Raw genomic sequence first — 55800 nt, 5'->3', positions numbered from 1 at the left:
ATCGCTGTCGGTTACGACCCGGTATATGGTGCGCGGCCGCTTAAACGCGCCATCCAGCGCTGGATCGAGAACCCGCTGGCACAGTTGATCCTGTCGGGTCGGTTCATGGCTGGTGACACTGCCAAAGGTGTCGTGGAGAACGACGAAATCGTGTTTGTCTGAGCCACGATGGCAACAAAACCTGGGAGGCCTCGCTTTGCGAGGCCTTTTTTTCGTTAGGCTGTTGAACTCAAAGGAAAAGGCTTGTAAAGTGCGCCCCGCAGCAAGTCACCCGCCAGGGTTTCTGCTCCCCAAGCAGGAATCTGAAATAAGTTGCAAATCATTAACTTGAATGCAAATTAGGGGGTTGACAGAGGTGCTTAAGATTGTAGAATAGCGCGCCTCAGACACACGAACGCAGCGATGCAGACGGGTCGAAGAGACGCAGTAAAAGCTTCAAATGTTGTAATTGAAATATGTAGTTCCGTGATAGCTCAGTCGGTAGAGCAAATGACTGTTAATCATTGGGTCCCAGGTTCGAGTCCTGGTCACGGAGCCAATTTCAAACCGGGGTATAGCGCAGTCCGGTAGCGCGCCTGCTTTGGGAGCAGGATGTCAGGAGTTCGAATCCCCTTACCCCGACCATTTTTGGGTCGTTAGCTCAGTTGGTAGAGCAGTTGGCTTTTAACCAATTGGTCGTAGGTTCGAATCCCACACGACCCACCATTTTTGAAACCAGTTAAAACTGGGATCGAATCTTAAGATCAGAGGCCAAAAGCGCTGATCGAAGAAGGCGATCTTTGAAAGGTCGCCTTTTTTTTACCGGGGTATAGCGCAGTCCGGTAGCGCGCCTGCTTTGGGAGCAGGATGTCAGGAGTTCGAATCCCCTTACCCCGACCATATTAAAAATCCTCGTATCGAAAGATACGGGGATTTTTTTTGTCTGCTGATAATTGCCGGGCAAAAAGCGCCTGCAAAAAAGGCCCCGCTTTTGCGCTGGGGAGAAGCGGGGCGCAGGTTCGCTGCTTCAGGACTCAGCTGTTGTCCTTGAGATGTTCGAACAATCCTTTGGGCATTTTCTTGCCATTGGCTTCGTAGTTGGCCTTTACGTTATCAAAGGCTTCCTGCTCGTCGATCTGGCCGTCATGGTTGGTGTCGATCTTGTCGAAATCAGCCTTGGGGGCCACTTTCAGGAATTCCGCACGGGATACTTTGCCGTCCCCATCGGTATCAGTCTGGGCCATGGACTCATCACCGCATTTGCCTTCGCCACATTTGCCTTCCGGGGTTTTCACCACCTGCTCAGCCGACGCCAGCAGATATCCCTGGGCCAGGGGCTGGGAGGCGAACACCGAGCCAGACAGCATCATGCCACCGGCCAGAACCGCGCCGAGCAAGCCAAAGGTGTTAGAGGTACGGGACATTTCAATTCTCCTGGGTTGCACGACACAACCGCTCGATAAAGGGTCTGATCACCGGAGCAGGCAGGATGCCTTGCCCGGGTGTGGCCATTTAGCGGGTTGGGTGTATCGCTACTGTGTCGTGCAAGGGGGAGTTTGTATGCGAAGGGGCTGAATCGGGGAGGGGGATACAATGTGAAACGGATGTTTTCGCAGGTTATACCGAGGCGCCTGTATCGCGGGCAAGCCACGCACCCGCAAGTTGAGTGTCGAACCCGGATTCCAAGGTCGACACAATAACCAGTGGGAGCGGGCTTACCCGCGATCAGGCCCTGACGGGCACCGAATACTTAATGCAGTTTCAGGCGTGGCTCGGTGCCGCGGCCGATCTTGCTGCCCAGCATCAGCATCGCAGTACGAAACGCGCCGTACAGCGCCATCTGGTGCATGCGATACAGCGACACATAGAACATCCGCGCCAGCCAGCCTTCCAGCATCACGCTACCGGTCAGGTTGCCCATCAAGTTACCCACAGCCGAAAACCGCGACAGCGAAATCAGTGAGCCATAGTCGGTGTACTTGTACTCCGGCAAGGCCTTGCCTTCGATGCGCAATTTCAGGGATTTTGCCAGCAAGGATGCCTGCTGGTGCGCTGCCTGGGCCCGCGGCGGCACGTTGCGATCAGTGCCCGGTTGCGGGCAGGCGGCGCAGTCACCGAAGGCGAAGATATTTTCGTCGCGGGTGGTCTGCAGCGTCGGCAGTACTTGCAGTTGATTGATGCGGTTGGTTTCCAGGCCGTCGATGTCCTTGAGGAAGCCCGGCGCGCGAATCCCGGCGGCCCAGACTTTCAGGCTGGCGTTAATGACTTTGCCGTCGGCGGTGATCAGGCTGTCGGCCGTCACTTCGCTCACCGCGGCATTGGTCATGACGTTGACCCCAAGCTTCTCCAGGGTTTTATGCACAGGCCCGCCAATGCGCTCCGGCAGGGCTGGCAAGACGCGTGGCCCGGCTTCGATCAGGGTGATGTGCATGTTTTCCGGTTTGATCCGGTCCAGGCCGTAAGCCGCCAGTTCATGCGCGGCGTTGTGCAGCTCTGCTGCCAGCTCGACCCCGGTGGCCCCGGCGCCGACGATGGCCACGCTGATCTGCTCGACTTTGTCAGTCTGCCCGGCATGGGCTCGCAGGTAGTGATTGAGCAGTTGCTGGTGAAAGCGCTCCGCCTGTTTGCGGGTGTCGAGGAACAGGCAATGTTGCGCCGCACCCTGGGTGCCGAAATCGTTGGTGGTGCTGCCGACCGCGATCACCAGCGAGTCGTACGCCACTTCCCGTGCGGGCACCAGTTCGATGCCGGCTTCGTCGTAAGTGGCGGCCAGCTGGATTTTCTGCTGGGCGCGGTCGAGCCCGCTCATGCGCCCCAGCTGAAACTCGAAATGGTTCCATTTCGCCTGGGCAACATAGTTGAGTTCGTCTTCGGAGGAGTTCAGGGAGCCGGCTGCCACTTCATGCAGCAAAGGTTTCCAGATGTGGGTCAGGTTCGCGTCGACCAGCATCACACTGGCCGTGCCGCGCTTGCCCAGAGTCTTACCCAGACGGGTAGCCAACTCCAGACCGCCGGCGCCGCCGCCAACGATGACAATACGATGAGTCATGGGGATATCTCGCAAGGCTAAAAGAAATCGGTGCAGTCACCCTCGCGAGCGCAACGCGGCTCATAGCGCCAGGTAACTGATAAATCGGCTCAACAGGCCCAAACCAATGGTCACTGCCAATACCATCACCAGGAGAATCCACGGCCGGAATGGCCGGCGCTCGACTCGGTGCTGGGACAAGTGCAGGTACTCTTCGACATGCTTTTGGTCGTCGGGGTTCAGGCGGCTGGTCATAAAGCCCTCGTCAGATAGACGTTGGTGAATGTATGAAAGCTACAGCTGATTCAATAAAGGGTGTACGCAGCATAGCCGATGGGGGGCGGCGACTCACAGGCTGATGCCGACATCGAAGACGATGCTGCGCCCCAGGTTGCTGCGCAGGAAGTCGGGAGCATCCGGATGGGCGAACAGCACCCTGGCGAAGGTCGGCCCCACCAGTGATAACGAGCGCCAGCCCTGGCGCAAGTATTCGGTGGGGGGGGGGAAATGGCTGTTGAGGTCCAGCACTTCGCGCTTGAGGCTGGCGAAGGCGATGATATCGAGCTCCCCAAGGTCCATGCCCCGCTCTTTGTAGTTGTGCGCTTTCTTGCGCAAGGTCGGTGCGAGCCTGAGCAGGAACTCATTGGCGGGAATGCGCTTGGGCTTCGCCTCCCGACGCACCAGCGAGCTCAGGGAAAACGCACTGCGCCGACGCTGCAATTCATCGCGCCACTCATCGTTGAGGCGCCGACCTTCGTCCAGCACAAAGAACACCTCGAAACTGGCGTCGCGAAACAGCACATCAGGCGGCTCCCCGGCAGGCGCAAACTCGTCCACTCGGTAGGGAATGTTCAGCCCTTGCAGCAGGCGCTGGCACACCCAACGCTCGCGCTCCCATTTGCGGGCATTGGACAGGAACGCGTTGGCTTGCTCGGCCGCAATGGTCAGCAGGCGTAAGTAATCAGAGTCATCCATAGGCCCAAGCTTAGCGTTCAAATGCGCTGGCAAAGAAGACAATTTGTTGTACAGGGGCAAAGGCCATCGGCAAGACAGCCTCTTTTCGCGCCCGCTCCAAGGCCCTGCACAAAACGGATAGTGATCTGCGCGCAGCGGATATTTCCACGCGTCCGCCAGCTTTACCCTCGGCTTTACGGGACGTTAGCCGCTTTTGCGACGCTCTGAAATAAAAACAACAAGAGAAAAACGCCATGCGCAAAATTGACGTACATGAGGTTATCGACAACGCACGCTTCAATCGCTTCCACTGGATGGTGCTGTTCTGGTGTGCCCTGATCATCATCTTCGACGGTTACGATTTGGTGATATACGGCGTGGTGCTGCCGATGCTGATGAAAGAGTGGGGGTTGACTCCCCTGCAGGCTGGAGCGCTGGGCAGTTACGCTTTGTTTGGAATGATGTTCGGCGCGCTGTTTTTCGGACCGCTGTCGGACCGCATCGGCCGCAAGAAAGCCATCACGATCTGCGTGATGCTGTTCAGCGGGTTTACCGTACTCAATGGGTTTGCCCGTAATCCCACCGAGTTCGGTGTGTGCCGCTTCATCGCCGGCCTCGGCATTGGCGGGGTCATGCCCAACGTCGTGGCGCTGATGAACGAGTACGCGCCGAAGAAAATCCGCAGCACGCTTGTGGCGATCAGTGTTCAGCGGTTACTCCGTGGGCGGCATGCTCTCGGCGGGGCTGGGTATTGTGTTGATCCCCAGCTTCGGTTGGCAGTCAGTGTTCTACGTCGCGGTACTGCCGTTACTGCTGTTGCCGCTGATCATGTACTTCCTACCTGAATCGGTGGGTTTCATGCTGCGCCAGGGACGCAATGAAGAAGCACGCAACATTCTTCAGCGGGTCGATCCGGCCTACGTCGCGCAAATCGACGATCAACTCGACATGAGCGAAGTGAAGGGCACCGGCACTCCGGTGTTGCAATTGTTTCGCGAGGGCCGGGCGCTGCGCACGTTGATGCTGTGGCTGGCATTCTTCTGTTGCCTGCTGATGGTGTACGCCTTGAGTTCGTGGCTGCCGAAGCTGATGGCCAACGCCGGTTACAGCCTGGGCTCAAGCCTGTCTTTCCTGTTGGTACTCAACTTCGGGGCGATTTTCGGCGCGGTCGGAGGCGGTGTGCTGGGTGACAAACTGAACCTGCCACGGGTGTTGGCGGTGTTCTTTGCCATGGCGGCCGTATCAATCACCTTGCTTGGCTTCAACAGCCCGATGCCGTTGTTGTACCTGCTGATCGCCATCGCCGGCGCCACCACCATCGGCTCGCAGATTCTGTTGTACGCCTGCGCGGCGCAATTCTATTCGATGACGATTCGCTCCACCGGTCTGGGCTGGGCCTCGGGTGTCGGGCGCAATGGCGCGATCGTGGGCCCACTGCTGGGCGGTGCCTTGCTTGGCATCAACCTGCCACTGCAGCTCAACTTCATGGCGTTTGCCTTGCCCGGTGCGGTGGCGGCGATTGCCATGACCGTGTTTGCCATCAGCAGTCAGCGCAGCGCCAGGCACGCCCAGTCCATGCGCGCCGTTGCGCCGGCCGGGGCCGTCGGCGACGCGTCATGAAATCATTGCTACGGGACTTCTCCCTGTCGGCCGCCGTCGCCGGTTTTATCGCGACGGTTATTTCCTACGCGGGCCCGCTGGTGATTATTTTCCAGGCCGCCGACAGCGCACAGCTTTCGCGAGAAGTGCTGTCGTCGTGGGTCTGGGCAATTTCCATCGGCAGTGCGGTGCTGGGGATCGGCTTGAGCCTGCGTTACCGCGTGCCGGTGATCATTGCGTGGTCGGCGCCTGGTTCGGCGTTGCTGGTGGCGCTGCTGCCGGGTATTTCCATGCCGGAGGCGGTGGGCGCGTATCTGGTCAGCAGCCTGATTATATTTCTGGTCGGGGTGTCTGGGGCGTTCGACCGGATCATCAGCAAACTGCCCGCGGCGATTGCCGCAGCGATGCTGGCGGGAATTTTGTTCAGCTTCGGCACTGGTTTGTTCGTCTCGTTGCAGGGCAAGCCGCTGCTGGTGCTGGCGATGTTCGTTACTTATCTGGTCTGCAAGCGTCTGCTGCCGCGGTATGCGGTGTTGATGGTGCTGCTGGTGGGCTGCTCGATAGCCTTTGTCGCTGGCGATCTGCGCAGCGAAGCATTGGTCATTGGCTTGGCGACACCGGTCTGGATCACGCCCGAGTTCACCTTGAGCGCGACCCTGAACATCGCCTTGCCCCTGGTGATGGTGGCACTGACCGGCCAATTTGTGCCCGGCATGGCGGTCTTGCGCGCCAGTGGGTACTCCACGCCTGCCGGGCCGATCATCGCCAGCAGCGCGTTGGGCACGGCGCTGTTGGCACCGTTCGGTTGCCATGGGCTGAACCTGGCGGCGATTACGGCGGCCATCTGCACCGGTCGTGACGCCCATGAAGATCCGCACAAGCGCTATGTGGCCGGCGTTGTCGGCGGTCTGTGTTACCTGGTGCTGGGGATCTTCGGTGCCACCCTGGTTTCGTTGTTCTCGGCGTTTCCCAAGGAGCTGATTGCGGCGCTCGCAGGCCTGGCGTTGTTCGCTGCGATTGCCGGGGCTTTGGCCGGCGCAATGGCCGTGCCGGGTGATCGCGAGGCGGCGTTGGTCACCTTTCTTGCTACGGCTTCGGGCATGTCGCTGTTCGGACTGTCTGCGGCATTCTGGGGCCTGATTTTCGGCATGGCCACCCACCTTCTGCTAAACGCCCGCCGCGAAAACGCAGCGGCTGATGCACTCCCGACTGTCGATCAATAAAAACAAGAGAAAAGACGATGAAACAGATTGTTCCAACAACCGGTTCGGTGTTGTCCATGGCGCTCGTCTCGAGTTTCTCCGCCGGTGCGCTGGCGGCAGAGGCTGGCTTTATCGAAGACACCACGGCCACCTTGCAAGCGCGCAATTACTACTTCAGCCGGGACTTCTCCGACATCGTCGGGGCAAACCGGCAGTCGAAGGCTGAAGAGTGGGCGCAGGGCTTCATTCTCAACGTCAAATCAGGCTACACCCAGGGGCCCGTGGGATTTGGCGTGGACGTGATCGGCCTGCTCGGCCTCAAGCTCGACAGCGGTCCCGACCGGGTCAATACCGGTTTGCTGCCGGTGAAAGATGATGGGCGCGCGGCCAACGATTACAGCCGACTCGAAGCAGCCTTGAAGGTCCGCTACTCGAAAACCGAAATCAAGGTGGGGGAGTTGCAACCAAATGTGCCGGTGCTGGCGTTCAGTGATATCCGCCTGCTGCCGCCGAGCTATCAGGGTGCGAGCATCAGTTCCAGTGAGATCAACGGCCTGACATTGCAGGGCGGCCACTTGAACTCCACCAGTCTGCGCAACGAAGCGGGCGACGAAAAAATGCAGGCCATGCTGGGTCACGTGCCGCAGCGTCAAGTCAGCAGCGACGGCTTCAATTTTGCCGGTGGCGATTACGCCTTCAACGATAAACGCAGTTCCGTCAGCGCCTGGTACGGGCAGTTGGAAGATATCTACAACCAGCGTTTTCTGGGCCTCAAACACAGTCAGCCGACGGGCGACTGGATTCTGGGAGCCAACATTGGTTATTACGATTCACGCGAAGATGGCAAAAAACTGCTGGGTAATATCGACAACCAGGCGTTCTTTTCGCTGTTGTCGGCCAAGCGTGGCGGCCATACGTTCTATGTCGGTTACCAGGGGATGTTCGGTGACAGCGCCTTTCCACGGGTGTTTGCCAACATATCGCCACTGGGCAACGAGGTGCCGACCTATGAGTTTGCCTCCACCGACGAGCGCTCGTGGCAAGCGCGTTACGACTACGACTTCGCCGCTTTAGGCGTGCCGGGTCTGACCAGTACCGTGCGTTACATTTCCGGTAATAACGTCGACACCGGGAAAGGGTTCGAGGGCAAGGACCGCGAGCGTGATCTTGACCTTGGATATGTCGTGCAAAGTGGTAGCCTCAAAGGCGTTGGGGTTCGTGTGCGCAATGCAATGGCGCGCTCAAACTACCGCAGTGACATTGACGAGAATCGCCTGATCCTCAGCTACACATGGACCTTGCTGTGATGCGTTGATTACAGGTCGCAATTGCCCATGACTTGATAGGTGACTCGCTGAGTCTGGCCCTGATGATCGATGTAGACCATGGTGGCCGGTACGACATCGCAGCCGGTCGGGGTGTCGCTGACGGACACTACCTTGGCGATGTCCAGCGGATGTGCCGGGTCGTAGGGAGTGGCAGCGGGTTCGTTGGTGGCGGCCATGGCCGAGGTGGCGACGAAGGCCAAAAGCAGGGCAGTGAGGGTTTTCATCTGGATTCTCCTGGTTGATTCTGTTGGTTGAATTTTAGTCTTTGCTTCCATTGGATAAAGGGGGGCGGGGCCGATTCAGCGTTGCAGGCTACGTAACAATCGATGGTGTCCACTTCGATCGGTGCGGTGCAACCACCACGGTGTAGACTGAAAATCCTCCCGGTACGGAAAAGGAGCAAGCACAGCCATGATCGGCGCCGAGCTACTGTCAGCTGAAACCCTGACCATCGGATGGGTGATCTACGTTCCGATTCTGCTCTGGGCCATTGCACGCTCGCCCTGGGTCGAACTGTTCAGCGATCGCCGCCGCCAGCACCTGTTGTTTGGTACCGTGTTCGCCCTGTTCATGCTCTGGCTGGTCAGGCGGGATTTTGATACGGGCGTGTCCTATCACTTTCTCGGCATGACTGCGGTGACCCTGCTGCTCGACTGGCCACTGGCAATAGTCGGCGGGTTTGTTGCGCAAGCGGGGTTGGTCATGCTCGGGCGCCAGGACCTGGCGGCGATGGGGGTGAACGGTGCTTTGCTGATCATGCTGCCGGTGTTGATCACCGAGTGCTGCGCCATCCTGGTCGAGCGCGCACAACCGCGTAATCCCTTCGTCTACATCTTCGTATCCGGTTTTTTCGCCGCAGCGCTTTCGGCCCTGCTGTGCCTGCTGCTGGCGCTGTGGTTGCTGTGGTTCGACGAGCGCTTCGTGATGCCTTACTGGCTGGAGGATTTCGTCGGTTACCTGTGGCTGATCATTTTCCCCGAAGCGTTTATCAACGGCATGATCGTCAGCGCACTGGTGGTGTTCAGCCCCGAGTGGCTCGAAACCTTCAATCGCACGCGCTACCTGTCCGCGCCGTGGAAAGACGACGACCCCAAGGCATGATCCTCACCTGGCGGCCGACGTCGTGCAGGTCGGCCATCAATGACGAGGTTCAAAGTCCTCGCTGAACAGGTCGTCTTCGGCATCCGGGCTCACCGGAATCTTGTGTTCTTCCGACGCCCAGGCGCCCAGGTCGATCAGTTTGCAGCGGTCCGAGCAGAACGGCCGGAAGGTGTTGTCAGCACTCCATTCGACCGGGGCGCCGCAGGTGGGGCAGTTGACGGTTGGGGTTTGGCTCATGACTGGCCTCCACGCAATGTTAGGTAAAAGTGGTGCAGGCGCTCGACCTCGCTGTGCAGCCAGGCGAGGTCGCGGTCGTTGACCACCACATCGTCGGCATGGCTCAAGCGGTCCTGGCGACTGGACTGTGCCTTGAGGATCGCCTGGACTTGCTGTTCGCTGGTCTGGTCGCGCTGCAAGGTGCGTTCTATCTGCAGCTGCTCGGGTGCATCGATCACCAGCACCCGCTGGGTCATGGCGTACTGGCCGGACTCGATCAGCAATGGCGAAACCAGAATCGCATAGCGCGATTGTGCCTTGGCCAGGTGATCGCTGATTTCCCTGGCGATCAGCGGATGCAGCAGCGCCTCGAGCCAGCGACGTTCTTCGGGAACTTCGAAGATCAGTTTGCGCAACGCCGCGCGGTCGAGTTGGCCGTCGGCTTGCAGCACGTCGGCACCGAAGTGCCCGGCGATCTGCGCCAGCGCCGGGCGACCGGGTTCAACCACCCAGCGCGCGGCATGGTCGGCATCGATCACGTGCACGCCCAGGTCAATGAAGTGCTGGGCGGCCGCGCTTTTGCCGCTGCCGATGCCGCCGGTCAGGCCAAGAATCCAGGGTTTTTCCACAGGGGTATTCATTTCAAACCGACAAACTGCCAATAGAAGTCGGTTATTTGACCACCCCAGAGCAAGGCAATCCAGCCGGCAATTGCCAGATACGGCCCAAAGGGCATCGGCGTCGAGGTTTTTGCGTTGCGCATACGCAGCATGGCCACGCCAATGATGGCGCCGACCAGGGAAGACAGGAGGAGCGTCAGGGGCAGGATCTGCCAGCCACCCCAGGCGCCGAGCATCGCCAGCAGCTTGAAATCACCGTGCCCCATGCCGTCCTTGCCGGTCACCAGCTTGAACACCCAGAACACCGACCACAGCACCATGTAACCGGCGATCGCGCCCCACAGCGCTTCGTGGAGCGGCACGAACAGGGTAAAACTGTTGGCGATCAACCCCAGCCACATCAGTGGCAATACCAGGACATCCGGGAGCAATTGATGCTCGGCGTCGATCAGGCTCATGGCCAGCAGGCCCCAGGTCAGGAACAGCACCAGGCAGGCTGGCCAACCGAAGCCAAAGTGCCAGGCGATGAACCCTGACAGCAGGCCACAGGCCAGCTCGGTCAACGGGTAGCGCTTGCTGATCGGCGCAGCGCAGCCGGAGCAGCGGCCGCGCAAGAACACGTAACTGATGACCGGGATGTTCTCCCACGCCCGGATCGAATGGCCACAGTGGGGGCACTGGGAGTGAGGCAGCATCAGGTTGTAAGTCGGCAGTGGTGCAGGAGCGGGATGGCCGAGCATGTCTTGCGCTTGCAGGCGCCATTCACGCTCGAGCATCTTGGGCAGCCGCCAGACTAGCACATTCAGAAAACTGCCCACCAGCAAGCCAAGCACCAGGGCCAGAGCAACGAAGCCCAGTGGGTAGTGCTGCAGAATTTCATTCAAGGGCATGTCAGATCGCTGCGCCGAGTTGGAAGATAGGCAGGTACATCGCAACCACCAGGCCGCCGACGACAACCCCCAGCACCACCATGATAAACGGCTCCATCAGGCTGGTGAGGTTATCGACCATGTTGTCGACCTCGTCCTCGTAGAAGCTCGCGACTTTGTCGAGCATGTCGTCGAGGGCGCCCGACTCTTCGCCGATGGCTGCCATCTGGATGGCCATGTTGGGGAAAACCCCGGAAGTGCGCATGGCGAAGTTCAGCTGCATCCCGGTCGATACGTCCTGCTTGATCCGCAGCACCGCACGCTTGAACACGATGTTACCGGTGGCGCCGGCCACCGATTCCAGGGCCTCCACCAGCGGCACACCGGCGGCGAAGGTGGTGGAGAGGGTGCGGGCGTAGCGGGCCACGGCCGATTTATACAGCAGGGTGCCGACCAGGGGCAGCTTCAACAGCCAGACGTCGGTGCGATCACGGAATGCCTCGGAAGTCTTGAAGGCGCGGCGGACTCCGAAAAATCCTGCAATCAGGACGCCGAGCAACAGCCACCACCATTGCTGGAGGAATTCGGAGAGACCGATGACCATCACGGTAAACGCCGGCAACTCGGCGCCAAAGCCCTTGAACACCGATTCGAACTGCGGCACGACCTTGACCAGCAGAATCCCGGTCACGATGATGGCGACGAACACCACAGCCAGCGGATAGGTCATGGCCTTCTTGATCTTGGCCTTGAGGCTTTCGCTTTTTTCCTTATAGGTCGCCACCCGTTCCAGCAGGGTGTCCAGGGCGCCTGCCTGTTCGCCCGCGTCCACCAGGTTGCAGTAGAGCTCGTCAAAATACTGCGGCTTCTTACGCAGGGACGCGGCAAAGCTGTTACCCGCCGCAACCTCCTGTTTGACCTCGTCCACCAGCTTGCGCATGGCCGGGTTCTCGAAGCCCTCGCCGATGATGTCGAACGATTGCAGCAGCGGTACGCCGGCTTTCATCATCGTCGCCATCTGCCGGGTGAACAGGGAGATGTCCTGAGCCTTGATGCGTTTACCCAGGTTGAGAATCGAGATCGACTTCTTTCTTACCTTGCCCGGGTTGATGCCTTGCTTGCGCAACTGCGCCTTGACCAGTGCCGGGCTCTGACCGTTCAGTTCGCCGGTCATCTTCGTGCCTTTCCTGTCCGTGCCTTCCCAGGCGTAGACACTGAGTTTCGCTGCTTTGACCGCCATGTTCAGTCCTTGGTGACCCGGTTGATTTCTTCAAGGCTGGTAATACCTTGCATGGCCTTGTGCAGACCGGAAGTACGCAGGTCATCAAAACCGTCCTTGCGCATCTGGATATCGATTTGCAGCGAGTTGCCTTCGGCCATGATCAGATGTTGCAGCGCCGGGGTGTTTTTGACCACTTCGTAAATCCCCACCCGGCCCTTGTAGCCGCCATTGCACAGATCGCAGCCAACCGGCTCATAGATGGTGAAGGAGCCGATGCGGTCCTCGGGAAAGCCTTCCTTGATCAAGGCTTCGCGGGGAATATCAATGGGTTTCTTGCAATGGCTGCACAGTTTGCGTGCCAGGCGTTGGGCGATGATCAGGCTGACCGAGGTCGCAATATTGAAACCCTGTACGCCCATGTTCTGCAGGCGGGTAAGGGTTTCTGCCGCGCTATTGGTGTGCAGGGTCGACAACACCAGGTGTCCCGTCTGAGCCGCCTTGATGGCAATTTCTGCGGTTTCGAGGTCGCGAATCTCGCCGACCATGATCACGTCCGGGTCCTGGCGCAGGAACGAGCGCAGGGCCTGGGCGAAATCCAGGCCTTGCCGGGGATTGACGTTCACCTGGTTGATACCTTCCATGTTGATCTCCACCGGGTCCTCGGCGGTGGAGATATTGATGTCCACGGTGTTGAGGATGTTCAGGCCGGTGTAGAGCGACACGGTCTTGCCCGAGCCCGTGGGCCCGGTGACCAGGATCATGCCCTGTGGCTGCTTCAGCGCGGCCATGTACAGGTCTTTTTGTACCGGCTCGTAACCCAGAGCGTCGATGCCCATCTGGGCGCTGGAGGGATCGAGGATCCGGATCACCACCTTTTCGCCCCACAGGGTCGGCAGGGTGTTGACCCGGAAGTCGATGGACTTGCTCTTGGACAGGCGCATCTTGATCCGCCCGTCCTGGGGTTTGCGGCGCTCGGAGATGTCGAGACTGGCCATGACCTTCAGGCGTGCGGCGATACGTCCTGACAGTTGAATCGGCGGCTTGGCGACTTCGCGCAGCATGCCGTCGGTGCGCATGCGCACGCGGTAGCTCTTTTCGTAGGGCTCGAAGTGCAGGTCGGAAGAACCGCTTTTGATCGCGTCGAGCAGCATCTTGTGAACGAAGCGCACCACGGGCGCGTCATCGGCATCCTGACCGCCAACGGAGTCCTGGCTGTCATCGGCAGATTCGATGTCCAGGCCGTCGAGGTCGACGTCGGCCATGTCTTCCAGCCCGGTGGACTGGGTGTCGAAGAGCTTGTCGATAGCGTCGCTGAGCTTGTCATCCTCGACCAGGATGGCTTCGGTGGTCAGCCCGGTACTGAACTGGATGTCATTGATGACCTGGTGATTGCTGGGGTCGGACATGCCGATGAACAGCTTGTTGCCGCGTCGCCACAGAGGCAGCACATGGTGCTGACGAACCAGTTTCTCGCTGACCAGCCCTTTGGGCAGGACTTCCTTGTCGAGGGCATTGAGATCGAACAGGGCCATGCCGAAATGCTCGGAAGCGATTTCGGCGACCAGCCGACTCTTTACCAGCTTGTTCTGCACCAGGTGGTTGACCAGCGAGGTGCGGTTTCTTTGGGACTGCTGATACGCCTGTTGCGCGCTTTTTTCAGTCAACAGCTCGGCCAGGACCAATTGTTTGGCCAGGCCGCTAAGAGCGATGTCATTCATTGGGATACCGGACGCAGACAGTTCATGACTTATAGCCTAGTCAAGGGACGGAGCCAAACCATGGCTGCAGAAGTGACAAAAAATGTCAGTTAGTGCGGTTTTCCAGGGCCTAGGAAGGGCCTGACAGAATCCGGCGCCCAAGCCGGCTGGGGAGCAGGCAATTGGCATGGGCTGTGCTGGAGATAATCCAGATCATGAGATTCCGACTCATGCATGGAGTTTTCTATGAATAACCAAAAAGGTTTTACCCTGATCGAGCTGTTGATCGTGGTGGCAATCATCGGGATTCTGGCGACGTTTGCGATTCCGGCTTACTCGAAGTATCAGGCCAAGGCGAAAGTGACGGCAGGTCTGGCGGAGATTTCCGCGCTGAAGGTGCCTTTTGAGGATGCGATGAATCAAGGTACCGACATCGCTGCAACGACTGCTGCGTTCAACGCCACGACCTCAAATTGTGTAACAGCTTCGACGGGAACAGGCAGTACAGGCGTCGGTAGTATTGTGTGCACGATTGCCAATGCGCCTGCTCCTGTCGTAGGTAAAACGATCACGCTGACCCGTTCAGCTACGACTGGTTGGACTTGCGCTACCAAGGTGGAACAGCAGTACGCGCCTAAAGGCTGCACAGGTGTTGCAGATACGTAAGTCTTGATTTCATTGTCTACATAGCTCTTCGAGTACCCCGCCTTGTGACAGAGGCGGGGTATTTTTTTGGGCGTGGTCATGGTGAGTTCAAAAAAACCCCACAATTCATGGCCTTAGGCCCACGCCAAAACCCGCAACTTGCATGTCGATAAATTCCAACTCATGCAATTTGCATGATTTCGAAAATAGTACAAAATACCAAGCCATTGATATATAAGGATTTTTTGTTCGTTTCAAAGTTGGCACAGCGTTCGCAATATACCCAGTAACCCTGCTGACAAGACACGCAGCAGACTTTCCAGAAAAACAGGAGTTACTCGTATGAAGAAGTTCGCTATCACTGCCGCTGCTGCTACCGCGCTGACCCTGACCATGGCCGGTTCCGCATTTGCACAAACTACCCAGGCTACCCAAGCACCAATGGTGCTGGCGGCTGGTGAAATGACCGAAGCCAAAGAAGCTACTTCCGATACCTGGATCACCACCAAAGTCAAAGCTGACCTGGTTACCGAAAAAGGCATTCCTGGTACCGACATCAAAGTCGAGACCAACAAAGGCGTGGTATCCCTGTCGTCCACCGTTGCTGTGACTGACGCTCAGAAAGATATGGCCGTAGCTATCGCCAAGAAAATCAAAGGCGTCAAAGCGGTCTCCGCTGATGGCCTGAAAGCCGAGTAAGGCAAGGCTTCTCGCCTGGACCGGGAGAAGGCGCGACAGACGGGCCGAGCTATACGTCTGTTGCTGCTTTGGAGTTCATGCGAAAGGTCATAAGGATGTGACCATTACAGGCCCCGGCATTCGTGTCGGGGCCTGTTTTATTGTGTCGGGAGGAAAGGATTTCTATTGAGTCGGTAGGAAAAGATCGCAGCCTCGTTTCACTCGACAGCTCCTACAAAGCTCCTACACAGCTTCCTACGCCCTACGTCCTGCGCCCTCTACAGGCCGCGTTTGCTTGTGATCTGCACCAGGCGATTACCTTCAAATCGCAAGAACTGATACATCCCGCCGTTCGGCCCGTAGGTCCATTCTTCTACCTGGTACTCCTCGCGCCGGTTCACGCTGCGTTTGTAGCCCAGCGGGTCCCGGGCGACCGGCTCGCCGCATTTTTGCAGAACCTCTGCAGTGCGGTCGCCGACGCTGATCAGTTGGCTGCCGCAGCGCAGGGTGTCGGCTGCCCAGGCCTGCCCGGCGAATGCCAGCAGAGCCAGGCCAAGGACGTGTATTCGGATCATCATTCGGCATCCAGGTGCAGGGGTGTAATGACTCGGCCGTCGCTCTGCGGTTCGCCGAGCGTGGCGTCGATGAAGTACACACGGTCGTCGGCCAGTTGGCACTTTTCGACCAGGTAATCCTTGATGCTGCTGGCGCGATCCTGACCAAGCTGACGCAACAGCACTTCGTTGGAACTCCAGAACCTGATCACGGCCTCGCGCATCTTCGCAGTGCGCTCTTCCTTGCCCAGGTCTTTCCATTCGGCAGGCGGCTGGGTCTTCAGGCGAGTGCGGTAGATGCCTTCCAGCAACGGACCTTTCTCGCTGTCCGGTACCTGCAGCAACCCGGCGTTGGCCGGTACTTTGTCGCCGCGACGCTGGAGCATCTTGTAGTAGTTGTACTGGTATTCCCGCTCAAGCCGTTGCTCGGCGATCAGTGGGCCGTCGCTGCTGGCGGCCGCAGTGCCTTCAATTTCCAGACGTAGCGCCGGGCGTTCCTTGAGGGCTTGCGAGAGCTTGACCAGGGCGGCCTCGGCGTCCTTGCTCAGCTCACTGGAACCTGGGGCAAAGGAGACGGTGCCCAGGTCCTGGGAACCGCCACCGCTGACCAGGCCGCCGATCAGCTTGAATGGCGCGGCAGCGGCTTTCACGATCAGGTTGCGCAGGGTTTGCCAGACAATAGGCATGACGCTGAATTGCGGATTGTTCAAATCGCCGGTCACCGGCAGCTCGATGGAAATCTTGCCGTCGACATCCTTGAGCAGGGCGATCGCCAGTTTCAGGGGCAGACTGACGGCGTCGGGGCTGTCGACTTTTTCGCCCAGTTGCAGTTGCTCGACCACCACCTTGTTTTCGGCCTTCAGCTGGCCTTTGGTGATCATGTAGTGCAGGTCGAGGTTGAGCCGGCCCTTGCGAATGCGATACCCGGCGAATTTGCCGGAGTAGGGCGTCAGCGTGGTCAGTTCCACCCGCTTGAAACTGGTGGCAATGTCGAGGCTGGCCATCGGGTCGAATGGGTTGACTGCACCCTTGATGGTCACCGGCGCGTAGCGATCGACCTTGCCCTTGACGTCAACGCTGGCGGGTTTCGCCTGGCGGCTGTCGATGGTGCCGATTGCGCCGTTGAGCTGCTGGACGGCCGTGGCGAAATTCGGGGTCAGGCTGAAGTCGGCAAAGTTGGCCGAACCATCATTGATGGCGATGCCGCCCACATGGATGCCCAGCGGCTTGTCCTTGCTGGCCGGTTTGGCGGCTGCACCCTTGGTGCTCGCATCGGCCGGTTGCGGGATCAGCAGGTCATCGACGTTGGTGGTGCGGTCATCATTGATCATGAAACGCACGTACGGCTGGAACAGGTTGACCTTGTCGATCGACAGGCTGTCGCCATGCTGGTAGTTCAGGCCTTCGACCACCACCTGTTGCCACTTGAGGAAGTCGCGGGTCTTGAGGGTGTCGAGGGTATGCAGTTGATCGACCTGGGCGCGGCCGGTGACGCTGAAAGCGAGCGGCTCGGTGCTTTTCAGGTCGACCGCCAGATCACTGCCCAGCATGCCGCTGCGCAGTTCCAGGCGAATGAACGGGTTGATGTAAGACTGGGCGACCCGCAGGTCGATGTCCTTGGTCTGCACCTTCAAATTGGCGGTGACCGGGGCCAGGTTGACCACGCCGTCTGCGGTGAGCTTGCCTTGCTTGCCGACGCCGGTGTCGAGCTTGAGGTTGAAAGGCGAGCCATTGAGGCTGTCGAAATTCTGCAGGTCGACGTTCAGCGGGCTCAGGTCCAGCTCTACGGCGGGCTGTGCCTTGCGGTCCGCCAGATGCACCTGGTAATTGCGCAGTTGCACGTCCTTGAGCAGCACTTGCCAGGGTTTGCCCGGCGCTGCCGGCTCGGGTTTCGGCGAGTCCGCGGCCGCCGGGGTGCTGGCGGGTTCGGCCTTGGCTATGGCGGCCGCTTTGGACGGTTGGCTGGCGAACAGTTTTTGCCAGTCGAGTTGCCCATCGGACTCCAGCGCGGCCCATGTTTCCAGTTTGTTGCTGCGGATCTTGCCGACGACAACCTGTTGTTTGGCCAGATCGATGGTGGTTTCAGTGACGTCCAGTCGTTCCAGCTTTGCCAATTGCCGCCCGTCCGGGGCCTTGATGGCGAAGGGCGAGACACTGAGCGCGAGGTTACTCAGCAGCAGCTCGGTTTGCTTGGACAGGTTGAGCTTGTAGTCGGTGCTCAGGCTGTAGACGCCGTCTTCCAGCACCAAGGGTGCCGAATCGCGCACATAAGGCCAGAACGCCTTCATCCTGCCGTCGGTGATCTTCAGTTTGCCTTCGGAGGCGATCGGGATGAGGCTGAAGTTGCCTGTCCAGTCGATCTGCCCGCCGTTGGGACCTGCGGCCACCAGCGTCATGTCGGCACTGTCTTCGGGCAGGGTGCTGAGGTTTTTCAGTTCGAAGTCGAGTTTGTCGTAGAGAAACTCGATAGGTTCGCTGGGTCGGGCATCTTTGAAATGCACCACGCCATCAGCCAGTTTGATCCGTTCAATTCGCAGCGGAAACGGCTTTGCATCCGGATCCGGCGGGACCGGTTCGCTGGCGGGAATTTTGAAGAGACCGAGCAGATTGAGTTTGCCTTCCTTGTCGAACAGGATTTCGCTCTTGGGTTTGTTCAGCTCAATGTCGGACAGGTGCAGCGCCTTGGTCCACAGGCTGTCGATCTGCAGGTTGGCGTAGAGCCGTTCGAACCCGACCTGCTCCTTGCCCGGTTCGCCAACGATCAGCCCCCACAGCGTTAATTCCAGGCTGAACGGATTGAGTTCGATGCGCTGGATGTGCGCAGGCACCGTTGCGTAATCGGCCAATTGTTGATTGGCGACCCGCAACGCGATGCCCGGCAAAATCAGAAACCCCAGCAGGCTGTAGAGAGCCAGAGCAGTCAACAAGGCGCCAATGGCGCGGATCAATCCTTTGGGCATGTGCGGCTTCATCTGTCTGAATCGGAGTGCGTTGGAGTATGGCACGCGATTCTGGTTCCGAAGTGGTCGCGCTTTGCAGGATTTCTATGAAAATGTCGAAGAATTTCAGAGTTGCAGGATCAAGGTCTTCAGCGGCGGCTGCTGATCCATCGACGGAAAGTCTGCCCCGGGGGTCATTACGGTCCATTCGCGAACCGGTCGGCCGGCCTTCTGCGCGCAGCGCAAAACCTGTTCGCGCCAGTCCTCCATGCTGACTTTCGCCAGATTGTTGCAGCAGATCAGCACACCGTTATCAGCCGTGCTCAGCAGCGCAGGCTTGAGCAGGCTCTGGTAGTCGCGCAGCAGGTCGACGGTGCCGAAAGCGCTCTTGGCCCAAGCGGGTGGGTCGAGCAGCACCAGGTCGTATTGACGCTGCTCCAGGCGCAGGTAAGCGGGAAGCTTGTGGCCGCGACGCTGGCTGATGGGCAGGCCGGCGAGTTGGCGGATCGCCGGGAAATAATCGGACTGGATGAATTCCATGGTCGGCAGTTGCGGGTTAAGCAGACCATTCTCGCGCCCGACCGCCAGGTTACCCTCGGCGAAGTCCAGGTTGCACACCTCCCGCGCGCCGCCGGCTGCGGCGCTGAGGCCGACGCCACAGGTGTAGGCGAACAGGTTGAGTACGCTTTTGCCTTGGCTGTGCGCCTTGACCCAGCCGCGGGTGTTACGCAGGTCGAGGAACAGCAGAGGATCCTGTCCGGCATGACGGCCGCGAACTCGATAGTTGAGGCCCCACTCGTGGCCGATCAGGTCCTGCAGCGCTGCTTCGTCGGCCCGGTAGACGGTGTCTTCGCGATCAATGCGCGAATTGCCCCGGGAGCGGTCGTTGTAGACCAGCAACGTCTCCAGGCCCAGGTGCTGGTTGATGGTCGCGTGCAGGCCAAGCAGGGCTTCGCGTTCCAGCGACTGGTGGAAGCTTTGCACCAGCAGTTGCGGGCCATAGCGGTCGATGGTCAGGCCGCCGGCGCCTTCCTGGCTACCGTGGAACAGGCGGTAGCAATCGGTGCCTTGTTGATGCAGCTCGGCGAGCAGGTCCTGGCGATGATCGAGGGCGGCGCGCAGCGCCTGATTCAAGGAAGACATGCTGTGCGCCTTGCAGAGGGAATTTGGCGCGGGAGTTTAACAGCTTGGCTGTTAACCGAGGTGCTGCCATTGCGAGCAGGCTCACTCCCACGTTGGATTTTTGACTATTCTTCCCTGTGGGAGCGAGCCTGCTCGCGATGCTTTTAGCTGAGCAATCCCATCCGCCGCTTTGCCCGCTGCACCGAACCATTACGCACGGCCCAGCGCAGCATCGGCGCACTTCGATTGATGCTGGCGCGGATCAGCTTGCGTTGCAGCGGGCTTTGACTTACGCCTAGCATGTCACTGGCCCAATCGGGCAGCAGGTCAATTCCGGCCTGCATCATCAGGCCGCCAAAGGGCTTGGCCAGGCGGCTCGGAGCTGGGGCGTTGAGCAGCAACTGCAACACTTCGCGACTGCGCTCATCGCACAATAGTTGCGGGCGAATACTCTCCAGGTAGTGGGATATTTCCAGCCGGGAGCGGGGCACATCCCGGGCACCCAGGCGTTCGGCGATCAGCGCGATCTCGGCGTAGTAACGGTCCTGATCGGCCAGCGACAACTGTGGGTTGCGGTAACGCAGATGCGCCGCAAGAAAGTTGCTGACTTCCGCCACATGCACCCATGTCAGCAAAGACGGATCGCTGGCGGCGTAAGGCCGTCCATCGGGTGCCGTGCCGGTGACCTGCAAATGGATGGTGCGAACCTTCTCGATCAGCCAGTCGGCATCCTTTCGCGAGCCGAAAGTAGTGCCAGAGATGAATTGGCCCGTGCGGCGCAATCGACCCAGCATGTCTTCACGAAAATTTGAGTGGTCCCATACTCCGGCCAGCGCCAGGGGATGCAGGGCTTGCAACATGAGTGCACTGATACCGCCGATCAACATGCTGCTGAAGTCGCCATGCACCTGCCAGCTCACCGAGTCGGGGCCAAACAAGCCAGGATCGCCCTTGGGGTTCTCCAAGTCGAGCGTGCCAAGCGACAGGCCCGTGAGGCTCATGATCTGCGTTTCGATGCGGGTGCGGATGAATTCCATGGTGACTCTGAGGAAAATAAATGGGTGTGCGCGCGTGTACTGTAGGAGCAAGCTCGCTCCTACAGGGCGGATCCCACCACGCGCGGTAACAGGCAATACGTTATTGGTTCAGGCGTTTATCCACCAGATCCTCAACCACGCTTGGGTCGGCCAGGGTCGAAGTGTCGCCCAGGCTGTCGAGCTCATTGCAGGCGATCTTGCGCAGGATACGCCGCATGATCTTGCCTGAACGGGTTTTCGGCAAGGCCGGAGCCCATTGGATCAGGTCCGGTTTGGCGAAGCTGCCGATTTCCTTGCTGACATGCTCCAGCAGTTCCTTCTTCAGTTGATCATTGGCTTCGGTGCCATTCATCGGCGTGACGAAGGCGTAGATGCCCTGGCCCTTGAGGTCGTGCGGGTAGCCGACCACCGCCGCTTCGGCAATGCTGTCGTGGAGCACCAGGGCGCTCTCGACTTCTGCGGTGCCAATACGATGGCCCGACACGTTAATCACGTCGTCGATGCGCCCGGTGATCCAGTAATCGCCATCCTCGTCCCGCCGCGCGCCATCGCCGGTGAAATAGTAGCCGGGGTAGGGCTTGAAGTAGGTGTCGACCATGCGCTGCGGATCGCCGTAAACGCTGCGGATCTGCGCCGGCCAGCTGGACTTGATCGCCAGCACCCCGCTGCCGGCGCCTTTGATTTCCTTGCCGGTGTCATCGAGCAATACCGGTTGCACGCCAAACATCGGTTGAGTGGCGCAGCCGGGCTTGATCCGCTGGGCGCTGACCAGGGGGCTGAGCATGATGCCGCCGGTCTCGGTCTGCCACCAGGTATCAACGATCGGGCAGCGCTGTTCGCCCACGGTATTGAAATACCAGTCCCACGCCTCCGGGTTGATCGGCTCACCGACGCTGCCGAGTAATCTGAGGCTCGCGCGGGAGGTTTCCTTCAATGGTTCGGGGCCTTCACGCATCAGCGAGCGCAGGGCGGTGGGTGCGGTGTAGAAGATATTGACCTGGTGTTTATCGATCACCTGCCAGAAGCGCGAACTGCTGGGAAAACTCGGCACACCTTCGAAAATCAGCGTGGTCGCGCCATTGGCCAGCGGGCCGTAGACGATATAACTGTGGCCGGTGACCCAGCCGACATCAGCGGTGCACCAGAAGACTTCTTCGTCGCGATAATCGAGCACGTATTTGAATGTCATCGCCGCTTGCAGCAGATAGCCCCCGGTGGTGTGCAGGACGCCTTTGGGTTTGCCGGTGCTGCCGGAGGTGTAGAGGATGAACAGCGGGTCTTCGGCGTCCATCGGCTCGGGCGGGCAATCGTCGCTGACCTCGCGCACGGCCTGGTGATACCACAGATCGCGCCCTTCAACCCATTCAACATCACCCTGGGTGCGCTCGACGACGATGACCGTGCTGACGTCAGGACAACTTTGCAGCGCCTTGTCGACTTTCGCTTTCAACGGCACGACCTTGCCGCCGCGCACCCCTTCATCGGCGGTGATCACCGTACGGCAATCAGCGTCGAGGATACGATCGCGTACGGAGTCGGGGGAGAATCCGCCAAATACCACCGAGTGCACCGCGCCGATTCGCGTGCAGGCGAGCATGGCGTAGGCGGCTTCCGGAATCATTGGCATGTAGATGCACACCCGATCGCCTTTCTTCACGCCACGGCTCTTGAGCACATTGGCCAGGCGGCAGACGTGGTGGTGGAGCTTGCGGTAGGTGATCTGGAGGGAGTCGACCGGGTCGTCGCCTTCCCAGATGATGGCGACCTGATCGCCGCGTTGTGCCAGATGACGATCGATGCAGTTGTAGCTGACGTTCAACCGGCCCCCGGCAAACCAGCTGGCTTCGCCGGTTTTCAGGTTGTAGCGCTGCACGGTCTCCCATGGCGCACTCCAGTCGAGGAAGCGTGTCGCTTGTTCTGCCCAGAAGGTGCTGGGGTGTTCGATGGATTGGCGGTACAGGCGCTGATAGTCGTCTTGACTGAGATTCGCAGCCCGGCGGACGGCATCGGCTTTGGGGAACGTGCTGATATCGAACATGACGGTTCCTTATTCTTGTTTGCACGACAAGAGGGGAGCTGCGCGACCCTCGTAGGAGCTGTCGAAGGCTGCGATCTTATGGTCTTCAAAAGCAAAATCAAAAGATCGCAGCCTTCGGCAGCTCCTACAAGGTTAGTACCCCCGCAGGAACGGCGTCAGGTTAACCGCGGTGACGACCGCGGAAGTAGTTGATCAGACCTTGTGTAGAGGCATCGTCAGCCGGCGTTTCTTCGCTGCCAACCAGACGGTTGTAGACGCCTTTGCCCAGCTCCTTGCCCAGCTCCACACCCCATTGGTCAAAGGCGTTGATGCCCCAGATCACGCTCTGCACGAAGACTTTATGCTCGTACATCGCCACCAGCGCGCCGAGACGACGCGGGCTGATGCGCTCTACCACGAGGGTGTTGCTCGGACGATTGCCCGGGATCACCTTGTGCGGCGCGATCTTGTGTACGTCTTCTTCGCTCACGCCTTTGTCGCGCAGTTCGGCTTCGGCTTCGGCGAGGGTCTTGCCGAGCATCAGTGCCTGGCTCTGGGACAGGCAGTTGGCGTACAGCCACTGGTGATGGTCGGATACCGGGTTGAAGCTGACGATCGGCACGATGAAGTCCGCCGGGATCAGTTGAGTGCCCTGGTGCAGCAGCTGGTGATAGGCGTGCTGGCCGTTGCAACCAACGCCGCCCCAGATGACCGGCCCGGTGTCAGTGTTAACGGGCGTGCCATCCTGGCGGACGCTCTTGCCATTGGATTCCATGTCCAGCTGCTGCAAGTGCTTGGTGATGTTGCGCAGGTAGTGGTCGTACGGCAGGATCGCGTGGCTCTGCGCGCCCCAGAAGTTGCCGTACCAGACGCCGAGCAATGCCAGCAGCACCGGCATGTTCTGTTCGAAAGGTGCGCTCTGGAAATGCTGGTCCATGGTGTAGGCACCCGACAGCAGTTCCTTGAAGTTCGACATGCCAATGGCGAGGGCGATCGGCAGGCCGATGGCCGACCACAGCGAGTAACGCCCGCCAACCCAGTCCCACATCGGGAAGATGTTTTCTTCGCGAATACCAAAGGCCACGGCAGCGGCGTTGTTGCTCGAAACCGCGATGAAGTGGCGATACAGCTCGGCTTCCGAACCACCCTGGGCGAGGTACCAGGCGCGTGCAGCCTGGGCGTTCTTCAGGGTCTCGAGGGTATTGAAGGATTTGGACGAGACGATGAACAGCGTGGTCTCGGCCCGCAGCTTCATGGTCAGTTCGTGAAATTCGCTGCCGTCGATGTTCGCCAGGTAATGGCAGCGCACGCCTTTCTGGGCGTAGGACAACAGTGCTTCGGACACCAGCTCCGGGCCGAGGAACGAGCCACCGATGCCGATGTTCACCACGTCAGTGATTGGCTTCTCGGTGTAACCGCGCCACAGACCGTCGTGGATGCGGCCCACGAGATCGGTGATCTGGTTCAACACCTTGTGTACTTCCGGCATCACATTGACGCCGTTGACCGACAACTTGTCGCCTACGGGGCGACGCAGGGCGGTGTGCAGCGCAGGGCGTCCTTCGGACGAGTTGACGATTTCGCCTTCGAACAGCGACTTGATCGCGCCCTTGAGGTCGACTTCATTGGCCAGGCCCACCAGCAGGTTGCGGGTCTCGGCGTTGATCAGATTCTTTGAATAGTCGAGAAACAGGCCGCAGCTGCTGAGGGTGAATTGCGTGAAGCGCTGCGGATCGGCATTAAACGCTTCGCGCATGCTGAAATCCTGCATGGCTTGGCGGTGATCATTCAACGCTTGCCAGGCGGGCAGAGCGGTCACGTCGTGAGGAGTGCGGTAGTACGCCATCGCTGCGGGTTTCCTTTTTACTTGAACGGCTTTTGAACACTAAAAATACCGGATCGCTGCGGGTGGGCGTCCGGTCAACTGCGTCGTCACGTTTTCGTGGCGCAGGGCGAATACAGTAACTCTCGCGCTGCAATCTGTCTTGACTTTGTCTGACCCGTCCCCGGTACTTTTTTATACATGAAGACTGGGGCGAGCCGACAAACGGAAGGAAAAGGTGTTTCTGGTTCGATCAGGCGACCTGAACCGGGATGGCGTTGCTGGTGTGGCTCAGTTCGTTACCTGGTGCCATGTAGAGCATGCGCGGCTTGAAGTTGAGCAGCTCGGCTTCGCTGTAATGGGCGTAGGCGCAGATGATCACGCGATCGCCGACCTTGGCCTTGTGCGCAGCGGCACCATTGACCGATATCATGCGCGAGCCTTCTTCCCCGCGGATCGCGTAGGTGGTGAAGCGCTCGCCATTGTCGACGTTGTAGATCTGGATCTGTTCGTACTCACGGATGCCGGACAGGTCCAGCCATTCGCCGTCGATGGCGCAAGAGCCTTCGTAATCGAGAACAGCGTGGGTGACTTCGGCGCGATGCAGCTTGGCCTTGAGCATGATGGCGTGCATTTTTTGTTATCCCGGGTCGAAATTGGGTAGTGAAAGCTGAGGCAGATCCCATGTGGGAGCGAGCAAACCCGCTCCCAGGGGGAGCGCGGTGCTTAGGCGGGCGCGTCCAGGTTCAAGTGCAGGTTGTCGATCAACCGGGTTGTGCCGAGGAACGCAGCGACCAGAATCACCACATCCCGATCCTCGGGAGTAGCGGGACGCAAGTTTTGCCCCTGGCGAATTTCCAGGTAATCAGGGCGCAGCCCGGCCGCTTGCAGTTGCTGCAACTTGGCGTGGATCAGCCCCGGATAGTCGCGATCCCCTTGCTTGATCGCCTCGGCGATCTCGCTCAGCGTGCGATACACAATCGGCGCGACGGCCCGCTGTTCTTCACTGAGGAACCCGTTACGCGATGACAATGCCAGGCCGTCGGCCGCACGCACGGTCGGCTCGCCGATGATCTGGATGGGCATATTCAGGTCATGAACCAGTGACTTGATCACCGCCAGCTGCTGGAAGTCTTTCTGGCCGAAGATCGCCAGGTCCGGCTGAACCATGTTGAACAGCTTGCTGACGACCGTTGCCACGCCTTCGAAATGCCCAGGGCGGCTGGCGCCACACAAGCCTTCGGACAGTTGCGGCACACTGACCCGCGTCTGCCCGGCCATGCCATCGGGGTACATTTCCTCGACGCTCGGCGCGAACAGCAGGTGGCAGCCGGCCTGGAGCAGTTTTTCCTGGTCGGCGGCGAGGGTGCGCGGGTATTTGTCGAGGTCCTCGCCGGCGCCGAATTGCAGCGGATTGACGAAAATGCTCGCGACCACAAAATCCACCCGCTGGGTGGCCTTGGTCACCAGTGCGACATGGCCGCTGTGCAGGTTGCCCATGGTGGGCACAAAGCCGATACGTTTGCCTTCACTGCGGGCCCGCGCCACGGCGGCCCGGAGTTCGCGTACGGTTTTTACGGTGTTCATGCAGAGAATCCGTGTTCGATGCCTGGGAAAGTCGCCGCTTTGACTTCAGCCACGTAGGCGCTCAAGGCCGCCTGGATGCTCGGTTGTCCGGTCATGAAGTTCTTCACGAACTTGGGCACGCGCCCGGTGATGGACAGGCCCAGCATGTCGTGCAGCACCAATACCTGGCCGTCGGTCGCGTGACCTGCGCCGATGCCGATCACCGGGATTTTCACGGCGTGGGTGATTTCCTCGGCCAGCTCGCTCGGCACGCATTCCAGCAGCAGCATGGCCGCGCCGGCCTGTTCCAGGGAGATGGCGTCGGCACGCATCTGCCGCGCCTGATTTTCGCTCCGGCCCTGGACCTTGTAACCGCCGAGCATGTTCACCGACTGCGGCGTCAACCCCATGTGCGCGCACACCGGAATACCGCGTTCAGCCAGCAGGCGAATCGAATCCGCGAGCCACAATGCGCCTTCGACCTTGACCATATGCGCACCGGCCTGCATCAACAGGGCGCTGTTGGTCATGGCTTGTTCAGTGGTGGCGTAGGCCATGAACGGCAGGTCGGCGAGGATCAATGCGTCCGAATTGCCGCGTTTGACGCAGGCCACGTGGTAAGCCATTTCTGCGGTGCTGACCGGCAGGGTGCTGTCGTGTCCTTGCAGGACCATGCCGAGGGAATCGCCCACCAGCAGCACTTCAACCCCGGCCTCATTGCAGGCGTGGGCGAATGTCGCGTCATAGCAGGTCAGCATGGTGATTTTTTCACCTTTTTGCTTGAGACCTTGCAGGGTGGTCAGGGTAATGGCTGGCATCAAAAGGTTCCTCATTCAGGCGCTGTGGAAACTACTGCGAGTAACGCGCGTGATTCTTCGTTGAATACAGGCGCACGGTCTGTTGTCGTGCTTTTATGGCCTGAATTGCGCCCTGTAACGCCGTGTTGACGGCGGCGGGACGCCTATAGTCGTGAGGAGAACCCGGGAAGTCAATTGCATGTGTTACCGGGTTGTTACGGCAGGGGTGTTACCGGGGTAACTGATGCGATTCAGCACATGCAGACAAAACCAATGTGGGAGCGAGCCTGCTCGCGATAGCGGTGTATCAGCCAGCATCAATGTTGGATGACAGGCCGCTATCGCGAGCAGGCTCGTTCCCACAAGGGGGTATCAATTTTAGGGTAGGCGTTCCAGGCCGACGAACGGGCAGGCGAGAAGCAAGTCCTTGAGGCTGCGACCATCGGCCAAACGCAAATCCGCTGGTGCCAATTCGGCCAGCGGATAGAGAACGAAGGCCCGCTCCTGCATCTGGTAGTGAGGCACTGTGAGGCGAGGCAGGTCGATCAGGCGATCGCCAAACAGCAGGATGTCGAGATCCAGCGTGCGCGGGCCCCAGCGTTCCAGGCGCTGGCGGCCTTGTCCGTTCTCGATGGCTTGCAGGGCATCGAGCAGTTCCAGCGGCTCGAGGGTGCTGTCGAGGGCGGCAACCGCATTGGTGTAACGCGGTTGCCCGGGTAACAGCGAATCGCTTTGATAGAAAGCGGAAACCCCGGCCAGCGTGCTGTGCGGCAACTGCGCCAGCGCCTCGACGGCGCTGCGCAGTTGTTCGGCGGGGTCGGCCAGGTTGCTGCCCATGCCGATGTAGATGCGTTCCATCAATTACTCGCCGGTAGCGCTCGGGGCATCGGCCGCGCGTTTGCGCTTGGCGCCACCGCTGCGACGACGCTTGCGTGGGGCTCCGGTGCCTTCATCCTTGCCGCTGAGGTCGCGGATCATGTCGCGACGCTCGCTGTCGTTGGCATCCTGGTAGTCCGTCCACCATTCACCCAGGCCATCGGTCTGCTCACCCGCGCTTTCGCGCAACAGCAGGAAGTCGTAACCGGCGCGGAACCGCGGGTTGTCGAGCAACAGGTCGGCACGTTTGCCGCTGCGGCGTGGCAGGCGTTCCTGCATGTCCCAGATCTCGCGGATCGGCATGGTGAAACGCTTCGGAATAGCGATCCGCTGGCACTGCTCGGCGATCAGCTCGTGGGCAGCTTCCTGCATCGCCGGAATCGGTGGCATGCCGCGCTCTTGCAGGCGCAGTACGCGAGCGGGGAGGGCCGGCCACAGCAGCGCGGCGAACAGGAACGCCGGCGTCACCGGCTTGTTCTGCTTGATGCGCAGATCAGTATTGACCAACGCCTCGCTGATCAGCGTGTGGGTGTAGGTCGGGTTGTATTCCAGCGCCTCGGCACTGGCCGGGAACAACGGATCGAACAGCTGCAGGTCCACCAGCATTTCAAAGGTGTCTGCGGCATGCCCGGAGAGGAACAGCTTGAGGACTTCCTCGAACAAGCGTGCCGACGGGATTTCCCGCAGCATCGGCGCCAGCTCGCGAATCGGCGCGGCGCTGTGCTTTTCGATGCCGAAATTGAGTTTGGCGGCGAAACGCACGGCTCTGAGCATCCGCACCGGATCTTCCTGGTAGCGTTGCTTGGGGTCGCCAATCAAGCGAATCAGGTGATTGCGAATGTCGTGGACGCCGTTGGCGTAATCGAGGATGCGCTCACTGACCGGGTCGTAATAAAGGGCATTGATGGTGAAGTCGCGACGTTGCGCGTCTTCTTCCAGGGTGCCGTAGACGTTGTCGCGCAGGATTCGCCCGGACTCGTTGCGGGAAGATTGATTGCTGTCTTCTTCCTCGTCGTTTTGCGGGTGATTGGCACGGAAGGTCGCGACTTCAATGATTTCGCGGCCAAAGTGGATATGCACCAGCTTGAAACGGCGGCCAATGATCCGCGCATTGCGGAATTCGGCGCGGACCTGTTCTGGCGTGGCGCTGGTGGCGACGTCGAAATCCTTGGGCGTGATGCCGAGCATCATGTCCCGCACACAACCCCCTACCAGGTAGGCCTGGTAGCCGGCGTTTTGCAGGCGCTCGACGATATTCACCGCGTAACGGCTGAATTGACCCTTTTGCAGCGAGTGTTGGCCGCTGTTGAGCACTTCAGGCGTACTGCGAATGTGTTGCGTATGACGCTTGGGAGAACGGAATGACTGGAACAGCTTCTTCAGCATGGGATGCACTGTTTGAAGGAATGTTCGGCCATAACGAAGAATGACCGCATGATGGGCCGGGATTCTAGCATTTAGTCGAGGGATGGTGTAGGACGCAGGCGATATGACCTGTAGGAGCGAGCTTGCTCGCGAAAAATGTGATCGGTAATGCGGTTGGCCTAGGGCCCCATCGGTGCCTGAAGGTTCATCGCGAGCAAGCTCGCTCGTACAGGTAAGGCAAATCGCAGAAACCACAAGGGGAGCCGAAGCTCCCCAAGAAGTAGTTGCATGCTCTATTTTTATTATTGGTTTCGGGCTTTTTGTTTTTGTTAAGTGCCCTCGTCATGAAGTTTTTCCTTCATGACCCTCCCAATCGGGAGCCAAGAGCAAACGGATTGCTTTGGTCGCTGTGCTGCAGTGATCTATCGATCCAACCAGTTCAGGCTCTGTCTTAGGACAGTTTTTGTTGTTCTCGGCCTGGTCGTGGGGCAAGCCCCAAATACAACGCCTCTCCAAAAGAATCAGTTAGCTGCGCCTCTCGCCGTCTTGTTTTTATTGTGCGTGAGTCGATTCGTCTTATTTTTATTGTCTTGTGCATTGCTTGTTATTGTTCTTGTACCAGACATATAGCAGGGTGCGTGCCAACTTTTGTGAAACCCAGCAAAACAAGGGGTTAGGCTGGCTATCGAGCTTTTCGAGGGCCAAAAAAAGCCGGGGCTTCGTTACCGTAAGCCCCGGCTTCTGTTACGTGAAAAACCTCAGGTAACAGTTTTTTCACACATTCACCTGTTACCCGCACACTCGACAGCTGTCATTCAGCTCTCGCTGGCTACCCCGGTCTTGCGCCGCGGAATGCCCAGGCGTTGCCGGCGTTCCCACAGGCATTTACGGCTAACGCCGAGTTTGCGAGCCAGTTCGGTCTCGGTCATGTGGTCCTGGTGCTCGAGCACGAAGTGCTGGAAGTAGTCTTCCAGTGACAGGTCCTCGGTCGGCTCATGGCTGGTGTTACCCGGTCCATTACCCTGCTGCGGCGACAGGCCGATGAACTCATCGTCGTCAAGGTCGTTCAACTCGATGTCGATTCCCAGCAGCTCGGCGGAAATTTCCGGGCTCTCGCACAGAATCACTGCGCGCTCCACCGCGTTTTCCAGTTCACGAACGTTACCTGGCCAGGAGTAGTGTCGAATGGCCTGTTCGGCATCCGGGGCGAACTTGAGATCAGTGCGATTGACCCGCGCGCTCTGGCGAGCCAGGAAGGCGGTGGCGATTTCGTTGACGTCGGCACCCCGTTCGCGCAGCGCCGGCAATTTCAAGGCGATAACGTGCAGGCGGTAGTACAGGTCTTCACGGAACTGGCCAATTTTAGCCAGGCTCTTGAGGTCCCGGTGGGTCGCGGCGATCAGGCGTACATCGACCTTCTGCGACTGAACGGAACCGACCCGGCGGATTTCGCCTTCCTGCAACACTCGTAACAGGCGCGCCTGGGCTTCCAGTGGCAGTTCGCCGATTTCATCGAGGAACAGGGTGCCGCCATCGGCTGCTTCGACCAAGCCGGCACGACCGGCACTGGCGCCGGTGAATGCGCCTTTCTCGTGACCAAACAGCTCGGACTCGATCAAGCTTTCCGGAATCGCAGCGCAGTTCACCGAAATCATCGGTGCCTTGGCACGTCGGGACAGGTTGTGCAGGGCCCGAGCCACCAGTTCTTTACCGGTACCGGACTCACCCTGGATCAGGACATTGGAGTCGGTTGGCGCCACTTTGCGGATCTTGCTGTAGAGATCCTGCATGGGCGGGCACGAACCGATGATGCCGATCTCGCCATTGCTGTTGTCGGCTGCGTTTTTCGCCGCGCCAGGCGTGGCCTTGCCGGTCAGCGGCTCAGCGCCACTGCTCTGCAGCGATTGGCGGTCGCGCAGGATACGCGCGACAGCCTGGAGCATTTCGTCGTGATCGAAAGGCTTGGCGATGTAGTCCACCGCGCCCATCTTCATCGAGTCGACTGCCGAGCGCAGGCTTGCGTAACTCGTCATGATCAGCACGGGAGTGCCCTGGCCGAGCTTGATCAGCTCGGTGCCCGGTGCGCCCGGTAAACGCAGATCACTGACGATCAGGTCGAACGTGGGGATAGTGAATCGTTCTTGTGCTTCCTGCACAGAACCGGCTTCGCTGACCTGGTACTGGTTACGTTCCAGCAGGCGGCGCAAGGCGGAGCGGATAATTGTTTCGTCTTCGACGATCAAAATGTGCGGCATTGATTCGATACTCTCGACGGTCTCAGTTCACAGCGGACGTCGCTTCGACATGACGCGGCAAGGTCACCCGGATACGGGTGCCGCGCTGGCTTTGAACATCAGCCGGGCTGTCGATGGTGATTTGTCCATAATGCTCTTCAACGATGGAATAGACCAGTGCAAGGCCCAGACCGGTGCCTTCGCCAGGGTCCTTGGTGGTGAAGAAGGGTTCGAACAATCGGTCCATGATGTTCTTCGGAATGCCGCTGCCTTCGTCCTCTACGATCAGGTCGACCGTGTGTTCGCCGGCTTCGCTCTTGACCCGCACGGCACTGCCGGCAGGCGAGGCGTCGCGGGCGTTGGAGAGCAGGTTGATCAACACTTGAGCAAGGCGCTGGGGATCACCTTCGACCCAGTGATCAGGGTCGCACAGGTTGTAGAACTGCACCTCGAAATTGCGCCGGTTCAGGGCCAGCAGGCCGATTGCATCCTGGGCCACTTCGGCCAGACAGACGGGCTCGTCGCTATGCTGATGGCTGCCAGCGTGGGCGAAGCTCATCAGCGACTGGACGATGCGCGATACACGCTTGGTCTGTTCGAGAATCTGCCCGCTGATTTCCCTCAGCTCGCCATCGTCCTCGCGCTCCTCGCGCAGGTTCTGCGCCAGGCAGGCGATGCCGGTGATCGGATTGCCGATTTCATGGGCGACGCCGGCTGCCAGGCGACCAATGCTGGCCAGGCGCTCGGAATGCACCAGTTTGTCTTCGAGCATCTGGGTTTCGGTCAAGTCTTCCACCAGCAACACCAGGCCGCTGTTGCCCGGTGCCAGCGGCTCGTCGATGGCCGCCTTGTGCAGGTTCAGCCAGCGGGTCTGGCCATCCAGGGCCAGGTGCTGCTTGTGCAGGTGCTCGTCCGGAAGGTTGATGAAGCCTTGCAGCAGTTCTTTCCAGGGATCGGCGATGGTGCTCAGGCGCGATCCGACGACGCGCTGCGCGGCAATCCCGGTCAACTCCTCCATGGCTTTGTTCCACATGAGGATTTCCTGGTCCTTGGCCAGGGAGCAGACGCCCATGGGCAATTCCTGCAGGGTCTGGCGGTGGTAGCGGCGCAGGGCATCGAGTTCCGCAGCAAGGCCGGTGAGGCGCGAGTGGTAGTCCTCGAGGCGGCTTTCGATGAAATGGATATCTTCGGTAACGTAGTTTTCGCCGCCCGCCTTATAGGGCAGGAACGTCTCGACCATGTCCTGGGCAACGCTTGGTCCCATCAGGCCGGAAAGATTCGCCTCGATGCGGTCACGCAGTCGACGCAGCGCATAGGGGCGGCGCTCGTCGAATGGCAGGTAGAGGTCGCGCAGGGCCTGCTCGACTTCCTTTTGCGCAGCCTTGGCACCCAGCGGCTTGGCCAGTTGCGTGGCGAATTCCTGGGGCGAGGCGGCGTGCAGTTCGCGCCGCTGCGGCCGGCGCACGTTATCCACGGCACAGGCTTCGGCGGCGCTGGCTTCTTCCGGGCTGGCATTGGTGAACAATGAAATCAGGGTGAACATCAGCACGTTGGCCGCCAGCGACGCGATGGCCGCCATGTGCCAGCTGGTGTCATCCAGCACATAGATCATGTTCAGCAGCGGAATGTAGAAGCCCTGGAGATTGCCGACCAGCGGTAACAGCATGGTCACCAGCCACACCATGATGCCCGCGAGCAGGCCGGCGATGAAGCCGCGGCGGTTGGCGGTTGGCCAATACAGGACCGACAGGACCCCCGGCAGGAATTGCAGGGTGGCGACAAAAGCGACGATGCCGAGATTGGCCAGGTCCTGTTCCGCGCCCAATAACAGGTAGAAGCCGTAGCCGGCCATGATGATCGCGACAATCAGCGCCCGACGCGTCCATTTCAGCCAGCGGTAGATATTGCCCTCGGCCGGCGGCTGGTAGAGCGGCAGCACCAGGTGGTTCAGGGCCATTCCGGACAAGGCCAGGGTCGTGACGATGATCAGGCCGCTGGCCGCAGACAGGCCGCCGATATAGGCCAATAGCGCCAGTGCCTTGCTGTTGGCAGCAATGCCGATGCCCAGCGTGAAGTATTCAGGGTTAGTGGTGGCGCCGAGTTTCAGTCCGGCCCAGAGAATCAGCGGAACCGCCAGGCTCATCAGCAGCAGGAACAGCGGCAGGCCCCAGCTGGCACTGACCAGCGAGCGCGGGTTGAGATTTTCGGTAAAGGTCATGTGATACATGTGGGGCATCACGATCGCCGAGGCAAAGAACACCAGCAGCAGCGTGCGCCACGGACCTTCCTGCAGCGGTGTGTGCAGGGCGGCGAGGGCGGTCTGGTTTTGCAGCAACCACAGTTCGAGTTGCTGCGGGCCGTCGAACACGCCATACAGCGCATACAGGCCAACGCCGCCAATCGCGATCAGCTTGATCACCGACTCGAAGGCGATGGCGAACACCAGCCCTTCATGTTTTTCCCGGGTGGCGATGTGGCGCGAGCCGAAGAAGATCGTGAACAGAGTAATCAGCGCGCAGAAGCTCAAGGCTACGCGATGCTGCACCGGCTCGCGGGTGAGGATGCCAATGGAGTCGGCCACCGCCTGGATCTGCAATGCCAGCAACGGCAGTACGCCGATCAGCATGAAGATGGTGGTGAGCGCGCCGGCCCAGGTGCTGCGAAAGCGAAACGCGAACAGGTCAGCCAGCGACGACAGTTGATAGGTACGAGTGATTTTCAGGATCGGATAGAGCAGCACCGGCGCCAGCAGGAACGCCCCGGACACCCCGAGGTAGCTGGAAAGAAACCCGTAGCCGTACTGATAGGCCAGGCCTACCGTGCCGTAAAATGCCCAGGCGCTGGCATAGACCCCCAGCGACAGGGTGTAGGTCAACGGGTGGCGAATGATCGCCCGGGGGATCATGCCCCGTTCGCTGATCCAGGCTACGCCGAACAGCACCGCAAGGTAGGCGGCGCTGATCAGGATCATCTGGGTCAGGCTAAAGCTCATCGGCATCTTTTTGGCTCTGCAGGATGAAGGTCACGACGATCAGAATCAGCCAGAGCAGATAAGGGCGATACCAGGCGCCAGTGGCGTCGATCCACCAGTCCATGATGGCCGGGGAGAACAGGTAGATCCCCACTACAAGAAGCAGGACCAAGCGATAGATGTACATCCCGGCCTCTCTTTTTTATGCGCGTGCCCGAAAACGTGCGGCGATGGTAACGGATGGCGGCGCGACTGCAAGCGTCATCACTGCAGTTGTGCCTCGGGCAGGTGCAGTGTGCGCGGGATCTTCAGCGCATCCCAGTGGGCGATGCTCCAATCCAGCACCTCTCGCGGGGTGGCGTACGCGAGTTCGCTACCGGGCGTTTGCCCAAGTGCGCGCAGCGCCCGCAGGAGCAAGGGGGTTGCCTGATCTTCTGTCAGTGGCGGGGAGCGATAGGATTTGCCGAGCTTGTGGCCATCGGGCTGGGTGATCAGCGGAATATGCAGGTAGCGCGGTTGCGACAGGCCGAGCAATTCCTGCAGGTAGAGCTGGCGCGGCGTGGAGTCGAGGAGGTCGGCTCCGCGCACAATATCGGTGATGCCCTGCCAGGCGTCATCGAGGACCACAGCCAGTTGGTAGGCATACAGGCCGTCGCGGCGGCGGATCACAAAATCGCCGACCTCACGGCCCAGGTGCTGCCGATATTCGCCTTGTACGCGGTCGATGAAGTGGTATTCCAGTTCGGGGGCGCGCAAGCGAATCGCTGCATCCTCGGTTCCATGGCCGGCATTGCGGCACAGCCCCGGGTATATCCCGTGATAGGGCTCGAGTTGTTTGCGCGAACAGGTGCAGGCGTAGGCCAGGCCGTGGTTGAACAGGCGACTGATAATCTCGGCATAGGCATCGTGGCGGTCGCTCTGGCGCACCACCGCGCCGTCCCATTCAAAGCCGTAGCTCTCCAGTGCCTTGAGAATTGCCGCCTGGGCGCCGGGCTCTTCCCGGGGCGGGTCCAGGTCTTCCATGCGCATCAGCCAGCGCCCGCCCACCGAGCGCGCGTCGAGGTAGGACGCCAGCGCGGCGACCAGCGAACCGAAGTGCAGGTGACCACTGGGCGTGGGGGCGAAGCGTCCGGTGTAGGTGGGGGAGGCGATGGCAGTCATGGGGTAACGTTACTTTTTCCTGGCTGGCGCCAAACAACCTGTAGGAGCGAGCTCGCTCGCGACGGTCGTCAACGATAACGCTGAAAGCCTGATACCCCGCGGCGTCCTCAGGTTCATCGCGAGCAAGCTCGCTCCTACAGTGATGGCGATTTTATAGGCGCATCAGGTAACACAAATATCAGAAACAAAAACGGAGCGTTCGCACGCTCCGTTCTTTATCCAGGTCGCAATTACTTGCCGACTTGTTTTTCCTTGATTTCCGCCAGGGTCTTGCAGTCAACGCACATGTCGGCGGTAGGGCGGGCTTCCAGTCGCTTGACGCCAATCTCGACGCCGCAGGACTCGCACCAGCCATATTCTTCGTCTTCGATCAATTGCAGCGTCTTGTCGATCTTCTTGATCAGCTTGCGCTCGCGATCACGGGCGCGCAATTCGAGGCTGAATTCTTCTTCCTGGCTGGCACGGTCTGCCGGGTCAGGGAAGTTGGCCGCTTCGTCTTTCATGTGATCAACCGTACGGTCGACTTCCTGCATCAAGTCCTGTTTCCACTTGTTCAGGATCTTGGTGAAGTGAGCGCGCATGGGCTTGCCCATGTACTCCTCGCCCTTTACTGCCTGGTAGGGTTCGAAGCCGCTGATCGACTGGTTTTGCTGCTTTGCTTGGGTGGGCATGAAATGGACCGCCTCTACTCTTGTAATCCATTGCGCAGGATTGCTCCATCACCGACACCTGCCGGCCCTGCGGCTGCAAGCGGGCGAACTTACCAGATCAAATCGGACCGCGCTACTCCCGGATGTCGAGGTAGTGGCTCAATGGGCTTGCAAATGATTGCAAAGCCTTGTCTGGTGGTGCTGGAGACCTGATCAATTATTGATTTTAGTCAAACCTGGGGCACACGCTTGAGTCGTTTGAGACCAGCGTTATAACGCTCTGACCGCTTTAGCTTCTCGCTCGTTCCTGCGCTTGGGTAGAATCAGTTTTTTCTCCCGTTGAAGGAAGGCCGATGGCTCAGTCCTACAGTGCCCGCAGTCGCGCGATCGAACCGTTCCACGTCATGGCCCTGCTGGCCCGCGCCAATGAGTTACAGGCTGCAGGTCACGACGTGATCCACCTGGAAATCGGCGAACCGGACTTCACTACGGCCGAGCCGATCATCCAGGCAGGCCAGGCCGCCTTGACCGCAGGCAAGACCCGTTACACTGCGGCGCGGGGGATTCCCGAGTTGCGCGAGGCTATTTCGGGGTTCTATCAGCAACGTTACGGGCTGAATATCGACCCTCGGCGAATATTGATCACGCCAGGCGGCTCCGGGGCACTGTTGCTGGCCAGCGCCTTGCTGGTGGATCCGGGCAAGCACTGGTTGCTGGCGGACCCGGGGTACCCGTGCAACCGGCATTTCCTGCGGCTGGTGGAAGGTGCCGCGCAGTTAGTGCCGGTTGGCCCCGACGTGCGTTACCAATTGACCCCCGATCTGGTGGCGCGGCATTGGGACCAGGACAGCGTCGGCGCGTTGGTGGCATCGCCCGCCAATCCGACCGGGACCATTCTGACCCGCGACGAGCTGGCGGGCCTGTCCAGTGCGATCAAGGCGCGGCACGGCCATCTGGTGGTGGACGAGATCTATCATGGCCTGACCTATGGCACCGACGCGGCCAGCGTGCTGGAAGTGGATGACAGTGCCTTCGTGCTGAATAGTTTTTCAAAGTATTTCGGAATGACCGGCTGGCGTCTCGGTTGGCTGGTAGCGCCCGAAGCCGCCGTCGGCGAGCTGGAAAAACTTGCGCAAAATCTCTACATCAGCGCCCCAAGCATGGCTCAGCACGCTGCCCTGGCGTGCTTCGAACCAGCCACCATCAGCATTCTCGAAGAACGCCGTGCCGAATTCGGCCGCCGCCGCGATTTCCTCCTGCCCGCTTTGCGGGAATTAGGTTTCGGCATTGCCGTAGAACCGGAGGGCGCCTTCTACTTGTATGCCGATATCAGCAAATTCGGCGGTGATGCCTTCGCGTTCTGTCGGCATTTTCTCGAAACCGAGTATGTTGCAATTACGCCGGGGCTCGATTTTGGGCGTTACCAGGCTGGCCATCACGTGCGCTTTGCCTACACGCAAAATTTGCCGCGCCTGCAGGAAGCCGTCGAGAGAATTGCCCGCGGTCTGCGGAGCTGGCAAGGCTGATGCGCTTTGATCCTCCACTCGAAGAAGGCCGGCTGATCCGTCGCTATAAGCGTTTTCTCGCCGATATCGAGACCGTGAATGGCGAGTTGCTGACCATCCACTGTCCCAATACCGGCTCGATGCTCAACTGCCAGGTCGAGGGCGGGCAGGTCTGGTTCAGTCGCTCCAATGATCCGAAACGCAAGTTGCCCGGTACCTGGGAGATTGGCGAAACGCCCCAGGGGCGCTTGTTCTGCGTGAACACCGGGCGCGCCAACGGCTTGATCGAGGAAGCGTTGCGCGGTGGGGTCATCACCGAGCTGAACGGTTTCACTGAGCTCAAGCGTGAAGTGGCTTACGGTCAGGAAAGCAGTCGCATCGATTTCCGCCTGGATTACCCTGGCGGGCCAGCTTATGTCGAAGTCAAAAGTGTCACGCTGGGTTTCGATGGCTCATCGGTAGCGGCCTTTCCTGATGCAGTCACCCAGCGCGGGGCCAAACATCTTCGGGAATTGGCGCACCTGGCGCGGGACGGGATTCGCGCGGTGCAGCTGTATTGCGTGAACCTGACCGGCATCGAGGCGGTGCGTCCGGCCCACGAAATTGATCCAGCCTACGCCGAGGCGCTGCGTGAAGCGGTGGCCTGCGGGGTGGAAGTACTGTCCTACGGCGTGTGCTTGAGTCATGAGGGGATGCGGGTCGATCGGCGCCTGGCCGTGCTGCTCAACGGCTAAAGGTTGACCCATATTCCCTGAGCGTCTTCACGGCAGGGGACCGGTGTCAGGGACTGCCCGGCGCACGGGCCGGACACGCATTCGCCGTCCTCGATCAGGAACAGGGCGCCGTGGGTGGCGCACTGGATAAGGCTGTTGCTGGGGTCGAGAAACTGGTCGGGCTGCCATTCCAGGCCGACGCCGCGATGCGGGCAGCGATTGAGGTAGACGTATACCTGGCCGCTGCGACGCACGGCAAAGAGTTTGCGGCCTTCGATCTCGAAGCCGCGGCTGCTGTCATCGGGCAGTTCGGTGCCTGCGCAAAAAAACTTCATGGCTATCCTCGAGTGCCGAAACCTCTGACAGATGTGTCCGAGCTTGACGTGCAAATGCAAACAATTATCAAATGCCGGCTTCGCCCGCTGGAGGCCGGATGTCGAGGATACTTGGCCTGCCGCCTCCCTGTCCGGGAAAACCTTAAAGGAAGCTATTCATGCGCCTGAGTACCCGCGTTGCTGCGCTCTGTATCGGACTTCTCGCCAGTCATCATGCGACGGCGGCCGAGTTGCCCCAGCGGTGGGTCAGCGCAGGTGGCGCGGTATCGGAATGGGTCAGCGTCCTGGGGGGAGAGTCGAAGCTGGTCGGGGTCGACACCACCAGCCAGCACCCGCCAGCGCTCAAGGCGTTACCGAGCATTGGCTATCAGCGCCAGCTGTCGGCGGAGGGCATTCTGAGCCTGCGCCCACAGATTCTTGTGGGGACCGAGGAAATGGGGCCACCACCGGTGTTGTCGCAGGTGCGCACTGCGGGGGTGCAGGTCGAATTGTTCTCGGCCCAGCCTGACCTGGCGGCATTGCAGGGTAATTTGCAGCACCTGGGCAAATTGCTGGGTGCTGAGGAGCAGGCGTCCCGGGCGTTCCAGTCCTACCGCGCGCAACTTGACGAGCAACAGCTTCGGGTGACCCAGGCGCAGCTCAAGCAAAAGGCTCCCGGAGTGCTGTTGCTGGTCGGTCATGCCGGTGGCAAACCGTTGATCGCCGGCCAGGGCACGGCTGCAGACTGGATGCTGCAGAAGGCCGGCGGGCACAACCTGGCAACTCATACCGGCTACAAGCCGTTTTCCGTCGAAGCGCTGGCCAACCTCAATCCGCAGGTGCTGGTGTTCGCCGATCGCGTGCTGACAGGTGAAGAGGCCCGCGCGGCGTTGTTCAGGGAAAACCCGATTCTTTCCTCGACCCTTGCCGCCAAAAACGGGCGGGTCATCCAACTGGATCCGACCTTGCTGGTAGGCGGGCTGGGGCCGCGCTTGCCCGATGCGTTGAGGTCCCTCGCTGACGGCTTCTACCCGGGTATGTCCGCGCAATGACCGTGCTGGTCAAACCCCGAACCCTGTTCATCGGCTTGAGCCTGCTGTGTCTGCTGGCTATCTGGTTGTCGTTGGCGCTCGGGCCGGTCAGCCTGCCCTTGGTCGACACCTTGCGCGCCGGCTTGCGCATGGTGGGCGTGCCCATCGCGCCTGAAGGCCTGGAGCAGGCCGAATTGATCCTCGGTCAGATTCGCCTGCCCCGAACCCTGCTAGGCCTGGCGGTAGGCGGGGTGTTGGCGCTGTCTGGCGTGGCGATGCAGGGTTTATTCCGCAACCCGCTGGCCGATCCTGGGCTGGTGGGGGTCTCCAGTGGCGCTGCCTTGGGGGCGGCCATCGCGATTGTCGGCTGCTCGGCATTTGGCGGGCTTCCGGTGTCCTTCGGGCCCTATCTTCTATCGCTGTGCGCCTTCCTCGGTGGGCTGGGTGTGACCGCGCTGGTGTATCGACTGGGCCGGCGCAACGGTCAGACAAATGTCGCGACCATGTTGTTGGCCGGTATCGCCCTGACAGCGTTGGCGGGTTCGGCCGTGGGGCTCTTCACTTATATGGCCGATGACGCGACCCTGCGCACCCTGACTTTCTGGAACCTGGGCAGCCTCAATGGCGCCAGTTACTCGCGACTCTGGCCATTGTTATTGGTCAGTGTCGGCGTGGCGCTATGGTTGCCTCGCCGGGCGAGGGCGCTGAACGCGTTATTGTTGGGCGAGTCCGAAGCCGGCCACCTGGGCATCGACGTCGAAAGGCTCAAGCGCGAACTGGTGTTTTGCACCGCGCTGGGGGTCGGCGCCGCGGTGGCGGCGGCTGGCATGATCGGCTTTGTCGGGTTGGTCGTGCCGCACCTGGTGCGACTGCTGGCCGGTCCCGACCATCGGGTGCTGTTACCGGCTTCGATACTGGCCGGTGGCAGCCTGCTGTTGTTTGCCGATCTGGTCGCCCGTCTGGCCCTGGCGCCGGCCGAGCTGCCGATCGGGATAGTCACCTCGTTCATCGGCGCCCCGTTCTTTCTATTGCTACTGGTCCGGAGGCGCGTGTGATGCTGCGTACGCAAAATCTGCAAATCCGCAGGGGCACCAAGACGGTGCTGACGGACATCACGCTTGAGCTCAAGCCTGGAGAAGTGCTCGGCGTGCTGGGCCCCAACGGTGCAGGCAAAAGTACTTTGCTGGGGGCGTTGTGCGATGAGTTGAAGGCTGATCAGGGCAGCGTCTGGCTCGATGAGCTGGAGTTGAGTCAGTGCACGGGTGTCCAGCGAGCCCAGCGACTGGCCGTATTGCCGCAAGTCTCGACGCTGGACTTCGCCTTCCGTGTCGAGGAAGTTGTCGGTATGGGCCGCTTGCCTTATCAAACCGGTCGAGTGCGCGATGACGAAATCATCGCTGCCGCCTTGCAGGCCGCTGACGCCGGTCACTTGAGCGGCCGCAGCTACCTGGCCCTGTCGGGTGGCGAACGCCAGCGGGTGCATCTGGCCAGGGTGCTGGCGCAGTTGTGGCCGGGGCAGGCTGGGCAGACCTTGTTACTCGATGAGCCGACCTCAATGCTCGACCCGCTGCACCAGCACACCACGTTGCAAGCCGTGCGCGAATTTGCCAACCGGGGCGCGGCAGTGCTGGTGATCCTGCATGACCTGAACCTGGCCGCGCGCTATTGTGATCGCCTGTTGCTGCTCGAAGGCGGCCGGCAGGTGGCGCTGGATACGCCCGAGCAGGTACTGCGCCCGGAGCCGCTGAAGGCGGTGTTCGGGCTCGAAGTGCTGGTGCAGCCGCATCCTGAGCGTGGTCATCCGCTGATCATTGCTCGTTGAATCTGTCATAGGAGCGTAAACATGCGCGCAGTCTTGATTCTGGTGGTGCTCCTGCTGGGTGCCTGTACGCATGTTTCCGCGCCGCCACCTGCTCCACCTCCGCCGCCGCCTTTAGCCGGGGAGATTCGTGACCTGCGCACTGGCCAGGTGTTGACGGCAGAGCAACTGCTGGCGGCGCTGGCCAGGCCATCGCGGCTGATCGTGGGCGAGCAACACGACAATCGTGATCACCACGCCCTGCAGTTGTGGTTGTTGCAAGCCTTGGGTGAGCAACGAACCCAAGGCAGCCTGCTGCTCGAAATGCTCACCCCGGACCAACAACCGCATGTCGATCAGGTTCGTCAGGCCTCCAAGCCCCCGGCGGATTTGCGCGATGCATTGGCCTGGCAGGAAGGTTGGGACTGGGCGCTGTACGGGCCCATCATTCAGTTTGCCCTGACCCAGCCGTATCCCTTGCTTGCCGCAAACCTGGACCCATTGGAAGTCCGTGCGGCGTATACGCATCCGGCGACGCCAAGCGGTCCTCGGTCCAGCGCAGAGGACGTAAAGGATGAACTGCAGAAGCAAGTCCGCGACTCCCATTGCGGCCTGCTGCCCAAGTCGCAACTGCCCGCGATGCTGGCGGTCCAGCAACAACGGGACCGACGCATGGCCGAACGCCTGCTCGCAGCGCCTGAGCCTGCCTTGCTGTTCGCTGGCGCTTTTCATGCGCGCAAGGATGTCGGCGTGCCGATCCATTTGCTGGATCTGGGGGCGCAGGAAGGAGCGACGGTGTTGATGCTGGCTCAGCAGGGCAGTGAGGTCACGGTGGGGATGGCGGATTATGTCTGGTATACGCCGAAGGTGAAGGCACCGGATTATTGTAAGCAGATGCGCAAGCAGCTCGGAAAAGCTCGCAAAAAATGAAAGGCCGGGCACATTTCAGCGGGCAAAAAAAGACCCGGCAAGAGCCGGGTCAAATAACCGTGATTAGCCTGATGAGGAGATATCTGAGAGTCCGAACCAAGGGCTGTTCAAATATCGACCAGTCTCGCGACCAGTTGTGATAATCATAGCGATTCTCATTACCATGTCAACAGCTGATTGATCGTTAATTTGTAATCGCCCTGAAAGCCAAGTAATCAGAGGCTTTCAGGCCAGTCAGCGGGCAACTCAGTTCTTGTGCCGTGAAGAGATGGCTTCCAGCTGCTTGTTCAGCGCTTCCTTTCGCTCCGCGGGAATATCGTTCCAGTGCACGTCCATCAGCGCACCTTCGATCGCATACAACAACACCTTGGACGCTCGAAACCCGCGCGTGCGCACGGCCCGATAGGCATCCACCGCCCCGAGGCGACGCAAGTCCGAGGCGCTGTGAATGCCCACGGCATGCAACCACTGCGCTGACGTCTTGCCAAGATTCTTCAGGTGTTGCAGTTCATCATTCATCAAGCCTCCTTGCGACGGCCGAATGGGAGCGTGGGCAAGCTTCTCAGGAGTGTAGCCATCAGCAGGAAAAGCGTGATTGTTTGGTCGGTTTCAGGGCAAAAGCTTCTAAGCGGTCTTGATGCCGGACTGGGCAGCTGGCCTTTTGCGCGGGTAGGCGTAAGCAGTCCAGCGCAGAGCGGGGGGCGCCGGACGGGAGTTCATGCGCGATTTCAGCGGGTGCGATAGCGCAGGCGCGTACCGAAATTCATCGACATCAGGATTTCGTCTGCACTCAGTTCGGGCGGAAAGTAAGCGCCCGAGATCTGGGCGTGAGCCAGGCTCGCACCTTCCATGGAAGATTTGCGAAAGTCGATGCCGCGCAAGTCGGCGGAGCGGAAGTAGGCGTCGGTGAAATCCACGCCATCGGCATTCAGTTCGCGCAGGTCCAGGCCGCGAAAGTCGCCTCCGACCATGTCTATGACGCCTTCGCTTGGGCGTTCGCTGTTGAAGCCTGTGATGTCGTCCTTGTGCAGCAAGGCATAGAGCGGAGTGTCGAGAAGTTTGGGCTGGCTCATGTCACATCACCTGTTGGATTTATGACGCCAGTATAGTGCCACTATCGGGCGCCCGTGAGGTCGGCGAAGACCTCACGGACGAAATGCCCCTTACAAGCCTGGCAAGCGCTGGCGAATCTGCGCTACCACGGTATCCAGTGTGCCGCTTTCATTGGTCTGGACGCGTTTGCTGCAGAGAATCTCCGCTGGCGTCAGCGGCTCACGGTTGGCCTGCTGGGCTTCGATGACGGCCAGGGTTGCGTCGGATGGGTCAGTGTTGTCCGCCTGGCGCAGGGCCAGCCAGGTCTCGATGACAGCTTGCGGCGCATTGCAGTCCAGGATCAGGAAGGGCGCACCGGTAGCTTCGGCGATTTGTGCTGCACCGTCGCGTTGCTCGTGCTTGAGGTAAGTGGCGTCGACCACGACCGGGAAGCCGGCACGCAGGATGACCCCGGCAATTTCATGCAGGCGGGCGTAGGTCGCGGCACTGGCTTCAGCGCTGTAAATGCCGGCCTGTGGCTCATTTGCAACGGTCTGCTCACCGAACAGGCGTTTGCGCTCTACGTCGGAGCGCAGGCGGATGGCGCCCAGTGCTTCTACCAGACGCATGGCTACACGACTTTTGCCTACCGCGGAGACACCATGGGTGATAGCCATGAAGCGAGACGGGATGGTGCTGTAGCTTTCCGCCAGGTTGGCGTAGTTGCGGTATTGGCGCAGGGCGGTCGCCCGTTGCACGGGGTCGGCGGCGGCCGGCATGCTGAACAGGGTGACCTTGGCCCGAACCAGGGCGCGGTAGGCCTTGTAGAAGTTCAGCAGTTCCAGGCCCTGGTAGTCACCGGTCAATTCCAGGTACTGGCTGATGAAACGGCGCGCCAGGCTCTTCAGTCCACGATCTTCCAGGTCCATTGCCAGGAAGCCGGTGTCGGCATAGACGTCGGTGAAGCGGAACGGCTCATTAAACTCGATGCAGTCGAAGATCACGACCTTGCCGTCGATCAGCGTTGCGTTGCCCAGGTGGATATCACCGTGGCACTCGCGAGTGAAGCCGCCGGCCTTGCGCTGGGCCATCAACGGCTTGAGGCGTTCGAAGCTGCTTTCGGCCCAGGCTTGCAGCGCGTCCAGTTGCAGGAGGTCGGTCTTGTCGCTGAGGAACGGGCGGATTTGCTCAAAGTTCTGGCTCACCGGTGCCATCACGGCGTCCGGCGTACCGGCTTCATGTTCGGCCGGGACTTTAGGCGCCGCGAGGTGGAATTGCGCGATCTGCGCGGCCATCTCGTCGATGTGCGCGGTGGTCAATTCACCATTGGCTTGCAAGGTGCTGAGCAGATTACTTTGCGGGAATTGACGCATTTTCAGCGCGAACTCGATCACCTGCCCGTCGCCACCCAATTGCGGCGCTTCGGCGCTGCCGGTAATCGGCAACACTTCAAGATACAAATCATTGGTCAAACGCTGGTTAAGCCGCAGCTCTTCGCCGCAGAAGTGCTCGCGAGCGTCCAGGCTGGTGAAGTCAAGGAAGCCGAAATTCACCGGTTTTTTCACTTTGTAAGCAAAGGGGCCGGTAAGCAGGACCCAGGAAATGTGGGTCTCGATGACCTGGAACCCGTCTACGGGATGCGGGTAGAGGGCCGGGTTTTGCAGGGCAGCGATCAGGGACTGGCTCACAGGCGATCCTTCAGAGTCTGGGAAAATTCACGATCGCCATTATGGCCGCAAGTCCGCTCGACGCAAACCTCGGAGGCCTCCTGTTGAGTATGAATAAAGTGCGTATAATCCGCCGCCATGACTCGTACTCGATCCCCCCGCACTCCAAAAAAACCACCTTCCAGGGGCCTGCGCCCGTGGCTGGGCTGGGCCCTTAAACTCAGTCTGGTCGGCCTCGTGGTGCTCGCCGGATTCGCGGTCTACCTTGATGCAATTGTCCAGGAGAAGTTCTCCGGCAAGCGCTGGACCATTCCGGCCAAGGTCTACGCGCGCCCGCTCGAGCTGTTCACCGGGCAGAAGCTGAGCAAGGAAGACTTCCTCACCGAGCTCGACGCCCTGGGCTACCGGCGCGAGAGCGTAAGCAATGGTCCTGGCGCTGCGGCGGTCAACGGCAACACCGTCGACTTGAATACCCGAGGCTTCCAGTTCTATGAAGGTATGGAGAAAGCCCAGCCCGTGCGAGTGCGCTTCTCCGGCGATTACGTGGCGGAACTGTCGGCCACCAATGGCTCGAAGCTTTCGGTGGTGCGCCTGGAGCCGCTGCTGATCGGCGGGATTTATCCGAAGAATCTCGAAGACCGCATCCTGATAAAAATCGATCAGGTTCCGCCGTATCTGCTGGAAACCCTGGTCGCCGTGGAAGACCGCGACTTCTATTCCCACTGGGGTGTGTCACCCAAGTCGATTGCCCGTGCCGTCTGGGTCAACACGTCCGGCGGCAAGATGACTCAGGGCGGCAGTACGCTGACGCAACAATTGGTCAAGAACTTCTACCTGACCAGCGAACGCAGCCTGACCCGCAAACTCACCGAAGCCATGATGGCGATGTTGCTGGAGTTGCATTACGACAAGCGCGAGATTCTTGAGGCTTACCTCAATGAAGTGTTCGTCGGCCAGGACGGCCAGCGTGCGGTGCACGGTTTTGGACTGGCCAGCCAGTTCTTCTTCGGCCAGCCTTTGTCCGAGCTGAAACTGCATCAGGTGGCCTTGCTGGTAGGCATGGTCAAGGGCCCTTCCTACTACAATCCGCGACGTAACCCCGAACGCGCCCTGGAGCGCCGCAACCTGGTGCTGGATGTCCTTCAGGAGCAGGGTGTGGCCACTGCCGAGCAGGTCGCCGCCGCGAAGAAATTGCCACTGGGTGTGACTACCCGCGGGAAACTCGCCGACAGCTCGTTCCCCGGCTTCCTCGATCTGGTCAAGCGTCAGCTGCGCCAGGACTATCGCGACGAGGATTTGACCGAAGAAGGCCTGCGGATTTTCACCAGCTTTGATCCGATCCTGCAGATGAAAGCCGAAGCGTCGGTCAATGACACGTTCAAACGTCTGTCCGGGCGCAAGGGCTCCGATGAGGTTGAAGCGGCGATGGTCGTGACCAACCCGGAAACCGGCGAAGTCCAGGCCATGATCGGCAGCCGCCAGGCCAGTTTTGCCGGATTCAACCGCGCGCTGGATGCGGTTCGACCGATCGGCTCGCTGATCAAACCGGCTGTTTATCTGACGGCCCTGGAAAAACCGAGCCAGTACACCCTGACCAGTTGGCTGTCGGACGACTCCTTCTCGGTGAAGGGCGCGGACGGCCAGGTCTGGAAACCGCAGAACTACGATCGCCGCTCCCATGGCACGGTATTCCTTTATCAAGGCCTGGCGCATTCCTACAACCTGTCGACCGCTCGCCTGGGCTTGGCGGTGGGCGTACCGAACGTGCTCAAGACGCTTGCACGACTGGGTGTGAGTCGCGAGTTTCCGGCATTCCCGTCGATGTTGCTGGGGGCCGGAGGCTTGACCCCGATCGAAGTGGCAACCATGTACCAGACCCTCGCCAACGGCGGGTTCAATACACCGATGCGCGGCATTCGCAGTGTGCTCACCGCCGAAGGCGAGCCACTCAAGCGTTATCCGTTCCAGATCGAGCAGCGTTTCGACCCGGCTTCCATTTATCTGGTCCAGAGCGCCATGCAGCGGGTCATGCGTGAAGGTACCGGCAGTTCGGTTTATAACGTGTTGCCCAAGACCCTGACCCTGGCCGGCAAGACCGGTACCAGTAACGATTCGCGAGACAGCTGGTTCGCCGGCTTCAGCCAGGACCTGCTGGCCGTGGTGTGGTTGGGGCGCGATGACAACGGCAAGACGCCGTTCACCGGCGCCACCGGCGCGCTGCAGGTCTGGACCAGTTTCATGCGCAAGGCCGACCCGTTGCCGCTGGACATGCCGCAGCCAGACAACATTGTTCAGGCCTGGGTTGATTCACGCACGGGGCAGGGTTCCGATGCGGGTTGTCCAGGTGCCGTACAGATGCCGTATATTCGCGGCAGCGAACCGCCTCCCGGCCCCGCTTGCGGTGGCGAAAGCCCTGCTTCGGGCGAAACGGTGATGGATTGGGTCAAAGGCTGGATGAACTAAGCAAAGAGGGTTTCAAGTGAACAAGTGGTTGATTCCAGCGGTTACCGCCGTGGCTTTGCTCAGCGGTTGCTCCACCGTACAACGCGGGTCCATTCCGGTAGTGGATTCCGGCAGCGCCGTTTCGAACAGCGAACGTGTGCAGGCCAATGGCGGTTTCCGGCAGACGACGGTCAAGCGTCCGGTACAGGCGCAGGTCCAGGCGATACCGCAAGGTGACACTGGGGTGGTGGTGATGGTCCCAGGCGGTGGTGCGGTGGCTTCTGCGCCTATCAGCACTTCGCCGATCACGCCGGGCCCGATCACGCCAGGTCCAATCGATACGGCGCCAGTGCAGTCGGCGCCGATCAACCAGGGCAGCTACAGCATGCCGGCGACTCCGAGCGGGATTCCGTCAGCCAGTACCGGCGGTGGCTTGTCGGCCGATGAGCAACTGGACGGTCCGGTGCTGGCGCTGTTGACCACGGCCCAGCAGCAACAGGCGGGCGGTGACCTCAACGGCGCGTCGTCGAGCCTTGAGCGTGCCCAGCGGGTGGCGCCACGTGAGCCGCAGGTGCTTTATCGCCTGGCCCAGGTGCGCATGGCCCAAGGTGATGCGGCACAGGCCGAGCAGTTCGCCCGCCGGGGCCTGACCATGGCCAATGGCCGGCCGGACCTGCAGGCCAGCCTGTGGGGGCTGATCGCCCAGGCGCGTGAGAAGCAGGGTGATTCTGCAGGCGCTGCGCTGGCCCGCCAGAAGGCCAAGGTCACGCTGTGATGGACGCACGCTTTCCGAAGATCGCCGAGCAACTGCTGTTGATCGAGCGCGAACTGCGAGTGCAGGGATGGTGGGACGACGTCTCGCCCTCCACTGAGGCGCTTTCCAGCGTTGAGCCTTTCTCGGTCGATACGCTGGATTTCGAACAGTGGCTGCAATGGATTTTCCTGCCGCGGATGAAAATGATCCTCGAACAGGATCTCCCGTTGCCCAACGCGTCGGGAATCCAGGAAATGGCCGAAATGGTGTTCGCCGCGCGCAATGTGCAGGGCAAGGATCGGCAGTTGCAGGTGCTGCTCAAGGAGTTTGACCTGCTGATCACGGCTGCCCGCTAGCGCCGGATCCGATGTAGGAGCGGATGTAGGAGCTGTCGAGTGCAACGAGGCTGCGACCTCTTGATCTTGTTGTTCTGGGGTAAAGGTCAAAAGATCGCAGCCTCTGCTTCGCTCGGCAGCTCCTACGCAGGGTTCTATTGGCAGTTATCCCCAATCTGTTTCTGTGATTCGCTGATGCGCTCCTGACGCTGTTGCTCGTTCAGGCGGCGCATCTCACCGTCGACTTCCTCTCGTAATCTTGGATTGTTCTGTAGCTGGGCCAGGTTCGTGCGGGCCTGTTGGCAGAACGCCTGCAACTGCGCCTGCTGCTCGGCCACCTGTGCCTTCACCGATTTGTCGATCGCCTGCTGGTCGCCAATCACATGGCTGCGTGGTGGTGGTACCGGCTTGGCCGGGGCCGGTGCTGGAGTGAGCACCGTCGTCGCCTCCTGACCTTGAGGAGGCTGGGCGTCGAAATGAGTCACGCCTTGGGCGTCCACCCACTTGTAGATTTGCCCCGCCAGACACCAAGGGCTGATCAGTAGACCGACCATCAATAAAGTTCGCATGCCATTTCCTTGCCATGAGTTGCGCAATTGAAGCTAACACAGTTGCGGTTTAGCGGTTTTTTCTTGCTTTCTCATGCGCTTACTTCAATAAAGCACATAGACGGCTTGACTTGGAGGGGACGAAACAGAAGAATCCAAAGTCCGCTGTAGAGGGACTGCCAGAAGCAGACCCACTCGGCAGATCATGAGGCGCATACCCGCGCCGACCTGTTACACCCGCAACGCGTTACCTCGCGCTGGGTGGGAAAGTCCCGCAACACTTGGGACGATCCCAATACTTGCTCAGTCAGTGCTGACGTAGTCGGCGACCACCGTCGCTCATGCTCTGCTGAGAAGTAAACCTATTAAGACCCGTCCTTTTGCATGTGGGCGGTATTCTGGCGTTTTAGAGGTGAACAACGTGGAGCTTTTATCTGGCGGTGAGATGCTCGTCCGCTTTTTGCGTGACGAAGGCGTCAAGTACATCTACGGGTACCCGGGTGGTGCTCTTCTTCATGTCTACGATGCCCTGTTCAAAGAACCGGAAGTGACCCACATCCTGGTTCGCCACGAGCAGGCTGCGACCCATATGGCTGACGGCTATGCCCGTGCCACCGGCAAAGCCGGCGTGGTACTGGTCACTTCCGGGCCGGGCGCAACCAACGCCATTACCGGTATTGCCACGGCCTACATGGACTCCATTCCGATGGTGGTCATTTCCGGCCAGGTGCCTAGCACCATGGTAGGCACCGACGCGTTCCAGGAAACCGACATGATCGGTATCTCCCGGCCGATCGTGAAGCACAGCTTCATGATCAAGCACGCGTCGGAAATTCCGGAAGTCATGAAGAAGGCGTTCTACCTGGCGCAATCCGGTCGTCCTGGTCCGGTCGTTGTCGATATCCCCAAAGACATGACCAACCCGGCCGAGAAGTTCGAATACATTTTTCCGAAGAAAGCCAAGCTGCGTTCCTACAGCCCGGCCGTTCGCGGTCACTCCGGGCAAATCCGCAAGGCTGCAGAAATGCTCCTGGCGGCCAAGCGGCCAGTGATGTACGCCGGCGGCGGCGTGATCCTCGGTGGTGGCTCCGCGCCGCTGACCGAGCTGGCGAAAATGCTCAACCTGCCAGTGACCAATACCTTGATGGGCCTGGGTGCCTACCCTGGCACCGATCGCCAGTTCATCGGCATGCTCGGCATGCACGGCAGCTACACCGCCAACCTGGCGATGCACCACGCCGATGTGATCCTGGCAGTCGGTGCACGTTTCGATGACCGTGTGATCAACGGCCCGGCGAAGTTTTGCCCGAACGCCAAGATCATCCACATCGACATCGACCCGGCTTCGATCTCCAAGACCATCAAGGCCGATGTACCCATCGTGGGTCCGGTGGAAAGCGTCCTGACCGAAATGGTCGCGATCCTCAAGGAAATCGGCGAGACCCCGAACAAGGAGTCCGTTGCCAGCTGGTGGAAGCAAGTTGATGAGTGGCGCGGTGATCGTGGCCTGTTCCCTTACGACAAGGGCGACGGCGGCGTCATCAAGCCGCAGACCGTGATCGAAACCCTGTGCGAAGTCACCAAGGGCGATGCCTTTGTTGCCTCGGACGTGGGGCAGCACCAGATGTTCGCCGCGCAGTACTACACGTTCAACAAGCCCAATCGCTGGATCAACTCCGGTGGCCTGGGCACCATGGGCTTCGGTTTCCCGGCGGCCATGGGCATCAAGTTGAGCTTCCCGGATGCCGACGTCGTCTGCGTGACGGGCGAGGGCAGCATCCAGATGAACATCCAGGAGCTGTCGACCTGCCTGCAGTATGGCTTGCCAGTGAAGATCGTGATCCTGAACAACGGTGTTCTGGGTATGGTTCGCCAGTGGCAAGACATGAGCTACGGCAGCCGTCACTCACATTCCTATATGGAATCGTTGCCTGATTTCGTCAAGTTGGCGGAGGCCTACGGTCACGTCGGCGTGCGCATCACCGAATCGAAAGATTTGAAGACGAAGATGGCAGAAGCGTTCGCCATGAAGGATCGTCTGGTCATCATCGATGTTTCGGTCGACACCAGCGAGCACGTCTACCCGATGCAGATCAAAGACGGCTCCATGCGCGATATGTGGCTGAGCAAGACGGAGCGTACTTAATCATGCGGCATATTATTTCCTTGCTTCTGGAAAACGAACCGGGTGCTCTTTCTCGTGTAGTCGGCCTGTTCTCGCAGCGCAACTACAACATCGAAAGCCTGACTGTGGCACCGACCGAAGACCCGACCCTGTCGCGCCTGACGTTGACCACAGTGGGTCATGACGAAGTGATCGAGCAGATCACCAAGAACCTGAACAAGTTGATCGAAGTGGTCAAACTGGTCGACCTGTCGGAGAGTGCTCACATCGAGCGCGAACTGATGCTGGTCAAGGTCAAGGCCACTGGCGCACAGCGCGCCGAGATCAAACGCACCACCGATATTTACCGTGGACAGATCGTCGACGTCAGCGCCAGCGTGTATACCGTTCAGTTGACCGGTACCAGCGACAAGCTCGACAGCTTCATTCAGTCCATCGGCACCGCATCGATCCTGGAAACCGTCCGCAGTGGCGTAACCGGCATCGCTCGCGGCGACAAAGTACTCAGCATCTAAACCAAATTAGTGAATGGCCTGAACGGCCTGGATATATAGGGGAATTTCATGAAAGTTTATTACGAAAAAGACTGCGACCTGTCCATCATCCAGGGCAAGAAAGTTGCCATTATCGGTTACGGTTCCCAGGGTCACGCTCAAGCGTGCAACCTCAAAGACTCCGGCGTTGACGTAACTGTTGGCCTGCGTAAAGGCTCGGCCACTGTTGCCAAGGCTGAAGCTCACGGCTTGAAAGTGACTGACGTTGCTTCCGCTGTTGCAGCTGCCGACCTGGTCATGATCCTGACCCCGGACGAGTTCCAGTCCGCCCTGTACAAGAACGAAATCGAGCCGAACATCAAGAAAGGCGCCACCCTGGCCTTCTCCCACGGCTTCGCGATCCACTACAACCAGGTAGTGCCACGCGCTGACCTCGACGTGATCATGATCGCGCCGAAAGCACCGGGCCACACTGTTCGCTCCGAGTTCGTCAAAGGCGGCGGCATCCCTGACCTGATCGCTATCTACCAGGACGCTTCCGGCAACGCCAAGAACGTTGCACTGTCCTACGCTGCAGGCGTTGGCGGTGGTCGTACCGGCATCATCGAAACCACGTTCAAGGACGAAACCGAAACCGACCTGTTCGGCGAGCAAGCCGTACTGTGCGGCGGTACCGTTGAGCTGGTAAAAGCCGGTTTCGAAACCCTGGTTGAAGCTGGCTACGCGCCGGAAATGGCCTACTTCGAATGCCTGCACGAACTGAAGCTGATCGTTGACCTCATGTACGAAGGCGGTATCGCCAACATGAACTACTCGATCTCTAACAACGCTGAATACGGCGAGTACGTGACCGGCCCGGAAGTGATCAACGCCGAATCCCGTCAGGCCATGCGCAACGCCCTGAAACGTATTCAGGACGGCGAATACGCCAAGATGTTCATCAGCGAAGGCGCTACCGGCTATCCTTCGATGACCGCCAAGCGTCGTAACAACGCCGCTCACGGCATCGAAATCATCGGCGAGCAACTGCGCTCCATGATGCCTTGGATCGGTGCCAACAAGATCGTCGACAAAGCCAAGAACTAAGTCGCGCACTTGTACGGAAAACGCGGCCTAGGCCGCGTTTTTTCGTTTGGGGAGCCGGTTCTGGTATAAAGCTGCATCGTTTGCGGGCGAACCCTCGTCCCAGACGCCTGTCGAAATTTCTCCACCCTGTTGCAAGGTAATGTCCATGAGCGAACGTCCCGAAGAGCCAAACCAGGCTTCTGACGCCGAAAGCCTGCTGCCCATCGATGAACACATCGAAGAAGGGCATGACGCTGAAGGTCGTAAAGTCCGGCATCGTGGTATCTATCTTCTGCCGAATCTATTCACCACCGCGAATCTCTTCGCGGGGTTCTATTCCATCATCAACTCGATGAGCGCCCAGGCGGCAGCGAGCGCCGGTGACTCGGTCGGCGCAAGCAAATACTTTGCTTTCGCCGCCATCGCGATCTTTGTCGCCATGGTGCTCGACGGGCTAGACGGCCGCGTGGCCCGCATGACCAATACCCAAAGTGCCTTCGGCGCCGAATACGACTCGCTGTCGGACATGGTCGCCTTCGGCGTTGCCCCGGCGCTGTTGGCGTTCGGCTGGGCCCTGGGTGACATGGGCAAGGTCGGCTGGATGGTTGCCTTCATCTATGTGGCGGGCGCGGCGCTGCGACTGGCGCGCTTCAACACTCAAGTGGGCACCGCAGACAAGCGTTACTTTATCGGGCTTGCCAGTCCGGCAGCGGCGGGTGTGGTTGCCGGTATCGTCTGGGCGTTCAGCGACTACGGCATCCAGGGCTCCAGGATGTCTTTCCTGGTGGCGCTGATGGTTGCCGCCGCCGGTATGCTGATGGTCAGCAACATCAAGTACAACAGCTTCAAGGAGCTGGACCTGAAGGGGCGGGTGCCGTTCGTGGCAATCCTGGCCGTGGTGCTGGTGTTCGCAGTGGTATTCAGTGATCCGCCGCGTATTCTGTTACTGGTGTTCCTTGCCTACGCAGCCTCTGGTCCGGTGCAATATCTATTAAGACTTCGCCGGAACAAAAACGCCTGATATCCCTCATACTCCGCAGTCTAATTTGGTGCATCTGTCCTCCAAAACTGCGGAGTAGCCATGCTGATCAAGATCCCCCAGGCGTCTGACTGCCATGAGTCGGACGTCACGCCTCAATCCCTGTATTTATCTCGACGTAACGTCCTTGGCGCTGCCGTTGCCGGATTGGCTGTTGGCAGCCTGCCGCGTTGGGCCAGCGCCGAAGAGGCGTCCCGCTACGCCGACGTCGAGCCTGGCAAGGCGCCTTCCTGGTTCTCCGAGAAACTTCCCGCTACGCGTTGGGGGGCGGTGACCGTCAAGGATGAGGCGATCACGCCATTCAAGGATGCGACCCACTACAACAACTTTTATGAGTTCGGCACCGAAAAAGGCGACCCCGCGGCGAACGCAGGCGCGCTGAAGACCGAGCCCTGGAGTGTGGTTGTAGACGGGGAGGTGGGTAAGCCGGGGCGGTACGCGCTGGAAGACTTCATGAAGCCCTATCAGCTGGAAGAGCGCATTTACCGCCTGCGTTGCGTGGAAGCCTGGTCGATGGTCATTCCCTGGCTCGGCTTTCCCCTGTCGGCATTGCTCAAACAGGTGGAGCCGAGCGCCAGTGCCAAGTACATCCGCTTCGAAACCTTGCAGGACCCCAAGACCATGCCCGGGCAGCGTTCCGGTTTCGCCTTGATCGACTGGCCCTATGTCGAAGGCTTGCGCCTGGATGAGGCGATGAATCCGCTGGCGATTCTTGCGGTGGGCATGTACGGGCGCGAATTGCCCAGCCAGAACGGTGCGCCGCTGCGGTTGGTGGTGCCCTGGAAGTATGGCTTCAAGAGCATCAAGTCCATTGTGCGGATCAGTCTGGTCAGCGAGCAGCCCAAGACGACCTGGCAGAGTCTTGCCGCAGATGAATACGGCTTTTACGCGAACGTGAATCCGACGGTCGATCACCCGCGCTGGACCCAGGCTCGCGAGCGGCGCCTGCCCAGCGGCCTGTTCAAGCCGAACGTGCGGGACACCCAGATGTTCAACGGCTACTCGGAAGAAGTCGCTTCTCTATATACAGGGCTCGATCTGCGGAAGAACTACTGATGCGTTTCCCGTACTGGCGTATCGGCGTATTCATCGCCGCCGCCGTCTGGCCGGTCTTGTGGTTGTACCAGGCCTGGGCGGATGTGCTTGGGCCTGATCCCGGTAAGGTGCTGGTTGATCGCCTGGGGCTGGGTACCCTCATACTGCTGCTGGTCACGCTGGCGATGACGCCACTGCAGAAACTCAGCGGTTGGGCGGGGTGGATCGCCGTGCGCCGCCAGCTCGGATTATGGTGTTTTGCCTACGTGGTCCTGCATCTGTGCGGGTATATGGCATTTATCCTTGGGTTTGACTGGTCGCAACTGGGTGTCGAGTTGCGCAAGCGGCCTTACATCATTGTCGGGGCGCTGGCATTTCTTTGCCTGCTCGCATTGGCCGTGACCTCGAACAGATACAGCCAGCGCCGGTTAGGCGTTCGCTGGAAGAAGCTGCATCGATTGGCTTATGTGGTGCTCGGGCTCGGTTTGCTGCATATGTTGTGGATTGTGCGTGCTGATCTTGAAGAGTGGGCCATCTACGCATCTATAGGAGGGCTGCTTTTGGTGATGCGGCTGCCTGTTGTGTCCCGTCGAATACCGCGGTTATGGGCTAAAAAGGCCTCTTCTGCCAAGAAGGCGTAATTAGGCCTTGACGGCAGATTTCAGATGTCTATAATTCGCCCCACTTCCGGCGCAGTCGAAACGGAAAACTCCTTGGTAAACAA

52 protein-coding genes, 4 tRNA genes and 1 pseudogene (1 of these 57 only partly in view) are annotated in these 55800 nt (G+C 59.9%); 26 read left to right on the top strand and 31 right to left on the bottom strand.

Going from position 1 to position 55800, the window contains the following annotated elements:
- The 5 genes from clpB to AAEZ05_RS19880 form a co-directional block, all read left to right on the top strand.
- Positions 1-162: the final stretch of an ATP-dependent chaperone ClpB gene (gene clpB, locus AAEZ05_RS19900; protein WP_122839016.1), read on the top strand. It extends 2403 nt beyond the left edge of the window; 162 of the gene's 2565 nt are visible here — the last part of the coding sequence; its start codon lies beyond the left edge, outside the window; its stop codon occupies positions 160-162.
- A 300-nt stretch (positions 163-462) separates the two neighbouring features.
- A tRNA-Asn gene (locus AAEZ05_RS19895) sits at positions 463-538 on the top strand.
- A gap of 9 nt (positions 539-547) precedes the next feature.
- Positions 548-624, top strand: a tRNA-Pro gene (locus tag AAEZ05_RS19890).
- Between the two features lie 5 nt (positions 625-629).
- A tRNA-Lys gene (locus AAEZ05_RS19885) sits at positions 630-705 on the top strand.
- Positions 706-802: 97 nt separating this feature from the next.
- A tRNA-Pro gene (locus tag AAEZ05_RS19880) sits at positions 803-879 on the top strand.
- A 134-nt stretch (positions 880-1013) separates the two neighbouring features.
- On the opposite strand, the gene AAEZ05_RS19875 is transcribed toward AAEZ05_RS19880, so the two are convergent.
- From AAEZ05_RS19875 to AAEZ05_RS19860, 4 genes are all read right to left on the bottom strand, one after another.
- Complete coding sequence (locus tag AAEZ05_RS19875) at positions 1014-1403, bottom strand: HvfA family oxazolone/thioamide-modified RiPP metallophore (RefSeq protein ID WP_045059372.1); 390 nt, start codon at positions 1401-1403, stop codon at positions 1014-1016.
- A gap of 326 nt (positions 1404-1729) precedes the next feature.
- Positions 1730-3028, bottom strand: coding sequence for an NAD(P)/FAD-dependent oxidoreductase (locus AAEZ05_RS19870; protein ID WP_045059373.1), 1299 nt, complete (start codon positions 3026-3028; stop codon positions 1730-1732).
- A gap of 60 nt (positions 3029-3088) precedes the next feature.
- Positions 3089-3262 (bottom strand): DUF3094 domain-containing protein, encoded by a 174-nt coding sequence (locus AAEZ05_RS19865; RefSeq protein WP_350648524.1) that lies wholly within the window; start codon positions 3260-3262, stop codon positions 3089-3091.
- Positions 3263-3355: 93 nt separating this feature from the next.
- Complete coding sequence (locus AAEZ05_RS19860; protein ID WP_045059375.1) at positions 3356-3982, bottom strand: DUF1780 domain-containing protein; 627 nt, start codon at positions 3980-3982, stop codon at positions 3356-3358.
- A gap of 233 nt (positions 3983-4215) precedes the next feature.
- Here AAEZ05_RS19860 and AAEZ05_RS19855 point away from each other — a divergent pair.
- The 3 genes and pseudogenes from AAEZ05_RS19855 (at position 4216) to AAEZ05_RS19845 (ending at position 8069) form a co-directional block, all read left to right on the top strand.
- A pseudogene (locus tag AAEZ05_RS19855) lies at positions 4216-5581 on the top strand (aromatic acid/H+ symport family MFS transporter).
- Positions 5578-6783 carry a benzoate/H(+) symporter BenE family transporter gene (locus tag AAEZ05_RS19850; RefSeq protein ID WP_350648522.1) on the top strand — a complete coding sequence of 402 codons (1206 nt, stop codon included), beginning with the start codon at positions 5578-5580 and terminating at the stop codon, positions 6781-6783. The pseudogene AAEZ05_RS19855 and the gene AAEZ05_RS19850 overlap by 4 nt, the downstream one beginning before the upstream one ends.
- 17 nt (positions 6784-6800) lie before the next feature.
- The gene (locus AAEZ05_RS19845; RefSeq protein WP_045059378.1) at positions 6801-8069 is read left to right on the top strand and encodes an OprD family porin; all 1269 of its coding nucleotides are present in this window, start codon (positions 6801-6803) and stop codon (positions 8067-8069) included.
- An 8-nt stretch (positions 8070-8077) separates the two neighbouring features.
- Here AAEZ05_RS19845 and AAEZ05_RS19840 read toward each other — a convergent pair whose 3' ends face one another.
- Positions 8078-8314, bottom strand: coding sequence for a DUF2790 domain-containing protein (locus tag AAEZ05_RS19840; protein ID WP_045059379.1), 237 nt, complete (start codon positions 8312-8314; stop codon positions 8078-8080).
- A gap of 187 nt (positions 8315-8501) precedes the next feature.
- Between AAEZ05_RS19840 and AAEZ05_RS19835 the strand changes: the two genes are divergently transcribed.
- A complete protein-coding gene (locus AAEZ05_RS19835) occupies positions 8502-9191 on the top strand; it encodes an energy-coupling factor ABC transporter permease (protein ID WP_045059380.1) in 690 nt (229 codons plus the stop codon).
- A 36-nt stretch (positions 9192-9227) separates the two neighbouring features.
- On the opposite strand, the gene yacG is transcribed toward AAEZ05_RS19835, so the two are convergent.
- The 5 genes from yacG to pilB are packed head-to-tail and all read right to left on the bottom strand — an operon-like array spanning position 9228 to position 13836.
- A complete protein-coding gene (yacG, locus tag AAEZ05_RS19830) occupies positions 9228-9428 on the bottom strand; it encodes a DNA gyrase inhibitor YacG (RefSeq protein WP_045059381.1) in 201 nt (66 codons plus the stop codon).
- On the bottom strand, positions 9425-10048 hold the full coding sequence (gene coaE, locus AAEZ05_RS19825; RefSeq protein WP_045059382.1) for a dephospho-CoA kinase: 624 nt from the start codon (positions 10046-10048) through the stop codon (positions 9425-9427). Before coaE ends, yacG begins: the two co-directional genes overlap by 4 nt.
- The gene (locus tag AAEZ05_RS19820; protein WP_350648520.1) at positions 10045-10917 is read right to left on the bottom strand and encodes a prepilin peptidase; all 873 of its coding nucleotides are present in this window, start codon (positions 10915-10917) and stop codon (positions 10045-10047) included. Before AAEZ05_RS19820 ends, coaE begins: the two co-directional genes overlap by 4 nt.
- A 1-nt stretch (position 10918) precedes the next feature.
- Positions 10919-12136, bottom strand: coding sequence for a type II secretion system F family protein (locus AAEZ05_RS19815; RefSeq protein ID WP_350648518.1), 1218 nt, complete (start codon positions 12134-12136; stop codon positions 10919-10921).
- 2 nt (positions 12137-12138) lie between these two features.
- A complete protein-coding gene (gene pilB, locus AAEZ05_RS19810; RefSeq protein ID WP_350599478.1) occupies positions 12139-13836 on the bottom strand; it encodes a type IV-A pilus assembly ATPase PilB in 1698 nt (565 codons plus the stop codon).
- Positions 13837-14061: 225 nt separating this feature from the next.
- Here pilB and AAEZ05_RS19805 point away from each other — a divergent pair, with 225 nt between their 5' ends.
- Both AAEZ05_RS19805 and AAEZ05_RS19800 read left to right on the top strand, forming a co-directional pair.
- Positions 14062-14481 (top strand): pilin, encoded by a 420-nt coding sequence (locus tag AAEZ05_RS19805; protein WP_350648516.1) that lies wholly within the window; start codon positions 14062-14064, stop codon positions 14479-14481.
- A 321-nt stretch (positions 14482-14802) separates the two neighbouring features.
- Complete coding sequence (locus AAEZ05_RS19800) at positions 14803-15159, top strand: BON domain-containing protein (RefSeq protein WP_045059387.1); 357 nt, start codon at positions 14803-14805, stop codon at positions 15157-15159.
- A gap of 257 nt (positions 15160-15416) precedes the next feature.
- Here AAEZ05_RS19800 and AAEZ05_RS19795 read toward each other — a convergent pair whose 3' ends face one another.
- From AAEZ05_RS19795 to dksA, 16 genes are all read right to left on the bottom strand, one after another.
- Entirely contained in the window at positions 15417-15713 is a 297-nt protein-coding gene (locus AAEZ05_RS19795; protein ID WP_502947780.1) for a DUF2845 domain-containing protein, read from the bottom strand.
- Positions 15713-18664, bottom strand: a complete 2952-nt coding sequence (locus AAEZ05_RS19790) for a DUF748 domain-containing protein (RefSeq protein WP_350648510.1) — start codon at positions 18662-18664, stop codon at positions 15713-15715. Before AAEZ05_RS19790 ends, AAEZ05_RS19795 begins: the two co-directional genes overlap by 1 nt.
- Before the next feature lie 93 nt (positions 18665-18757).
- Positions 18758-19774, bottom strand: a complete 1017-nt coding sequence (locus tag AAEZ05_RS19785) for a class I SAM-dependent rRNA methyltransferase (RefSeq protein WP_350599483.1) — start codon at positions 19772-19774, stop codon at positions 18758-18760.
- Between the two features lie 143 nt (positions 19775-19917).
- Positions 19918-20790: an oxygenase MpaB family protein gene (locus AAEZ05_RS19780; RefSeq protein ID WP_045059390.1), complete on the bottom strand. Its 873-nt coding sequence runs from the start codon at positions 20788-20790 to the stop codon at positions 19918-19920.
- A gap of 100 nt (positions 20791-20890) precedes the next feature.
- Positions 20891-22828, bottom strand: coding sequence for an acetate--CoA ligase (gene acs / locus AAEZ05_RS19775; RefSeq protein ID WP_350648508.1), 1938 nt, complete (start codon positions 22826-22828; stop codon positions 20891-20893).
- Between the two features lie 160 nt (positions 22829-22988).
- Complete coding sequence (pgi, locus tag AAEZ05_RS19770) at positions 22989-24653, bottom strand: glucose-6-phosphate isomerase (RefSeq protein WP_122839035.1); 1665 nt, start codon at positions 24651-24653, stop codon at positions 22989-22991.
- A gap of 229 nt (positions 24654-24882) precedes the next feature.
- Positions 24883-25263 carry an aspartate 1-decarboxylase gene (gene panD, locus AAEZ05_RS19765; RefSeq protein ID WP_003228271.1) on the bottom strand — a complete coding sequence of 127 codons (381 nt, stop codon included), beginning with the start codon at positions 25261-25263 and terminating at the stop codon, positions 24883-24885.
- A 92-nt stretch (positions 25264-25355) separates the two neighbouring features.
- A complete protein-coding gene (panC, locus tag AAEZ05_RS19760) occupies positions 25356-26216 on the bottom strand; it encodes a pantoate--beta-alanine ligase (RefSeq protein ID WP_045059394.1) in 861 nt (286 codons plus the stop codon).
- Complete coding sequence (panB, locus tag AAEZ05_RS19755; protein ID WP_045059395.1) at positions 26213-27013, bottom strand: 3-methyl-2-oxobutanoate hydroxymethyltransferase; 801 nt, start codon at positions 27011-27013, stop codon at positions 26213-26215. Before panB ends, panC begins: the two co-directional genes overlap by 4 nt.
- Before the next feature lie 357 nt (positions 27014-27370).
- Positions 27371-27850: a 2-amino-4-hydroxy-6-hydroxymethyldihydropteridine diphosphokinase gene (gene folK / locus AAEZ05_RS19750; protein WP_350648506.1), complete on the bottom strand. Its 480-nt coding sequence runs from the start codon at positions 27848-27850 to the stop codon at positions 27371-27373.
- A 3-nt stretch (positions 27851-27853) separates the two neighbouring features.
- Positions 27854-29254, bottom strand: a complete 1401-nt coding sequence (locus AAEZ05_RS19745; protein WP_045059397.1) for a polynucleotide adenylyltransferase PcnB — start codon at positions 29252-29254, stop codon at positions 27854-27856.
- Positions 29255-30048: 794 nt separating this feature from the next.
- A complete protein-coding gene (locus AAEZ05_RS19740) occupies positions 30049-31488 on the bottom strand; it encodes a sigma-54-dependent transcriptional regulator (RefSeq protein ID WP_350648504.1) in 1440 nt (479 codons plus the stop codon).
- Between the two features lie 22 nt (positions 31489-31510).
- A complete protein-coding gene (locus tag AAEZ05_RS19735; protein ID WP_205893386.1) occupies positions 31511-34465 on the bottom strand; it encodes a sensor histidine kinase in 2955 nt (984 codons plus the stop codon).
- On the bottom strand, positions 34449-34625 hold the full coding sequence (locus AAEZ05_RS19730) for a hypothetical protein (protein WP_003176118.1): 177 nt from the start codon (positions 34623-34625) through the stop codon (positions 34449-34451). The genes AAEZ05_RS19735 and AAEZ05_RS19730 overlap by 17 nt, the downstream gene beginning before the upstream one ends.
- Positions 34626-34702: 77 nt before the next feature.
- Entirely contained in the window at positions 34703-35599 is an 897-nt protein-coding gene (gene gluQRS / locus AAEZ05_RS19725; protein WP_205893387.1) for a tRNA glutamyl-Q(34) synthetase GluQRS, read from the bottom strand.
- 230 nt (positions 35600-35829) lie between these two features.
- The gene (dksA, locus tag AAEZ05_RS19715; protein WP_045059401.1) at positions 35830-36270 is read right to left on the bottom strand and encodes an RNA polymerase-binding protein DksA; all 441 of its coding nucleotides are present in this window, start codon (positions 36268-36270) and stop codon (positions 35830-35832) included.
- A gap of 332 nt (positions 36271-36602) precedes the next feature.
- Here dksA and AAEZ05_RS19710 point away from each other — a divergent pair, with 332 nt between their 5' ends.
- Both AAEZ05_RS19710 and sfsA read left to right on the top strand, forming a co-directional pair.
- Positions 36603-37775, top strand: a complete 1173-nt coding sequence (locus AAEZ05_RS19710) for a pyridoxal phosphate-dependent aminotransferase (RefSeq protein ID WP_350599490.1) — start codon at positions 36603-36605, stop codon at positions 37773-37775.
- Positions 37775-38488, top strand: a complete 714-nt coding sequence (gene sfsA / locus AAEZ05_RS19705) for a DNA/RNA nuclease SfsA (RefSeq protein WP_350648501.1) — start codon at positions 37775-37777, stop codon at positions 38486-38488. Before AAEZ05_RS19710 ends, sfsA begins: the two co-directional genes overlap by 1 nt.
- On the opposite strand, the gene AAEZ05_RS19700 is transcribed toward sfsA, so the two are convergent.
- A complete protein-coding gene (locus tag AAEZ05_RS19700; protein WP_045059404.1) occupies positions 38485-38802 on the bottom strand; it encodes a Rieske (2Fe-2S) protein in 318 nt (105 codons plus the stop codon). The two genes, sfsA and AAEZ05_RS19700, sit on opposite strands and share 4 nt — an antisense overlap.
- 158 nt (positions 38803-38960) lie before the next feature.
- On the opposite strand from AAEZ05_RS19700, the gene AAEZ05_RS19695 reads away from it, so the two are divergent.
- From AAEZ05_RS19695 to AAEZ05_RS19680, 4 genes are read left to right on the top strand one after another with little or no spacing between them, the layout of a single operon-like run.
- On the top strand, positions 38961-39833 hold the full coding sequence (locus AAEZ05_RS19695; RefSeq protein WP_045059405.1) for a heme/hemin ABC transporter substrate-binding protein: 873 nt from the start codon (positions 38961-38963) through the stop codon (positions 39831-39833).
- 50 nt (positions 39834-39883) lie between these two features.
- A complete protein-coding gene (locus tag AAEZ05_RS19690; RefSeq protein ID WP_350648580.1) occupies positions 39884-40867 on the top strand; it encodes a FecCD family ABC transporter permease in 984 nt (327 codons plus the stop codon).
- Positions 40867-41634 (top strand): heme ABC transporter ATP-binding protein, encoded by a 768-nt coding sequence (locus AAEZ05_RS19685; protein ID WP_045059407.1) that lies wholly within the window; start codon positions 40867-40869, stop codon positions 41632-41634. Before AAEZ05_RS19690 ends, AAEZ05_RS19685 begins: the two co-directional genes overlap by 1 nt.
- 21 nt (positions 41635-41655) lie before the next feature.
- Positions 41656-42540 carry a ChaN family lipoprotein gene (locus AAEZ05_RS19680; RefSeq protein ID WP_045059408.1) on the top strand — a complete coding sequence of 295 codons (885 nt, stop codon included), beginning with the start codon at positions 41656-41658 and terminating at the stop codon, positions 42538-42540.
- A 246-nt stretch (positions 42541-42786) separates the two neighbouring features.
- Here the strand turns inward: AAEZ05_RS19680 and AAEZ05_RS19675 are convergent, their stop codons facing one another.
- From AAEZ05_RS19675 to AAEZ05_RS19665, 3 genes are all read right to left on the bottom strand, one after another.
- Positions 42787-43059 (bottom strand): TfoX/Sxy family protein, encoded by a 273-nt coding sequence (locus AAEZ05_RS19675; RefSeq protein ID WP_007971093.1) that lies wholly within the window; start codon positions 43057-43059, stop codon positions 42787-42789.
- A gap of 209 nt (positions 43060-43268) precedes the next feature.
- Positions 43269-43613, bottom strand: coding sequence for a pentapeptide repeat-containing protein (locus tag AAEZ05_RS19670; RefSeq protein ID WP_045059409.1), 345 nt, complete (start codon positions 43611-43613; stop codon positions 43269-43271).
- Positions 43614-43703: 90 nt separating this feature from the next.
- Positions 43704-45260: a bifunctional aminoglycoside phosphotransferase/ATP-binding protein gene (locus AAEZ05_RS19665; RefSeq protein ID WP_045059410.1), complete on the bottom strand. Its 1557-nt coding sequence runs from the start codon at positions 45258-45260 to the stop codon at positions 43704-43706.
- Positions 45261-45377: 117 nt separating this feature from the next.
- Between AAEZ05_RS19665 and mrcB the strand changes: the two genes are divergently transcribed.
- The 3 genes from mrcB to AAEZ05_RS19650 are packed head-to-tail and all read left to right on the top strand — an operon-like array spanning position 45378 to position 48791.
- Positions 45378-47702: a penicillin-binding protein 1B gene (gene mrcB / locus AAEZ05_RS19660; protein WP_045059411.1), complete on the top strand. Its 2325-nt coding sequence runs from the start codon at positions 45378-45380 to the stop codon at positions 47700-47702.
- Positions 47703-47718: 16 nt separating this feature from the next.
- On the top strand, positions 47719-48456 hold the full coding sequence (locus AAEZ05_RS19655; protein WP_045059412.1) for a tetratricopeptide repeat protein: 738 nt from the start codon (positions 47719-47721) through the stop codon (positions 48454-48456).
- Positions 48456-48791: a YqcC family protein gene (locus tag AAEZ05_RS19650; protein WP_045059413.1), complete on the top strand. Its 336-nt coding sequence runs from the start codon at positions 48456-48458 to the stop codon at positions 48789-48791. Before AAEZ05_RS19655 ends, AAEZ05_RS19650 begins: the two co-directional genes overlap by 1 nt.
- 134 nt (positions 48792-48925) lie before the next feature.
- Here AAEZ05_RS19650 and AAEZ05_RS19645 read toward each other — a convergent pair whose 3' ends face one another.
- The gene (locus AAEZ05_RS19645) at positions 48926-49339 is read right to left on the bottom strand and encodes a DUF4124 domain-containing protein (protein ID WP_045059414.1); all 414 of its coding nucleotides are present in this window, start codon (positions 49337-49339) and stop codon (positions 48926-48928) included.
- A gap of 400 nt (positions 49340-49739) precedes the next feature.
- Between AAEZ05_RS19645 and AAEZ05_RS19640 the strand changes: the two genes are divergently transcribed.
- The 6 genes from AAEZ05_RS19640 to msrQ all read left to right on the top strand — a co-directional run bounded on the left by AAEZ05_RS19640 (position 49740) and on the right by msrQ (position 55717).
- Positions 49740-51464 carry an acetolactate synthase 3 large subunit gene (locus tag AAEZ05_RS19640; protein ID WP_045059421.1) on the top strand — a complete coding sequence of 575 codons (1725 nt, stop codon included), beginning with the start codon at positions 49740-49742 and terminating at the stop codon, positions 51462-51464.
- 2 nt (positions 51465-51466) lie between these two features.
- A complete protein-coding gene (gene ilvN, locus AAEZ05_RS19635) occupies positions 51467-51958 on the top strand; it encodes an acetolactate synthase small subunit (RefSeq protein WP_003176102.1) in 492 nt (163 codons plus the stop codon).
- A gap of 48 nt (positions 51959-52006) precedes the next feature.
- Positions 52007-53023, top strand: coding sequence for a ketol-acid reductoisomerase (gene ilvC, locus AAEZ05_RS19630; RefSeq protein ID WP_007948647.1), 1017 nt, complete (start codon positions 52007-52009; stop codon positions 53021-53023).
- A gap of 145 nt (positions 53024-53168) precedes the next feature.
- A complete protein-coding gene (gene pssA / locus AAEZ05_RS19625; RefSeq protein WP_045059415.1) occupies positions 53169-54023 on the top strand; it encodes a CDP-diacylglycerol--serine O-phosphatidyltransferase in 855 nt (284 codons plus the stop codon).
- 60 nt (positions 54024-54083) lie between these two features.
- Positions 54084-55097, top strand: coding sequence for a protein-methionine-sulfoxide reductase catalytic subunit MsrP (gene msrP, locus AAEZ05_RS19620; RefSeq protein ID WP_045059416.1), 1014 nt, complete (start codon positions 54084-54086; stop codon positions 55095-55097).
- Positions 55097-55717 (top strand): protein-methionine-sulfoxide reductase heme-binding subunit MsrQ, encoded by a 621-nt coding sequence (gene msrQ / locus AAEZ05_RS19615; RefSeq protein WP_045059417.1) that lies wholly within the window; start codon positions 55097-55099, stop codon positions 55715-55717. The genes msrP and msrQ overlap by 1 nt, the downstream gene beginning before the upstream one ends.
- Positions 55718-55800 lie beyond the last annotated feature (83 nt).

Origin of the sequence: Pseudomonas sp. HY13-MNA-CIBAN-0226 (assembly GCF_040310305.1) — a bacterium.
Taxonomy (GTDB): Bacteria; Pseudomonadota; Gammaproteobacteria; order Pseudomonadales; family Pseudomonadaceae; genus Aquipseudomonas; species Aquipseudomonas gregormendelii.
Note: the sequence above shows the minus strand (reverse complement) of the source record. Positions and strands in the feature narration are given on the sequence as shown.

What these genes read in the sequence shown, in the direction of transcription:
- AAEZ05_RS19805 (WP_350648516.1), top strand. Translation starts at nt 14,062, where the DNA reads ATGAATAACCAAAAAGGTTTTACCCTGATCGAGCTGTTGATCGTGGTG.
- panD (WP_003228271.1), bottom strand. Translation starts at nt 25,263, where the DNA reads ATGCACGCCATCATGCTCAAGGCCAAGCTGCATCGCGCCGAAGTCACC.
- AAEZ05_RS19650 (WP_045059413.1), top strand. Translation starts at nt 48,456, where the DNA reads ATGGACGCACGCTTTCCGAAGATCGCCGAGCAACTGCTGTTGATCGAG.
- pgi (WP_122839035.1), bottom strand. Translation starts at nt 24,653, where the DNA reads ATGGCGTACTACCGCACTCCTCACGACGTGACCGCTCTGCCCGCCTGG.
- panC (WP_045059394.1), bottom strand. Translation starts at nt 26,216, where the DNA reads ATGAACACCGTAAAAACCGTACGCGAACTCCGGGCCGCCGTGGCGCGG.
- AAEZ05_RS19860 (WP_045059375.1), bottom strand. Translation starts at nt 3,982, where the DNA reads ATGGATGACTCTGATTACTTACGCCTGCTGACCATTGCGGCCGAGCAA.
- AAEZ05_RS19840 (WP_045059379.1), bottom strand. Translation starts at nt 8,314, where the DNA reads ATGAAAACCCTCACTGCCCTGCTTTTGGCCTTCGTCGCCACCTCGGCC.
- AAEZ05_RS19745 (WP_045059397.1), bottom strand. Translation starts at nt 29,254, where the DNA reads ATGCTGAAGAAGCTGTTCCAGTCATTCCGTTCTCCCAAGCGTCATACG.
- AAEZ05_RS19740 (WP_350648504.1), bottom strand. Translation starts at nt 31,488, where the DNA reads ATGCCGCACATTTTGATCGTCGAAGACGAAACAATTATCCGCTCCGCC.
- AAEZ05_RS19675 (WP_007971093.1), bottom strand. Translation starts at nt 43,059, where the DNA reads ATGAATGATGAACTGCAACACCTGAAGAATCTTGGCAAGACGTCAGCG.
- panB (WP_045059395.1), bottom strand. Translation starts at nt 27,013, where the DNA reads ATGCCAGCCATTACCCTGACCACCCTGCAAGGTCTCAAGCAAAAAGGT.
- AAEZ05_RS19845 (WP_045059378.1), top strand. Translation starts at nt 6,801, where the DNA reads ATGAAACAGATTGTTCCAACAACCGGTTCGGTGTTGTCCATGGCGCTC.
- AAEZ05_RS19790 (WP_350648510.1), bottom strand. Translation starts at nt 18,664, where the DNA reads ATGAAGCCGCACATGCCCAAAGGATTGATCCGCGCCATTGGCGCCTTG.
- AAEZ05_RS19685 (WP_045059407.1), top strand. Translation starts at nt 40,867, where the DNA reads ATGCTGCGTACGCAAAATCTGCAAATCCGCAGGGGCACCAAGACGGTG.
- AAEZ05_RS19795 (WP_502947780.1), bottom strand. Translation starts at nt 15,713, where the DNA reads ATGATCCGAATACACGTCCTTGGCCTGGCTCTGCTGGCATTCGCCGGG.
- AAEZ05_RS19780 (WP_045059390.1), bottom strand. Translation starts at nt 20,790, where the DNA reads ATGGAATTCATCCGCACCCGCATCGAAACGCAGATCATGAGCCTCACG.
- AAEZ05_RS19870 (WP_045059373.1), bottom strand. Translation starts at nt 3,028, where the DNA reads ATGACTCATCGTATTGTCATCGTTGGCGGCGGCGCCGGCGGTCTGGAG.
- yacG (WP_045059381.1), bottom strand. Translation starts at nt 9,428, where the DNA reads ATGAGCCAAACCCCAACCGTCAACTGCCCCACCTGCGGCGCCCCGGTC.
- AAEZ05_RS19865 (WP_350648524.1), bottom strand. Translation starts at nt 3,262, where the DNA reads ATGACCAGCCGCCTGAACCCCGACGACCAAAAGCATGTCGAAGAGTAC.
- AAEZ05_RS19730 (WP_003176118.1), bottom strand. Translation starts at nt 34,625, where the DNA reads ATGTACATCTATCGCTTGGTCCTGCTTCTTGTAGTGGGGATCTACCTG.
- AAEZ05_RS19700 (WP_045059404.1), bottom strand. Translation starts at nt 38,802, where the DNA reads ATGAAGTTTTTTTGCGCAGGCACCGAACTGCCCGATGACAGCAGCCGC.
- ilvC (WP_007948647.1), top strand. Translation starts at nt 52,007, where the DNA reads ATGAAAGTTTATTACGAAAAAGACTGCGACCTGTCCATCATCCAGGGC.
- AAEZ05_RS19850 (WP_350648522.1), top strand. Translation starts at nt 5,578, where the DNA reads ATGAAATCATTGCTACGGGACTTCTCCCTGTCGGCCGCCGTCGCCGGT.
- AAEZ05_RS19785 (WP_350599483.1), bottom strand. Translation starts at nt 19,774, where the DNA reads ATGTCTTCCTTGAATCAGGCGCTGCGCGCCGCCCTCGATCATCGCCAG.
- coaE (WP_045059382.1), bottom strand. Translation starts at nt 10,048, where the DNA reads ATGAATACCCCTGTGGAAAAACCCTGGATTCTTGGCCTGACCGGCGGC.
- msrQ (WP_045059417.1), top strand. Translation starts at nt 55,097, where the DNA reads ATGCGTTTCCCGTACTGGCGTATCGGCGTATTCATCGCCGCCGCCGTC.
- AAEZ05_RS19815 (WP_350648518.1), bottom strand. Translation starts at nt 12,136, where the DNA reads ATGGCGGTCAAAGCAGCGAAACTCAGTGTCTACGCCTGGGAAGGCACG.
- gluQRS (WP_205893387.1), bottom strand. Translation starts at nt 35,599, where the DNA reads ATGACTGCCATCGCCTCCCCCACCTACACCGGACGCTTCGCCCCCACG.
- AAEZ05_RS19670 (WP_045059409.1), bottom strand. Translation starts at nt 43,613, where the DNA reads ATGAGCCAGCCCAAACTTCTCGACACTCCGCTCTATGCCTTGCTGCAC.
- AAEZ05_RS19800 (WP_045059387.1), top strand. Translation starts at nt 14,803, where the DNA reads ATGAAGAAGTTCGCTATCACTGCCGCTGCTGCTACCGCGCTGACCCTG.
- AAEZ05_RS19645 (WP_045059414.1), bottom strand. Translation starts at nt 49,339, where the DNA reads ATGCGAACTTTATTGATGGTCGGTCTACTGATCAGCCCTTGGTGTCTG.
- pilB (WP_350599478.1), bottom strand. Translation starts at nt 13,836, where the DNA reads ATGAATGACATCGCTCTTAGCGGCCTGGCCAAACAATTGGTCCTGGCC.
- ilvN (WP_003176102.1), top strand. Translation starts at nt 51,467, where the DNA reads ATGCGGCATATTATTTCCTTGCTTCTGGAAAACGAACCGGGTGCTCTT.
- AAEZ05_RS19680 (WP_045059408.1), top strand. Translation starts at nt 41,656, where the DNA reads ATGCGCGCAGTCTTGATTCTGGTGGTGCTCCTGCTGGGTGCCTGTACG.
- AAEZ05_RS19710 (WP_350599490.1), top strand. Translation starts at nt 36,603, where the DNA reads ATGGCTCAGTCCTACAGTGCCCGCAGTCGCGCGATCGAACCGTTCCAC.
- AAEZ05_RS19735 (WP_205893386.1), bottom strand. Translation starts at nt 34,465, where the DNA reads ATGCCGATGAGCTTTAGCCTGACCCAGATGATCCTGATCAGCGCCGCC.
- folK (WP_350648506.1), bottom strand. Translation starts at nt 27,850, where the DNA reads ATGGAACGCATCTACATCGGCATGGGCAGCAACCTGGCCGACCCCGCC.
- AAEZ05_RS19695 (WP_045059405.1), top strand. Translation starts at nt 38,961, where the DNA reads ATGCGCCTGAGTACCCGCGTTGCTGCGCTCTGTATCGGACTTCTCGCC.
- mrcB (WP_045059411.1), top strand. Translation starts at nt 45,378, where the DNA reads ATGACTCGTACTCGATCCCCCCGCACTCCAAAAAAACCACCTTCCAGG.
- AAEZ05_RS19835 (WP_045059380.1), top strand. Translation starts at nt 8,502, where the DNA reads ATGATCGGCGCCGAGCTACTGTCAGCTGAAACCCTGACCATCGGATGG.
- acs (WP_350648508.1), bottom strand. Translation starts at nt 22,828, where the DNA reads ATGTTCGATATCAGCACGTTCCCCAAAGCCGATGCCGTCCGCCGGGCT.
- dksA (WP_045059401.1), bottom strand. Translation starts at nt 36,270, where the DNA reads ATGCCCACCCAAGCAAAGCAGCAAAACCAGTCGATCAGCGGCTTCGAA.
- pssA (WP_045059415.1), top strand. Translation starts at nt 53,169, where the DNA reads ATGAGCGAACGTCCCGAAGAGCCAAACCAGGCTTCTGACGCCGAAAGC.
- AAEZ05_RS19820 (WP_350648520.1), bottom strand. Translation starts at nt 10,917, where the DNA reads ATGCCCTTGAATGAAATTCTGCAGCACTACCCACTGGGCTTCGTTGCT.
- sfsA (WP_350648501.1), top strand. Translation starts at nt 37,775, where the DNA reads ATGCGCTTTGATCCTCCACTCGAAGAAGGCCGGCTGATCCGTCGCTAT.
- msrP (WP_045059416.1), top strand. Translation starts at nt 54,084, where the DNA reads ATGCTGATCAAGATCCCCCAGGCGTCTGACTGCCATGAGTCGGACGTC.
- AAEZ05_RS19875 (WP_045059372.1), bottom strand. Translation starts at nt 1,403, where the DNA reads ATGTCCCGTACCTCTAACACCTTTGGCTTGCTCGGCGCGGTTCTGGCC.